Source organism: Mixta sp., from assembly GCF_024610815.1.
GTDB classification, from domain to species: domain Bacteria; phylum Pseudomonadota; class Gammaproteobacteria; order Enterobacterales; family Enterobacteriaceae; genus Mixta; species Mixta calida.
In genome coordinates this window covers 1-46740 of the sequence record NZ_JANION010000012.1, presented here as the reverse complement: position 1 = coordinate 46740, position 46740 = coordinate 1, and the positions used below count along the sequence as shown (strand labels likewise).

Sequence of the window (46740 nt, the reverse complement as noted above, 5' to 3'; positions counted from 1 at the left end):
GATGATATTAAAAAAGGATATACAATTTTAAAGCTGGCAGAATATTCCAGCGAGAGAAAAACAGAAAAATGTATTTTCAGCTTATTATATTGATTGATACTGAACAGTTGATTGATATTATTTTCAACAATGTTATTTATTAGGCTATTAATCATTCAGAGCAATAGCGTTTCGAAAGCACGCGTGAGAAATGAACTACCTTCACCCAAAGCGCGACAAAGGTAATAAAAAACCCCGCGCAGGCGGGGTTTTTTAATAGCATCGTTTTTCCATAGTGGAAAAATGAAATCAGAACGGGATGTCGTCGTCGAAATCCATCGGCGGCTCGTTGTTAGCCGGCGCGCTCTGCTGCTGCGGACGGGAAGGCGCCTGGCCGCCGCCGCTGAACTGGTTGCCGCCCTGCGGCTGCTGAGGCTGGCCCCAACCGTTGTTGTTGTTGCCGCCGCCCATGCCGCCACTGGCCTGCGCGCCCGCGCCGCCGTTCTGGCGGCCGCCCAGCATCTGCATGGTACCGCCGACGTTCACCACCACTTCCGTAGTGTAACGTTCCTGGCCGCTCTGATCCTGCCACTTGCGCGTTTGCAGAGAACCTTCGATATAAACCTGGGAACCTTTGCGCAGGTATTCACCCGCCACTTCCGCCAGTTTGCCGAACAGCACGACACGGTGCCATTCCGTTTTCTCTTTGGTCTCTCCGGTCTGCTTGTCACGCCAGCTTTCGGATGTCGCCAGCGTAATATTCGCTACGGCTCCACCATTCGGCATATAACGCACTTCCGGATCCTGACCCAGATTCCCGACAAGAATCACTTTGTTAACGCCTCTGCTGGCCATGTTCGCGTCTCCCGATGAGTATTCACTAAAGTCTAAACGGTAAATTCTACCACGCTAGCCTGCCCGATCATACTTCCGAGCGAGCTTCCAATAATGAAGATCTTTTTGCAGGGTTGCAACAGACTACTGGATATACATTCAGTTATTTTTTGTGCCATAATGACCTGTTCAATCCTGCCGTATCGTTACGGGCATGGTGAGTCTGCGTTAATCCGGGAAATGTGAATGGATAAGATCGAAGTCCGGGGTGCCCGCACCCACAACCTGAAAAACATCAACCTGATCATCCCTCGCGACAAACTGATCGTTGTCACCGGCCTGTCAGGTTCCGGTAAGTCCTCGCTGGCGTTCGATACGCTCTACGCCGAGGGACAGCGCCGCTATGTGGAATCCCTTTCCGCCTATGCGCGTCAGTTTCTTTCGCTGATGGAAAAACCGGATGTCGATCATATCGAAGGGCTATCGCCTGCGATTTCGATCGAGCAGAAATCAACGTCCCATAACCCGCGTTCAACGGTCGGGACCATTACTGAAATTCATGACTATCTGCGTCTGCTGTTCGCCCGCGTGGGCGAGCCGCGCTGTCCCGACCATGACGTGCCGCTGGCGGCGCAAACCGTGAGCCAAATGGTCGACAACGTGCTGGCGCAGCCGGAAGGCGCGCGCCTGATGCTGCTGGCGCCGGTGGTGAAAGATCGCAAAGGCGAACACACCAAGACGCTGGAGAACCTGGCGACGCAGGGCTATATCCGCGCCCGCATCGACGGCGAAGTGTGCGATCTTTCCGATCCGCCGAAGCTGGAGCTGCAAAAGAAACACACCATCGAAGTGGTTATCGATCGCTTTAAGGTGCGCGAGGATCTGGCGACGCGTCTGGCGGAATCGTTCGAGACCGCGCTGGAGCTTTCCGGCGGCACGGCGATCGTGGCGGATATGGATGATGCCAATGCGGAAGAACTGCTGTTCTCCGCCAACTTCGCCTGTCCGATCTGCGGTTACAGCATGAGCGAGCTGGAGCCGCGCCTCTTCTCGTTCAACAACCCGGCCGGCGCCTGCCCGACCTGCGACGGCCTGGGCGTGCAGCAATATTTCGATCCTGAGCGCGTGGTGCAGAACGCCGAGCTGTCGCTGGCGGGCGGCGCGATTCGCGGCTGGGATCGTCGCAACTTCTACTATTTCCAGATGCTGCGCTCGCTGGCGGATCATCTGAAATTCGATATCGAAGCGCCGTTCAACAGCCTGAGCGAAAAAGTGCGCCAGGTGATCCTGTATGGATCCGGCAAAGAGAGCATCGAATTTAAATATATCAACGATCGCGGCGACACCTCGGTACGTCGACATCCGTTTGAGGGCGTGCTGCACAATATGGAGCGCCGCTACAAAGAGACGGAATCGAGCGCGGTGCGCGAAGATCTGGCGAAGTTCATCAGCAACCGCGCCTGCGCTACCTGCGAAGGGACGCGCCTGCGCCGCGAAGCGCGTCATGTTTATGTGGAAAACACCACGCTGCCGACCATCTCTGATATGAGCATCGGTCACGCGATGGACTTTTTCCGCAACCTGAAGCTGAGCGGCCAGCGCGCCAAAATCGCCGAGAAAGTGCTGAAAGAGATCGGCGATCGCCTGAGCTTCCTGGTCAATGTCGGCCTGAACTACCTTTCCATGTCGCGTTCGGCGGAAACGCTCTCCGGCGGCGAGGCGCAGCGCATCCGTCTGGCGAGCCAGATCGGGGCCGGTCTGGTAGGCGTGATGTACGTGCTGGATGAGCCCTCTATCGGCCTGCACCAGCGCGATAACGAGCGCCTGCTCGATACGCTGATTCACCTGCGCGACCTGGGCAACACGGTGATCGTGGTGGAACATGACGAGGATGCGATTCGCGCCGCCGATCATATTATCGATATCGGCCCTGGCGCGGGCGTGCACGGCGGTCAGGTCGTGGCGGAAGGCACCGCCGACGAGATTATGCAGGTGGAGGAATCGCTGACCGGCCAATACCTGAGCGGCAAGCGAAAAATCGAAGTGCCGGAACAGCGCGTGCCCGCCGATCCGAACAAGGTGCTGAAGATTACCGGCGCGCGCGGCAACAACCTGAAGGATGTGACGCTGACGCTGCCGGTCGGCCTGTTTACCTGCGTGACCGGCGTCTCCGGCTCCGGTAAATCGACCCTGATCAACGACACGCTGTTCCCGATCGCGCAGCGCCAGCTGAACGGCGCGACCATCGCGGAAGCGGCGCCTTACCGCGACGTCAGCGGCATGGAGCATTTCGATAAAGTTATCGATATCGATCAGAGCCCGATTGGTCGTACGCCGCGCTCCAACCCGGCGACCTACACGGGCATTTTCACGCCGATCCGCGAACTGTTCGCCGGCGTGCCGGAATCCCGTTCGCGCGGCTATAACCCAGGCCGCTTCAGCTTTAACGTGCGCGGCGGACGCTGCGAAGCCTGTCAGGGCGACGGCGTGCTGCGCGTGGAGATGCACTTCCTGCCGGATATCTATGTGCCGTGCGACCAGTGCAAAGGCAAGCGTTATAACCGCGAAACGCTTGAGATTAAATACAAAGGCAAGAGCATCCACGAAGTGCTGGATATGACCATCGAAGAGGCGCGCGAGTTCTTCGACGCGGTGCCAGCGCTGGCGCGTAAGCTCCAGACGCTGATGGACGTGGGGCTTTCCTATATTCGTCTCGGTCAGTCCGCCACTACGCTGTCCGGCGGCGAGGCGCAGCGCGTGAAGCTGGCGCGCGAGCTGTCGAAGCGCGGCACCGGTCAGACGCTCTATATCCTTGATGAACCGACCACCGGTTTGCACTTCGCGGATATCCAGCTGCTGCTGACGGTGCTCCATCAGCTGCGCGATCAGGGCAATACCATCGTGGTGATTGAGCATAACCTCGACGTGGTGAAAACTGCCGACTGGATTGTCGATCTGGGGCCGGAAGGCGGCAGCGGCGGCGGTCAGATTCTGGTGGCAGGCACGCCGGAAACCGTGGCGAAGTGCAAAGAGTCGCATACCGCGCGTTTCCTGAAGCCGCTGCTGGAACAACGCTAAGATTGCTGTTTACACAGCCCCTGACGCGCACGCGCAGGGGCTTTTTTATCGCCGTTCGCCGGGCCTTTCGCCTCAGGCCGCCTTTAACCCTGGCGCGTCGGCGCGCGGCACATTGCCTCATTGACGGACAATCGTGCAGGATCAGGCAAGATTTTGGCATGATCGTGTCTGGCCGCTCTTCTCTCCTCTGCTTATCCTTAACGTTCACGCTGCTCTCATGCCGGGCGCAGCGTAGCTGGTTTCACTTGGGCGGCCTCTTTGCCCGCCCTTAACCGCTTCAATCACAGGAGACACCATGAATATTACGCACGCTTATGCAGCCCAGGATGCGAAATCCAGACTCGCGCCTTTTGACTACAAGCCGCGTGAACTGCGCGAGCATGATGTACAAATTGAAGTGTTATTTTGCGGCGTCTGTCACTCCGACCTGCATCAGGCCCGTAATGAATGGCAAAACACCATTTTCCCAGTGGTGCCGGGCCACGAAATCGTTGGCCGCGTTACCGCGGTAGGCAGCCACGGCCATAAATATCAGGTGGGCGATCTGGTGGGCGTTGGCTGTATGGTGGATTCCTGCCGTAGCTGTCCGAGCTGCCAGGAAGGGCTGGAACAGTATTGCGAAACGGGTTTTGTGCCAACCTATAACGGCCAGGATCTTAAAACAAAAGAGATTACCTATGGCGGCTACGCCACCAGCATCGTAGTGCATGAAGACTTCGTGCTGCGCGTGCCGGAAAACCTCGATCCGGCAGGCGTCGCGCCGCTGTTATGCGCAGGCATCACCACTTACTCTCCGCTGCGTCACTGGAACGTCGGACCGGGTAAAAAAGTGGGCATCGTCGGCCTGGGCGGTTTAGGCCATATGGGCGTGAAGCTGGCGCACGCGATGGGCGCGCATGTGGTGCTGTTCACCACCTCGCCGTCGAAAATCGAAGACGGCAAGCGTCTGGGCGCCGATGAAGTGGTGATCTCGAAAGATCCGCAGCAGATGGCGCAGCATGTCAACAGCTTCGACTTTATCCTTAATACCGTGGCGGCGCAGCACGATCTCAATCCGTTCATCAACCTGCTGAAACGCGACGGCAACCTGACGCTGGTCGGCGCGCCGGAACACGATCATCCGGCGCCGCACGTTTTCGACCTGATTTTCAAGCGTCGCAGCGTCGCTGGCTCGCTGATCGGCGGCATCGCTGAAACCCAGGAGATGCTCGATTTCTGCGGCGAACACAATATCACCTCAGATATCGAACTGATCGCCATGAATCAGATTAACGAAGCCTATGAGCGTATGCTGAAAAGCGATGTGAAATACCGCTTTGTGATCGATATCGATACGCTGCGCCAGGAAAGCGCCGCGTAATTTTTCTGTCGCTGCGGCATGCCGCAGCGACAGCCTTTCAGCCGTGATGTCCGCCTTTCGTCGCCAGCGCCTGCTGTAGCGACGCATCCACCAGATAGTAGATCTGCGAATCCTTTAGTCCGCCGTCGAGGTAAAGCGTGCTCCAGTGCGTTTTATTCAGGTGCGCGCTGGGAAAGACATCCTCATGCTGCTCGCGCAGCAGTTCAGCCAGCGCCGGCGAGGTTTTCAGCGAGACGGCCGGGCGCCCTTCCGATTCATGCACCATGGCGAACAGCACGCCGTCAGACTGGATTTGCGTCGCTTTCCAGTCGTTATGGACGCGTTGCTCCGCGCCCTCTTTGCTCATGCAGTATGACAGCAGATCGGACGTATTCATGGTTATTCTCCTTGCAGCGTGGCGACAATCCGACGTGAGCCGCCATGTACGCGGTGTTCTCCCAGCCAGATGCCCTGCCACGTACCTAAGACCAGACGCCCACGGCTAACCGGCAGCAGCAGCGATACGCCCAGCAGCGACGATTTAATGTGCGCCGGCATATCGTCCGCGCCTTCATAATCGTGCTGGTAAGGCGCATCTTCCGGCACATGGCGCAGGAAATGCTGCTCCATATCGCTGCGCACCGTGGGATCGCAATTTTCATTCAGGGTGATTGAAGCGGAAGTGTGCTGTAGCAGCAGATGCAGCAGTCCCGTGTTGATTTCACGTAGCGCCGGTAGCTGTTGCACAATCTCATCGGTCACCAGGTGAAAGCCGCGCGCTTTTGCGCTCAGCGAAAGGGTCTGTTGATGCCACATTAACGTTGCTCCTTATTTGAATGACTATGTTAAGTGTGCAGCATGTGGCGCAAAGGTAAACCCGTCGGGCGGAAAAAGTCTGTGCGCCGTATCCAGCGCGGCTTTTGTCGAGAAGAAATAAAAAAGGCGGCCAGCGCCGCCTGATGGGTAAGGTGAGAATTACATCACCGCTGCGAAGGCTTCCGCCACCTGATGCACGTTGCGGCTGTTAAGGCCCGCCAGGCACATGCGGCCGCTGTGGATCAGATAGACGCCGAATTCGTCGCGCAGGCGATCGACCTGCTGGGCGCTCAGCCCGGTGTAGCTGAACATGCCGCGCTGCTTCAGCAGATAATCGAAGTCTTTGCCCGGCAGCGCCGTGCTCAACACCGTCACCAGCGACTGACGCATCTCAAGAATACGCAGACGCATCGCTTCCACTTCCGCCAGCCAGTTTGCCTTCAGCGCCTCATCGTTCAGCACGCAGGCTACCACCTGCGCGCCGAAGTTCGGCGGCGAGGAGTAGTTGCGGCGTACGGTAGCCTTCAGCTGACCCTGTACGCGCGTCGCCTCTTCCGCATCGGCGCATACCACCGACAGGCCGCCGACGCGCTCGCCGTAGAGCGAGAATATCTTCGAGAAAGAGTTGCTGATCAGCGCAGAGATGCCCGCGGCGGCGATGGCGCGAATGGCGTAAGCGTCCTCTTCCATACCGGCGCCGTAACCCTGATAGGCGATATCGAGGAAAGGAATCAGCTGACGCGCCTTAAGCACCTCGACCACGCGATCCCACTGATCGTTAGTGAGATCGGCGCCGGTCGGGTTATGGCAGCAGGGATGCAGCAGCACCACGCTTTGCACCGGCAGGGTTTGCAACGTCGTCAGGAAAGCGTCGAACTGCACGCCGTGGGTTTCGGCGTCATACCAGGGATAGGTATTCACCTCAAAACCGGCGCCCGCAAAGATGGCGATATGGTTTTCCCAGGTCGGATCGCTGACCCATACCTGCGACTGCGGGAAATAGCGTTTCAGAAAGTCCGCGCCTACTTTCAGCGCGCCGGAGCCGCCTACGGTCTGGATGGTGGCGATGCGGTTCGCTTGTAAAGCGGGATGCTGCGCGCCAAACAGCAGCGGCGCGATCGCCTGGCGGTAGCTGGCGAGGCCATCCATCGGCAGATAGAGCGATGCCTGATGCGGCTGGGCATTGAGGCGCGCTTCCGCTTCGGCTACCGCCTGCAGCTGAGGAATGATCCCCTGCTCGTTGTAATAGAGGCCAATGCTCAGGTTAACCTTGTGCGCCCGCGGATCCTGTTTGAAGGTTTCCATCAGGGTAAGTATCGGATCGCCAGCGTAGGCATCAACTTTCTGAAACACGGTGAATCTCCATAATAATAGGTAAAGAGGCACAGCTGCGCAGGTCAAACGGCATAACGGCCGGGCCGATGGTTTAACGCAATGATCAGGTTCAGGATCAGCGCGCCGACGACCGACGCCGCCAGCATCGGCGCAGAGACCACAAACAGCGAGGCCAGCACCACCCCGCTGTCTACCGCCATTTGCAATTTACCGGCGCGGATGCCGAAGCGATCCTGTAGCCAAAGCGCCAGGATATTGATGCCGCCCAGGCTGGCCTTATGACGAAACAACACTATAAACCCAACACCCATCATCACGTTACCGAACAATGTCGCATAAAACGGATTCAACGCGTCGAAATGCATAAACAGCGGATGCAGGCGGGTAAAGATCGACACCAGCGCCACCGCGCAAAAGGTTTTGATCGTAAAAGCCCAGCCCATACGCTTTACCGCCAGCCAGTAGAACGGCAGGTTGATGATGAAAAACAGCAGGCCGAAAGAGCATGAGGTCAGGTAGCTGAGCAGAAAGGCGATGCCGGCAGTGCTGCCGGTCAGCGCGCCAGCCTGTTTCAACATAACGACGCCAAACGAAACCATCAGCGTGCCAAACAGCAGCGCCAGCGTATCTTCCAGCAGAGAGTGAGGGACACGGGCAGGTTGTACAATGTTATCCATGGACCTGATGACCAGAGTAAAAAGATAACCGACAGCAAGAAGCGCACCATAAACGCAGCGGCCCGGCGACTTTATCTGGCGAGCGGGATAACCAATTGAAAATTAAAAGATCTTTTTTTGCATGTCTCGCGCAAAATATTGCCGCTACATGCATTCAGCGTGCATCGATGGATTTTACAATGCACAGTTCAACGTAAATGCGCCCGTAACGCACCATATTGGTGCATCATGCACTTTTAACGTGCAGAGACGGGGCGATCATCAGGCCGTTCTCTTTTAATCTTTCCAGCACCACGGATGTTTTCACATGCGCCACGCTGCGATGCCCTGCCACCATTTCGCTGATCAACGCGCTCAATTCCGCCAGGCTCGCAACCGCTACCTTCAACAGATAGTCGGCGTCGCCGGTAGTTTTCCAGGCGTCGACGATCGCGCTCTGCTCCGCCACCATGCGATGAAAGCTGGTGACATAGTCGCTGGTGTGATTAAGCAGACGCACCTCAATCAGGCCGATCATGCCCAACCCGACCGCATCCGGGGAGACACGGGCGTGATAGCCAAGAATAAGGTTAGCCTGTTCAAGGCTGATGCGACGGCGGGAACACTGCGAGGCGGACAGGCCCACCAAATCGCTGAGCTCCTGGTTGGTTAGCCGACCATTGCTTTGCAGCAGGGTCAAAATTTTCAGATCGTAATCGTCGATGTGTGTCATGGCATTTTGCCGCTCTCTGCGCCGAAATCGTTACAGATATGCGCAGGAGCGGCAAATGTCCAACACAATTTTATGATGATACGGACGCGATGCACAAAACGTGCATGCTATTCGTCGTCGTATTGCGGCCCGGCATAGTTGTCGAAACGCGACCATTGTCCGTTGAAGGTGAGGCGTACGGTGCCGATCGGGCCGTTACGCTGCTTACCGATAATGATCTCGGCGATCCCTTTCAGATCGCTGTTTTCGTGATAAACCTCGTCACGGTAGATAAACATGATCAGGTCGGCGTCCTGCTCGATCGAGCCGGATTCACGCAGATCGGAGTTGACCGGACGTTTATCGGCGCGCTGCTCCAGCGAGCGGTTAAGCTGCGACAGCGCCACCACCGGCACGTTCAGCTCTTTCGCCAGCGCCTTCAGCGAGCGGGAGATCTCGGCAATCTCCAGCGTACGGTTGTCGGAAAGCGACGGTACGCGCATTAGCTGCAGGTAGTCGATCATGATCATGCTCAGGCCGTCGTTTTCACGGAACACGCGACGCGCGCGCGAGCGCACCTCGGTCGGCGTCAGGCCGGAGGAATCATCGATATAGATGTTCTTTTTCTCCAGCAGAATGCCCATGGTGCCGGAGATGCGCGCCCAGTCCTCATCATCCAGCTGGCCGGTACGGATACGCGTCTGGTCCACGCGCGACAGCGACGCCAGCATACGCATCATGATCTGTTCGCTGGGCATCTCCAGACTGAAGATCAGCACCGGTTTATCCTGTAACATCGCGGCGTTTTCGCACAGGTTCATGGCGAAGGTGGTTTTACCCATCGAGGGTCGCGCGGCGACGATAATCAAGTCGGAGCGCTGCAAACCTGCGGTTTTCTTGTTGAGATCCTGATAGCCGGTATCGACGCCGGTTACGCCGTCGTGCGGCGTCTGATAGAGCGATTCGATGCGCGAAACGGTCGCTTCCAGGATCTGCTCGATATTCTTCGGGCCTTCATCTTTATTGGCGCGCTGTTCGGCGATTTTAAAAACGTTCGACTCCGCGAAGTCGAGCAGATCTTCACTGCTGCGCCCCTGCGGATCGTAGCCGGCGTCGGCGATCTGGTTAGCGACCGCGATCATTTCACGCACGACCGCGCGTTCGCGCACGATATCGGCGTAGGCGTTGATGTTTGCCGCGCTGGGGGTGTTTTTCGACAGCTCGGCCAGGTAAGCGAAGCCGCCGACCATATCCAGCTCGCCGCGCTGCTCCAACGAATCCGAAAGGGTAATCAGGTCGATAGGCTGGCTGGCTTCCAGCAGCCGCTGCATTTCACTGAATATCAGACGATGAGGGCGGCTGTAAAAGTCTTCGGCCACTACGCGCTCTGAGACGTTGTCCCAACGCTCGTTGTCCAGCATCAACCCGCCCAGCACCGACTGCTCCGCTTCCAGCGAATGGGGCGGCAATTTCAGCCCTTCTACCTGGCGATCGCGAACCTCGTTGGATTTGTTGGTGGGTTTATTTCCTGCCATAGTGAATGCAATACCGAATGTGTGAGTGACGCGCAAGTATACCTGTTTTTTACCGCTTTTACGCCCGTCCGGCGCGAATTACGGCTGCCGGAAACCATGAGGAGCAAACATGGCAAAACGTATTCAGATAGCCCGCCACGGCGGCCCGGAAGAGCTGCAATGGGTTGACTTCGATCCCGCCGAACCGGGGGAATATGAAGTGCAGGTGGAGAACAAAGCCATCGGCATAAATTACATCGATACCTACGTGCGCAGCGGCCTGTATCCGGCCCCGTCGCTGCCTTCCGGCATCGGTACCGAGGCGGCGGGCGTGGTGCTGAAGATCGGTAGCGGCGTCACCGCCATTAAGCCTGGCGATCGGGTGGTTTACGCGCAGGCGCCACTGGGGGCCTACAGCGAAATTCACAATGTACATCAGGATAAAATCGCGCTACTGCCGGACGCCATTTCCTTCGAGCAGGCGGCGGCGGCGTTTTTAAAAGGGCTGACAGTGCATTACCTGCTGCGTCAGACCTATGAAGTGCAGCCTGACGAAACCTTTCTGTTTCACGCAGCGGCGGGCGGCGTCGGGCTGATCGCCTGTCAATGGGCGAAAGCGCTGGGCGCGCACCTGATCGGCACCGTCGGCTCGGCAGAAAAAGCGCAGCTGGCGAAAGATCACGGCGCCTGGGCGACCATAAACTATCAGGAAGAGGATATCGTCCAGCGCGTCAGCGAGCTGACCGACGGTAAGAAAGTGCGCGTGGTGTATGACTCGGTGGGCAAAGCGACGTGGGAAGCCTCGCTTGACTGCTTACAGCGACGCGGCCTGATGGTGAGCTTCGGCAATGCCTCCGGTCCGGTGACCGGCGTGAATCTGGCGATCCTGAATCAGAAAGGCTCGCTTTATCTGACGCGCCCTTCCCTTAATGGCTATATCACCACGCGTGACGAGCTTCAGCGCGCCGGTAACGATCTCTTTTCGATGATCGCCAGCGGTGCGATCAAGGTCAACGTGCCAGAAAATCAGCGTTTCCCGTTGCGCGACGCGCAGCAAGCCCATATCACGCTGGAAAGCCGGTCGACGCGCGGTTCCAGCCTGCTGATTCCGTAACGGTTCAGGCAAAAAAATGGGGCCTCCCGTAGGAAGCCCCTTTTCTTTTTTATCATTCGCGCTGTTGTAGAGTACAGCGGCGATGGATTGTTTCGACTCAACGGAAAACAGTCTCGCAGAATTCATAAGTAAAAAATATGTTTAATTGCGAAAAAACGCTAAGCAAAATATCACTCTGTGATCCAGCCCGCATCCTGACCGCTATTTTCCGTTCAACTCTTTGATAGCTAACTATCAATTTTCAACGCGATGGGTGTTTTGACGCGCGGAGGACATAAAAAAACCTGCACGTCGCCGCACAGGTTTTAACATATTTAAAACACATCAGGCAGTCACGGTCATCTTGTCGGCGACCAGCGACAGCGCTTTTTCCACCACTTCAATGCCAGCGCCCGGCTTGTGCGCGTTCTCGCTCAGATGGCGGCGCCACTGACGCGCGCCTGGGATGCCCTGGAACAGGCCCAGCATGTGTCGGGTAATGTGGCCCAGGTACGTGCCCTGCGCCAGCTCGCGTTCAATATAGGGATACATAGCACGCACGACGGCCACTGCATCGGCGTCCGGCGCGCCGCTGCCAAACAGCGTGCGATCGACCTGCGCCAGCAGACCGGGATTTTGATAGGCTTCGCGTCCCATCATCACACCGTCGAGATAGTGCAGATGGGTTTGCACCTCTTCCAGCGACTTCACGCCGCCGTTCAGCGCCAGCGTCAGCTGCGGGAAATCACGCTTCAGCTGATAAACGCGCGGATAGTCCAGCGGCGGGATCTCGCGGTTTTCCTTCGGGCTCAGGCCGGAGAGCCAGGCCTTGCGCGCGTGAATAATAAAGGTATCGCAGCCGCCCTGCTGCGCCACGGTGCCGATAAAATCGCAGAGAAATTCATAGCTGTCCTGCTCGTCGATGCCAATGCGGGTTTTCACCGTGACCGGAATCGAGACGACGTCACGCATCGCTTTAATGCAGTCCGCCACCAACGCCGCCTCGCCCATCAGGCAAGCGCCGAAGCGGCCGTTCTGCACGCGATCGGATGGACAACCGACGTTGAGGTTGATCTCATCATAGCCGCGCGCCTGCGCCAACTGTGCGCACTGCGCCAGCGCCGCCGGATCGCTGCCGCCCAGTTGCAGGGCGACCGGATGCTCTTCTTCGCTGTAGGCGAGATAGTCGCCTTTGCCGTGAATAATCGCGCCGGTGGTCACCATTTCGGTGTAAAGCAGCGTGTTTCGCGTCAGCTGGCGGTGGAAATAACGACAGTGCCGATCGGTCCAGTCGAGCATGGGCGCGATGGAAAAGCGTTGAGAAGGATATACCGCTTGCTCAGCAGCGACCGCCTGCGTGGATGACGCGTTCTGGGAATGTTGGCTTTGATGCATTTCTGTACTTTTAAATGTGTTTTGCTTTTTCGGCGCCGACCACAGAGCGGAATAGCGCGTCTCTGCCGGGATGAATAAAATCTGGCCTACTATAACACACAAAAACGTCAACGCGCCGACGTGACTTTACGCCAGCCGTTGCCGAAACAGAGAGCCAACGCTATTGGTTGCCAGGCGCTGATCCCGCAGAGACGTACGTCCCGTTACAGGCACGGTTAATCCTGCCGTAGTGTCGGTCGATTTGAGTCTGCAACGGCTACGTGGTCGGAATCCTGACCAATGAATGAGGGCTGTAATCTGTCAACGCTTTAACTTTCTGATTGCTATTTTAAACAGCCAGTAAAGAGCTGTCGCGTAAACGCTGACAACGGCAATTATCGAAATGAACGTAACCGGATCTGCATCTGGTTCGTATATATCCTCCTGATAACGGCTAAAAATCTGGTAGAGATAGTCAATTATCCAGGTCGACGGACGATGGAGCGGCATATCGTAGCGAGATAAGGCAAACGCCAGAATAAAGCACAGCACGAAGCCGCCAGCCTTTTTAACGAAATTTGCAATTCGCAAAATCGTGATCTCCTTGTACGTCTCTATAACCGAACGCCATCAGCCCAGTGCGTGAGCCTTGAACGAGCATCTTTTTTGTTTTTAATAACGCATTTCTGACAACGTAAAAATCAGGGCGATTAACGAAAGTTATGCATCCTTCGCTTACCCCGGAACCATCGGGCCGCAACGGATGCAGGCGAAAGCCGCCACGCGAGATGCCATTTACGAAAATATGGTCGTCCATTGTCTGGGCATTAAAGAGCGCAAACCATTCATAATGATTCGAACTGAACCACAGGTCACCGGCCGCCGCCCTGGCTCGGTTCTTTAAGCTTCCTTCATGCCGTGGCACAATCCAGTAACGGCCCACTGGGATTGCGCTGTTTTTCAAAAACGCGCAGTCAGGATCGTTGGTGTAGGGTTTTTGGCCGCTGAATACCGGGAACGTCCCTACGCCGTAAACGTGTAGCTTTGCTTCCCCGCCGCCCTTTGTCAGATCGTTATACGTCATCCTCATGATTTGCATAAAAACAATCCCTGTTGTTTGTTATTTAGACTGATGCCAGTACGACTGAGTAAAAAATAAACTGCACGCCTTTTCAATCACTTCAGCTTAATCTTTCCGTAAACCCGGCGTTACTTAACATAATGGATCCTACGCGCACAGATGAAACGGCACTCGCCGCGCGTCGGCTGCAAACGGCGTATTTTTAGCCGTTTAATTATCGGAATATGGATAAACGGAGCGAATAAAACGTGCATAAAACCGGCCCGAAAATACATAGCCTGTTCTTGATGTGAAAGCCGTGCAAAGCTATCAGCAATGTCCAGCCTAAATAGTCGAACATGCTGTGCGGGCAACTCTGCATCATTAGTGAGGCTAAGATTTTGAAATGCCCGATCCGTTTGGGCCGGGATATGTAAATCGTGGCAGGAAAACCGCGCCGGACGCCGGGCAGCCTTAAAGTGGTGTTTGCCTGAAAGCCGCGCCGTTTCCGGCGCAGCCTGCATTATCAGAAGGAGAAGCCCAGCTGCGCCATGGCGCCCCAGGTATTGTCTTCGCCCACCGAGCCCGCAAGGTCGAGGTGAACGCGGTTGTTGAAAGGCGATACGCCAAAGCCGGCGCTCACAACATTTTTGTCGTTGGATTTCATATCGGCATGATAGCCGCCGCGCAGCTGTAACCAGTCCAGCACGCGATATTCCACGCCTACGCCCGCATACTGGCTGTCATCCTGCGATTTAAAACGCTTGGTCGGCGTCGCGTCCACATCAAGACTGGCGGTCAGCACCTCGTTATGCCAGGCGGCGCCGGCGGTCACCAGCGGGCGGATCTGCCAGGTATCCTGATAGCCATTCACACGCTTCGTATCGATATCACGCGGGATCAGGTTCTGCGCGCTGAGGCCAAAGATCCAGTTCGCGCCCACGTCGGTTGACAGGCCGGCGTCGAGGTTAAAGCCGGTATTGCTGGTGCGATATTCGCTGTCAGTCACCCGATCTTTATCGAAGTTATAAACCGAAGCGCGGTAATTATAGAGGCGAGTCTGCTGCAGCTTAGGCGTCACGCCCACGGAAACCGCCTGTTCGCCGATGTTAAACTCATGGGCGACCGCAATGCCGTAGTCGGCGACGATAGCCGCCACGCCGGTAGCGCTGGAACGCAGTTGAGACGGATCGGCTAACGTCGGAAATCCGCCGTTAGCGACGGTATCGAGCAGGTCGATATCGCTTTGCGCCACGTCGGCTTGCAGATGGGCGGAGCCATAAGCTTTGGCGACAAAAGCGAACGGCAGCGTCTCATTCGGCACCGCCACTACAATAGCCGCGCCGGCGGAGCCGTCCGCCTTGTTGCCGCGCAGATCGCGCAGCTGGTTGGCCAGGTCGCCGGAAGCGGAGCGAATGGCAGAAGGATTCGTCAGAAAATCGATGGGCGTAAAATTCCTGAATACGTCCCGATAATGATTCACCGTATCGGTTACGTCATCGATCTTATCAACCATTTTATCTTTATCGCTGATCTGCACGCCGACAGAAGGCAGAATAACGCTGACGCGATCTTCCGCCCGGCCTTTCGTCAGCAGCGCCGGGTTTGATAATGGCGCAGTGGTATAGTTCGATGAAGCGACCCCGGTACCGCCCATCGCATCATTGCGCGCGTCAAAATAGCTGCCGGCTGCCTGTGATGAAAAAGAGGTAAATAAAATTGCGGTTAAGGCTGTTGCAGAAGAAAGCTTGAAAGATTGAACGGTTTTCATTGCCATTATCAGACGCCACCAAAAATAAGCTGAAAGTATGTAGAAAATCACTGGGCGCATGATGACCAGTAATTGCCCATTTTATTGCCCTGAACTCAAGGCGTTTTCCCCGGCTTATCAGTGAATTGCTGCTTTTATAAGCAGTGAGTGGCTTATCTGTTGCATTCGCTGCGGCTCTGTTTTTCCCTATGTCGCTTAAGCCTGAGTGAACATTAGCTGGATATTAATTCTCCTGCAAACTGGAAATTAACAATTAAGAATGGATCTGTCTCTTTTCCGCGTTGGACGCTGCGTATTATCGGCGGGTTCAGGCATGCCGCCAGGAGATATAATTCGGAAACTTTCGGGAATTCAGGCGCGAAATAGCGCTTTTCTGAGGACTTCAGGAAGGAGTCGGCGTTTTTTATCCAACGTGATAAGATAACATCTCAATCGCCCGGAGAAAAATTATGAGCGTTTCACCTTCAAAACAGATTCTGTCGCAGGCTGAAAAAATCTGTCAGCAACGCAACGTGCGCCTGACGCCGCAGCGTCTGGAGGTGCTGCGTTTGATGAGCGAGCAGAACGGCGCAATTAGCGCCTACGATCTGCTTGACCTGCTGCGCGCCTCTGAACCGCAGGCCAAGCCGCCTACCGTTTATCGCGCGCTGGATTTCCTGCTGGAGCAGGGGTTTATCCATCGCGTTGAGTCAAACAACAGCTATGTGGTGTGTCATCATTTCGAGGAACCGCAACATACTTCAGCGATGCTGATTTGCGATCGCTGCGGCGCGGTGAATGAACAGCATGCTCAGGGCGTGGAATCGATTCTGGAGTCGCTGGCGCAGCAGAGCGGCTTTGCGCTGCGTAATAGCGTGATTGAAGCGCACGGCTTGTGCAACGGATGTAAAGATGTCGAAAGTTGCCAGCATCCTGAAAGCTGTAATCATGACCATACGCTGATAAGCAAAAAGCGCGGGCGTTAAAAAACAGCCGAAGCGGTGCCAGTAATGGCTGCGTTAGGGGGAAGGCGACAGGTTTGTCGCTAAAGCCGGTCTGAAGGGTAGTAAGCGCTAAAATAACCTCATCATGCCAAACATAACCAGAAAACGGGGCAGCAAGAAAAGAGCGTGACCGCGTTAAAAAAGATAAAAAAACAGAGGGGAGCGGCACATTCCTTGTGCCAGGGGCAGGAGCATCTTCCTGAAGGGCTTTAAACTTACCAGCGATGGTCGCGGTTTTGTGTCTCCCAATCGCTCACTTCTTTTTCCGCTTCGTCTTTTGCATAGCCGTAGCGTTCCTGAATTTTACCAACAAGCTGATCGCGTTTACCTTCGATAACGGTCATGTCGTCATCGGTCAGCTTGCCCCATTTTTCCTTCATCTTACCTTTAAACTGTTTCCAGTTACCGCCGGCTTCGTCTCTGTTCATCGTTATTTCCTCTACCTTAGGTGTTAACAGCTTGCAGACTGTCAGCGCTGTATGTTCAGTGAAAACAGTCGCTGATTCCTTGTTTGTCACCCTTTAATGATAGCTGAATACGGCGTTTCTGCTCGTAATCTCAGTCAGATGAACTGAAAACACGCCGAAAAACCTGTCGATTACCCTTAAAAACGAGTTAATTCAGGTAATAAGCGCAGCCGCATATAAATGTGTCAAATCGTGAACCAGTCGCCGCGCCGCTGGTGTTGACGCCAGATCCAGCCGAGCGTCAGGCCGCGCAGCATAAGAAAAACCGTTACTGCCAGCCACAGGCCATGGTTGCCTAAATAAGGCAGCGTCGCCAGCGCTAAGGCAAAACCCAGCGCGGCCAGCGCCATGCTGTTGCGCATTTCGCGCCCGCGCGTTGCGCCGATAAACATGCCGTCCAGCAGATAGCACCAGACGCCGACCAGCGGCAGAAGCATTTGCCAGGGAAGGTAGCGATCCGCCTGCGCCTGCAACGTTGGCAGCGAGGTCAACAGCGCCACCAGCTCTTTACCCCAAAGCGCGTAGGCACAGGCGAACAGCAGCGCCACCAGGCCCGCCTGCCGACAGGCCGCCAGCCAGACCCGCCGCAGCTTATCGGCATCTCTGGCGCCGAAGGCTTCCCCGGAGACCGCTTCCACCGCATAGGCGAAGCCATCCAGCGCGTAGGCGGTGAAGGTCAGAAACATCAGCAGCACGGCGTTAACCGCGACGATATCGCTGCCCATGCGCGCGCCCAGCACGGTTACCGAAGCAAAACAGAGCTGCAGCAGCAGCGAGCGCAGCATAATGTCGCGGTTAAGGCGCAGCAGGCGTCGCATATCGCCGCGCAGCCCCTGCTTCAGCTGTAAGAAGGTAATTTGCCGCAGGCGCAGCAGGTGCCACACCATGCCCAGCCCGACCGCCAGCGTCACGTATTCCGCAATCGCGGTTGCCGCAGCGGCGCCCGCTACGCCCCAGCCAAGGCCGATAACAAACCACAGGTCGAGCAGGATATTTACCAGGTTGCCGACCACCAGCAAAATCACCGGCGCCCGCGCATACTGCACGCCCAGCAGCCAGCCCAAAATGACCAGATTCGCCAGCGTAGCGGGCGCGCTGAGCCAGCGCACATGGATAAAGCGCTTCGCCTGCTCCAGCACCGCCGGGCTGCCGCCAACGACGCGCGTCGCCAGCGCGCTAAGCGGATCGCGCAGCAGCACAAAAGCCAGCCCGACGACGACGGCGATCAGCAAGGGTTGAACCAGCGCGCGCGCCAGTCCCGATTTATCGCCAGCGCCGAACGCCTGGGCCGTCAGCCCGGTGGTGCTCATGCGTAAAAAGAGCAGCAGCATAAACAGGAAGCTGGTCGCCGTCGCGCCTACGGCGACGCCGCCCAGATAGACGGGGCTGTCGAGATGGCCGATCACGGCGGTATCAACCAGGCCCAGCAGAGGAACGGTAATATTGGAAAGGATCATCGGCAGCGCCAGCCGCCAGAGATTTTTATCGGTTGCAGAGAAGAGTTGCATGGCAATCCGCGAAAATAGTATGGCGACAGGCCACAGCGGTTATCGCCGGATAAATATGAATCAGGGGCTATTCAGTGGCGGCAGAGGAGCCGCCACATCAGTTTCAGAGCCAGTCGCCGTTGCGAATCACGCCGACGGCCAGGCCTTCGATAGTCAGGGTTTGCTGTTGCAGATCGACCACGATGGGCTGAAAATCACTGTTTTCCGGCAGCAGTTGCACCGTGTTACCCTGTTTTTTCAGGCGTTTAACCGTGACTTCATCATCAATACGCGCCACCACGACCTGGCCGTTACGCACATCCTGCGTTTTATGCACCGCCAGCAGATCGCCGTCGACGATGCCGATATCTTTCATCGACATGCCGCTGACGCGCAGCAGGAAATCAGCGTGAGGCTTAAACAGGTTAGGGTCGACCTGAAAACGGCTTTCAATATGCTCCTGCGCCAGCAGCGGCTCGCCAGCGGCGACGCGGCCAATCAACGGCAGGCCGTTTTCCTCTTCCGCCATCAGGCGGATGCCGCGCGAAGCGCCGGACACCATCTCAATAACGCCTTTACGCGCCAGTGCTTTCAGATGTTCTTCTGCGGCGTTTGGAGAGCGGAAGCCAAGACGGGAAGCGATTTCCGCACGCGTTGGCGGCATCCCCGTTTGGTTAATGTGATCGCGAATCAGGTCATAAACCTGCTGCTGTCGAGCCGTTAAGGTTTTCATCCCGCCCCCTGGTTGTTTATACAGTCGCTGTGAGTATATACAGGTATTGTCGGAATGGAAACCGAATGCAGTGTAAAAAACAACACTTTGTCGAATGCGGAAGCGCTATCGCAAATATGCCCACAGCAAGGTTGCCCAGACAAAGAGAGCCAGTATGATGCTGAGCAGAACCGCAGCGGAGCCCATATCTTTCGCCCGTCCCGCCAGCGGATGAAGTTCGCTGCCGATGCGATCGACCACCGCTTCGATAGCGCTGTTAAGGATCTCGACAATAATAATGAGGGCGACCGAACCGATCAGCAGCACGCGCGTTATCGCATCGACATCCAGCCAGCAGGCGACGACGACCGCCACCAGCGCCATCACCGCTTCCTGACGGAAAGCCGCTTCGTGCTGCCAGGCCGCGCGCAATCCTTTCCAGGAGTAGCCAGCCGCTTTAATGATGCGCGTCAAGCCCGTTACGTTATTTGCCATGTTCGGGGAACCCTTTGCGATGTTTAACGTCAATGTCAGGGTGCCGCACTAATTGCAACACCACAGATCTTCAATGCGCTTTCTGGTATGCTTGCCGCGCTTTGCTAACAAGAGGCTTCATGTTGTCTATGTCAGGTTGGCGTAAACTTTATTATAAGTTATTGAATTTACCACTTACATTTTTAGTCAAAAGTAAGGCGATTCCGGGCGATCCGGTCGCGGAACTGGGCCTCGACACGTCGCGCCCCATTATGTATGTATTGCCTTACGATTCAAAGGCCGATCTTCTGGCGTTGCGCACCCAGTGCCGCCTGCACGATCTGCCCGATCCGCTGGAGCCGCTGGAGATCGACGGCGCCCTGCTGCCGCGTCATGTGTTTATCCATGACGGGCCGCGCGTTTTCCCCTACTTCGTGCCTAATCAGGAGTCGGTGAAGCTGTTTCACGACTACCTCGACCTGCACCGCAACAATCCCGATCTGGATGTGCAGATGGTGCCGGTATCCGTGATGTTCGGCCGTGCGCCGGGACGCGAAGTGCAGGGCGAACAAACGCCGCATCTGCGCGAGCTCAACGGAGTGCAGAAGTTTTTTGCCGTCTTCTGGCTGGGACGCGACAGCTTTGTTCGCTTCTCGCCAATGGTATCGCTGCGCCGCATGGCCACCGAACACGGCACCGATAAAACCATCGCGCAAAAGCTCGCGCGCGTGGCGCGCATCCATTTCGCCCGTCAGCGCCTGGCCGCAGTCGGCCCGCGTCTGCCGGTGCGTCACGATCTGTTTAATAAGCTGTTGCAGTCGCAGGCTATCGCCAAGGCGGTAGAAGACGAAGCGCGCAGCAAGAAGATTTCGCAAGAAAAAGCGCAGCAGAACGCCATTGAGCTGATGGAAGAGATTGCGGCCGACTTCTCGTATGAGATGATCCGCCTGACCGACCGCGTTATCGGCTGGACCTGGAGCAAAATTTATCAGGGCATCAACGTCAGCGGCGGCGAACGCATTCGTCAGCTGGCGCTGGACGGGCACGGGCTGGTTTACGTTCCCTGCCACCGCAGCCATATGGACTATCTGCTGCTTTCTTACGTGCTTTATCATCAGGGGCTGGTGCCGCCGCATATCGCCGCAGGCATCAACCTTAACTTCTGGCCCGCTGGCCCGATCTTCCGCCGTCTCGGCGCGTTCTTTATTCGCCGCACCTTCAAGGGCAATAAGCTCTACTCCACCGTGTTCCGCGAATATCTGGGCGAGCTGTTCAGCCGCGGCTATTCAGTGGAGTATTTCGTCGAAGGCGGACGTTCGCGCACTGGCCGACTGCTCGATCCGAAAACCGGCACGCTGTCGATGACCCTCCAGGCGATGCTGCGCGGCGGCAACCGCCCGATTACCGTGGTGCCGGTCTATATCGGCTATGAGCACGTAATGGAAGTGGGCACTTACGCCAAAGAGCTGCGCGGCGCGGCGAAAGAGAAAGAAGGCTTTATGCAGATGCTGCGCGGCCTGAGCAAGCTGCGCAATCTGGGTCAGGGCTACGTGAACTTCGGCGAACCGCTGCCGCTGGTGAACTACCTCAACCGTCATGTGCCGGAGTGGCGCGACTCGATCGATCCGATTGTGGCGCAGCGTCCGCAGTGGCTGACGCCGGCGGTCAACGATATTGCGCAGCAGATTATGGTGCGCATCAATAACGCCGGCGCCGCCAACGCAATGAACCTCTGCGTGACCGCCCTGCTCGCCTCGCGTCAACGCTCGTTAACGCGAGAGCAGCTGCTGGAGCAGCTGGAATGCTATCTCGAACTGCTGCGCAATGTGCCCTATTCCGCAGATGCGACCGTGCCGGACATGACGCCGGAAGCGCTGCTGGAACACGCGCTGAACATGAACAAGTTCGAGACGGAAAAGGACAATATCGGCGATATCATCATCCTGCCGCGCGAGCAGGCGGTGCTGATGACCTATTACCGCAATAACGTTCATCACATGCTGGTGATGCCGTCGCTGATCGCCGCTATCGTGCAACAGCATCAGGCAATCTCGGCGGATGAGCTGCTGCGTCAGGTTACGGTGATCTATCCGCTGTTGAAGAGCGAGCTGTTCCTGCGCTGGGATAAAGCGGAGCTACCGCACCTGCTCCAGGCGCTGACGGCGGAGCTGGCGCGCCAGCAGCTGATCGTGATTGAAGGCGATATGATGCGCCTGAACGCGGGCCGTTTCCGCACGCTGCAACTACTGGCGGCAGGCATGCGCGAAACGCTGCAACGCTATGCGATCACCTTCTCTATCCTCAGCGCCAATCCGGCAATCAACCGCGGTTCGCTTGAAAAAGAGAGCCGCACGCTGGCGCAGCGCCTGTCAGTACTGCACGGCATCAACGCGCCGGAATTTTTCGATAAGGCGGTGTTCTCCACCCTGGTGCTGACGCTACGTGACGAAGGCTATATCAGCGACACGGGCGACGCCGCACTGGCGCAGACGCAGAACACGTCGCGCCTGCTGTCGGAGTTGATTACCAGCGACGTGCGTCAAACCATTGAAAACGCCGTAGCCCACAGCGGGCTGGCGACGCAGGTGTAAAAAAGACGCAAGCATAAAGAAAACGGGCGCCTCAGGCGCCCGTTTTTTTATCATCCAAAGATTATCGTGCGGCCGTCACCACTGACTGAACGGCAGCATATTCAGCGCAATGCCGATAAAAATCACCAGTCCGACATAGTTGTTATTCAGGAACGCCTGGAAACAGCGTTCGCGCTGCCGTTCGGCGATCAACTTCTGCTGATGCACAAAGAGCGCGCCGGCGATCAGCAGCGACCAGTAAAATGCGCCGTCCAGCCCCATACGCAGCCCCACCAGCGACAGCAGCAGCAGCGTAGAGAGCTGCAGCAGCCCGATAATCAGCTTATCAAAGCGGCCAAACAGGATCGCCGTCGACTTCACGCCGATTTTTAAATCGTCGTCGCGGTCAACCATGGCGTACTGGGTATCGTAGGCCACCGTCCAGCAAATGTTGGCGAAAAACAGCAGCCAGGCATTCAGCGGCACGCTGTCGCTGACCGCCGCCCAGCCCATTGGGATCGCCCAGCCGAAGGCCGCGCCCAGCACCACCTGCGGCAGATGGGTATAGCGCTTCATAAAGGGATAAACCCAGGCGAGCGCCAGTCCGGCGAACGACAGCCAGATGGTCAGCGCGTTCATGGTCAGCACCAGTCCAAACGACACCAGCGCCAGCACCACAAACAGCACCTTCGCCTCTTTTTCGCTGACCGCGCCGCTGGCGAGCGGGCGCATTTGAGTGCGTTTGACATGCCCGTCGATTTTTCGATCGGCGAAATCATTTACCACGCAGCCCGCCGCACGCATAAAAAAGACGCCCAGCACAAACACCAGCAACACCTGCAGCGGCGGCACCGCCTCGCCCGCCAACCATAATGCCCATAGCGTCGGCCAGAGCAGCAGCAGCGAGCCAATCGGTTTATCGATACGCATCAGGCGGCTCCAGGCCTGCAGCTTCGTCAGCGTCAGCCCTTTTTCTATATTACTCACGTGATTCTCCTGAGAGGCTTTGATAAAGCGGCGCAGCGGGTAAAAACAGTTCAGTCAACAATAGCGGCTTGCCCGATAAACGCAGGCGCGAGCGGCGTCCCCACTGTCCTGCGGCGATGCCGGGATCGATAAAGTCCCGCGTCAGGGTAGAGGAAGAAAAGAGATAGCGGCCCAACGGACGCGTGCCGAGCTGGCTCAACACCGATTCCGGCCCGTTTAGCGTCGATTCCGGCACCACCGTGCGGCCAGCCAGCCAGGGCACGCCGTCGCCGGAAAGAATAATCTCGCGCAGCCAGTAGCGCGGCTCCTGCGGCAGAAACGGCAGCTCCCCGGCAATCTCGTCTGCGGTGACGAAGCCTTCATTCAGGGGTTCAACGGTAACGTGCCGACAGTGACGTTCAAAGCGCTTCGTCATCGAATCCTCTTCCATCAGCCAGTCCAGCACGGCGGCGGAAAGCAGCGGTGACGAAGCGGGAAGCCATTCGATTGCGCGCAACAGGGAAAGCGCGTGATTCGACATACGGCATCTCCGGTAAAAAAACAGGTGCCATAGTGTAGCGCAGAGCCTCGCGCAGAACACGCGACGCAGTGGAAAAACCCGACGTTTAGCCAGCGAAAAAGGGTGCGCCTGTGGCGCACCAATCGTCCAGCAAGATCAGCACTATGGGGATGTTATCCCTTGCCTTTCACACTGCTGATAAAGGTCGCGCGGGCCGATGAAGAACCCAGGCGTTCCGCCTCGTTCATCAGCTTCAACGCTTTGTCGATATCGCCCGCTTTTACCGCCCTGCGGATGCCGTCGTTAAAATATTTTTCCGTGTCGTTCAGCATCGGCTCCGCTTTTGCCGCCGGTGTCGGCGCAGGGGCTGCGACCGGCGCCGGCGCGTTGTTAGCAGGCTGGCTCGTCGCCGCCGCGCTGCTGCCAACCACCACCGGTTTGGCGTTGTCGGATCCGAACAGCTTGCCGATCATGATATTGCCGCTGTTCTGCTCGCTCTTCACTTTCAGCGACAGGGTGCCGGTATTCACATGCTGCACCACCGGGTCCGGTACATCGGGAATGGCGTTGCTCGCCCCTTCCGCGTAAAGCTTGGCCGGATTGATCATGGTGGAAGTTTGCGCCAGGTCGCGCGTGGTGGTGTAGATCAGCAGGTAGATCTGTTTTTGTCCCAGCACCGGCGTCAGCTTCATCGTGCCTTCCAGACGGTTGGTGGCGACGATGCCGGGTTTCTGGTAGGTAAAATAGCTGCTGGGGAAAAAGGCGGCGGGCTGTAGCTGGCTGTCCAGCACCAGCACGTTCGGCGCGTAAACTTTGCGATCTTTCATCAGGCTGGCGAGCGTGACTTCCAGCGAACCCTGATCGGCGGGCAAGGCGATAGCGGCGACCGGGCCGCTGATATTGCCTTCGTTAAGGGCGACCGAACCGGCGTTCAGGACGATATCCTGGCTGACCGGCGGCGTCATCGGCAGCCAGGAAAGGCGCTGCAGCTTATCGGGCGACACGGACGGCGCCGTCGCCACGTTTTGCGGGTTGATGCTGGTGCTGGCGGCGAAGCCAGGCAGCACGGTGAAGCTCAGGGCCGGAAACAGGCAGAGCGCGAGCAGATGTTTTTTCATTTTTTTATCCTCAAGAGAAACCCGCCTCTCTCAGGCAATAGGGAGGCGGGCTAAGGCAGGACGCAGAGCCGACTACGCTCCTTTAACTTGTCTTATTACCACCAGGCTTCCATCTGAATGCCGAAAGAGAACTCATCGCTGTCGCCGCGGCTGAAGGTGTGCGCGGCGGTATCGCTATAGGCGACGCCTGCGGTGGTGCCCGGCAAATTGCCGACGTAGTTCTGATCGTTTTCCTGCGAAGAAGCGTAGCCCCATTTCTCATCCCACTTGGCGTAGGTAGCGAACACGCGGATGGCCGGACGCGACCAGATGCTGTCGCCCGCCTGCCACTGCTGGGCCAGGGTAACTTTATACTGGCTGTTGCGGTCGCCGGTGCGCTGCGATTTAACGTTGTCGTAGCCCGCTTCCAACAGGGTGCTCATGATCGGCGTCCATTTGTACATTGGGCGCACGCCCACGGTGTACCAGGTGGTGCCGTTGTTGTTGTCGCGATCCACATCCTGGTACATGCCGACATACATCAGGCTCCAGGTGTCGTTGAAGTCGATGGCGCCGTGGTCAATCACGCGAATCATCGAGCCGTTATTGTTCTCCGCAGTGCCCGGACGGCCGTTGCGGTTCTGCGTCATGGCGTCGGTGGCGTACTGCACGACAAACTTGTTCAGGCTGGTGCCGTAGAAGGTCTGGGTATGCTCCAGGGTCGCCATCCAGCCGTCGTTGGAGGCGTCTTCGTCATTCGGGCTGTAGCCGTCGGTGTCGTTGGCGCTACCGTAGTCAAAACCCAGCTCCAGCGCGCCGCCGGGGTTGACTTCCATGCCGCCGAGACGCACGTCAAAGATATCGTTGGCGCGATCTTTCGCCTGGCCGCGGGTATTGCCGGTCACGAAGGCTGAGGAGCCGCCAGCCTCGCTGCTGCGGGTAGCCGCCAGCGACAGCTTGCCGAAGCCGAGATCGATATCTTCGATACCGCCGCCAGGACCGGAGATATCCCAGTAGTAGAAGTCGATCATATGCACGTCGTGGCGTTTGTAGTAACGCTTACCGGCCCAGATATTGGCGCCCGGCAGCGCATCAAACAGGTTTTTACCCACTACGTTCATCTGACGCACGGCAGGCGAATCTTCTTCATAGTCATTCTGCTGCGATACGCTGTAGCCGATCATGCTGTCGACGTAGAAGCTTTTCTCGCCTTCTTTCCAGACTTCCTGACCCAGCTCGATTTCCGCATAGGTTTCGCATTCATTGCCGAGACGGTATTTGGAGTTGGCGCCGGTCGCCTGGAAACACTGTTGCTCGCCGCCGCTGCCGGTCCAGCCGATGCCGGAACGGGCGTAACCTTTAAAATCCACCGCGCTGGCGTGCGGTGCTACAACTGCGAGGGCCACTGCCACGGCCAGAGGGTACTTAGAGCGCGTTATCATCGCTGTTCTCCTGTTAACTTTCTGCTGTTGTTATGTGTGCTTCTACGCCGGGTTCGCTGTGTAACCGACGGCAGGCGCGTCCATCCTCACGGAACAGATGGCAGCGCTGTGGCGGCAGGCCGATGGCGTATTGGGCACCTTCTTCAACCAACACCACGTCGTTCTGGCGGTAAACCAGGTTCTGACGCAGCGCGGGGATTTGGATATGGATTTGCGTTTCGTGACCGAGCTGTTCGACGACCTGAACGGTGCCCTGCAGCGTGACGTCCGCCACTTCGCTGGGCAGCAGATGTTCCGGGCGAATGCCCAGCGACATATTGGCGCCGGGCTGCACGCCGGTGCTGTCGACCGGCAGCCAGACCTGCTGGCGATTAGGCAACTCAACCTGTACCTGATCGATGGCGATAGCGGTGACCTTGACCGGCAGGAAGTTCATCTTCGGCGAGCCGATAAAGCCGGCGACAAAGCGGTTCGCCGGATAGTGATAAAGCTCCAGCGGCTTGCCGACCTGCGCGATGCGGCCCCCTTCCAGCACCACGATTTTGTCCGCCAGCGTCATCGCTTCGACCTGATCGTGAGTGACGTAAATCATGGTGCGTTGCAGGCGCTTGTGCAGGCGGGAGATTTCAATGCGCATCTGTACGCGCAGCGCGGCGTCGAGGTTGGAGAGCGGCTCATCCAGCAGGAAAACCTGCGGCTCGGCCACCAGCGTGCGGCCGATCGCCACGCGCTGACGCTGGCCGCCGGAGAGCGCCTTCGGCTGCCGATCGAGCAGATGCGCCAGCTGCAACACCTCCGCCACCTGGGAAACACGTTGTTGAATTTCGCTTTTGCCGATGCCAGCCAGCTTAAGGCCGAACGACATATTGTCCGCTACCGTCAGGTGGGGATAGAGCGCATAGGACTGAAACACCATGCCGATGCCGCGTTCTGCGGGCGGCACCTCGTTCATGCGTTTGCCGCCGATGGTCAGCTCGCCGGAGGTAATATCTTCCAGGCCGGCAATCATGCGCAGCAGCGTCGATTTGCCGCAGCCTGACGGCCCGACAAATACCACGAACTCTCCTTCGGCAATGGTCAGGTTGATATCTTTCGATACCACCACATCGCCCCAGGATTTGGTGACTTCTTTCAGCACCACATTTGTCATTGGTTTCTCCCGTCTCGTCACGACTTCCTTTGAATGGCAGGGAGTGTGCGCGAAGGGCGCGGAGGAAAAATCCTCCACCATTCGCTTTTTTACGGGGGAGGAGGCAGGAGGATGAGTTTGATGCCCGCAGGGGGATCCGGCGGTCACGACAGGCTTTTTCGTGATCGAAACGGCAGGAAAATGGGGTGTTTTTTGTGTCCTGACACGCAGAAAGCGGCGAAAAAGCCACAGGGATCACACTTCTTACCGGCAGGGCGTAGCAACAGGGAGGATGAGTCAGCCGTCTCTTAGCAGCAGACTTCTGCCTAACGACAACCACTCACGTTTAGAGGTAAGGGAAATGTCAAAGTTCAAACTAAATAGCAAAACGCTGTTGTTATGCGCCCTGACTGCCGCGCTGCTGCCCGGCGCGGCACTGGCGAAAATCGAAGAAGGCAAGCTGGTCATCTGGATCAACGGCGACAAGGGTTATAACGGCCTGGCGGAAGTGGGCAAGAAGTTTGAGCAGGATACCGGGATTAAAGTCACTATCGAGCATCCCGATAAGCTGGAAGAGAAATATCCGCAGGTCGCAGCCACCGGCGACGGCCCGGATATTATCTTCTGGGCGCACGATCGCTTCGGCGGCTATGCGCAGTCCGGCCTGCTGGCGGAAGTGGCGCCGGATAAGGCATTACAGGACAAAATCTATCCCTTCACCTGGGACGCCGTGCGCTACAACGGCAAGCTGATCGGTTATCCGGTGGCGGTGGAATCGTTGTCGCTGATTTATAACAAAGATCTGCTGCCGAACCCGCCGAAAAGCTGGGAAGAAATTCCGGCGCTGGATAAGCAGCTACGCGCCAAAGGCAAGAGCGCCATTATGTTTAATCTTCAGGAGCCCTATTTCACCTGGCCTTTAATTGCGGCTGACGGCGGCTATGCGTTTAAGAAAGAGAACGGCAGCTATAACATCAAAGATGTTGGCGTAAATAACCAGGGTTCTCAGGAAGGCCTGAAATTTCTGATCGACCTGATTAAAAATAAACACCTGAATGCGGACACTGATTACGCTATTGCCGAAGCCGCCTTTAATAAAGGCGAAACCGCCATGACTATTAACGGTCCCTGGGCCTGGAATAATATCGAAAGCGCCAGGGTCAATTATGGCGTCACCCTGCTGCCGACCTTTAAAGGCAAACCCTCGAAGCCGTTCGTCGGCGTGCTGAGCGCCGGTATTAACGCCGCCAGCCCGAATAAAGAGCTGGCGAAAGAATTTATTGAAAACTATCTGCTGACCGATGACGGGCTGGCGAAAGTGAACGCTGACAAACCGCTGGGCGCGGTGGCGCTGAAATCGTACCAGGAGAAGCTGGCGAAGGATGAGAAGATTGCCGCCACCATGGAGAACTCGCAGAAAGGCGAGATCATGCCGAATGTGCCGCAGATGGCCGCCTTCTGGTACGCCGAACGCAGCGCGGTGCTGAACGCGATTAACGGGCGTCAGAGCGTGGAAGCGGCGCTGAAAGATGCGGAAAGCCGCCTGACCAAGTAAGGAATTACTAACGCACCAGTCCTGGCCACAAGCGTCAATGCCGTTTGCTGGCCGGGTTTTCGTCCCGTTTCCGAAGGCGGATGGCCGATCCGCCCTCTCTTTTCATCTGTCGCAGAAGGATCCTAAAATGGCAAAATCCGCATTGTGGTGGCAGCGTGACGCCCTGAAGTGGCTGGTTCTTGCCCTCTGTGTGTTAATAACCGGCTATCTGGTAGTATTGATGTATGCGCAGGGCGAATACCTGTTCGCTATCGTCACGCTGATCCTGCTGAGCAGCGGCCTGATTGTCTTTTTCCGCCGCCGCGCTCAGGCGTGGCGCTATGTCTGGCCGGGGCTGGCCGGTATGGTGCTGTTTGTGCTGTTCCCGCTGGCCTGCACCATCGCTATCGCTTTCACCAACTACAGCAGCACTAACCAGCTTACCTTTGAGCGTGCGCGTCAGGTACTGCTGGACCGCCAGTTCCAGGCCGGCGAAGGCTACGCGTTTTCACTCTGGTCGACGGCGGATAATCAGTGGCGCCTGCTGCTGAACGGCACGGATAACCAGCAGTTTATCTCGCCGCCCTTCTCCCTCGCAGCCAAAGGTGAGCAAACACTTACTCTTACTGAAACGCAGCAGCAGCCTGGCGGCGAGCGCGCCATGCTGCGCGTGATTACGCAAAATCGTCAGGCGCTTTCTCAACTGAAGGCGCGTCTGCCGGACGGCTCGCAGCTGAAGATGAGTTCGCTGCGCCAGTTCTCAGGCACTCAGCCGCGCTATCAGCTCGGCGAAGGCGATATTCTGACAGATAAGCAAACAGGCGAGGTTTGGTACCCTAACGACGAGACCGGCTTCTGGCAGATGAAGGACGCCAACCAGCAGTGGAGCAGCGAAAAGCTGAGTCCCGGCTATACGGTGGCCGTCGGCTGGAAAAACTTCCTGCGCGTGCTGACCGACCAGGGTATTCAGCAACCGTTTGTCGCGATTTTTATCTGGACGGTAGTATTCGCCGCGCTGACGGTGTTGCTGACCGTGGCGGTCGGCATGGTGCTGGCCTGCCTGATGCAGTGGGAGGCGCTGAAAGGCCGCGCGGTCTATCGGCTGCTGCTGATCCTGCCCTACGCCGTGCCCGCGTTTATCTCGATTCTGATCTTCAAAGGGCTGTTTAACCAAAGCTTCGGCGAAATCAACATCATGCTGGATAGCCTGTTCGGCATTAAGCCCGCCTGGTTCAGCGATCCGGTGATGGCGCGCACCATGCTGGTTATCGTCAATACCTGGCTTGGCTATCCCTACATGATGATTTTGTGCATGGGGCTGTTAAAGGCGATTCCAGACGATCTTTATGAAGCTTCGGCGCTGGACGGCGCGACGCCGCTACAAAATTTCTTCCGCATTACTCTGCCGCTGTTAATTAAGCCGCTAACGCCGCTGATGATCGCCAGCTTCGCGTTTAACTTCAACAACTTCGTGCTGATCCTGCTGTTGACCGACGGCGGACCAGACCGGCTGGGCACCACCACGCCGGCGGGCTATACCGATTTGCTGGTGAGCTATACCTGGCGCATCGCCTTTGAAGGCGGCGGTGGACAAGATTTCGGCCTGGCGGCCGCCATCGCCACGCTGATCTTCCTGCTGGTCGGCGCGCTGGCGCTGTTTAACCTGCGTTTCACCCGCATTAAAACTGAGTAAGGAGCGACCTATGGCGATGGTAAAACCGAAATCACAAAAGCTGCGCCTGGCGCTGACGCATCTGCTGCTGCTCGGCTTCCTGGTGATGATCATGTATCCGCTGCTGATGGTATTCGCTATCTCGCTGCGTCCCGGCAACTATGCGATCGGCAGCCTGCTGCCGGAGCATATCTCCTGGGACCACTGGAAGCTGGCGCTCGGCTTCTCCGTTACCCATGAAAACGGCAGCGTCACCCCGCCGCCGTTCCCGGTGCTGCTGTGGCTGTGGAACTCGGTAAAAGTGGCGGCGATCACCGCCGTTGGGATTGTTGCGCTTTCAACGACCTGTGCCTATGCTTTTGCCCGTATGCGTTTTCGCGGCAAGGCGACGCTGTTGAAAGGAATGCTTATCTTTCAGATGTTTCCAGCTGTGCTCTCGCTGGTGGCGCTTTATGCTCTGTTCGATCGTTTAGGGCAGTACATTCCTTTTATCGGCCTGAATACCCATGCCGGATTGATCTTCGCCTACCTGGGCGGCATCGCGCTGCATGTCTGGACGATTAAAGGCTATTTCGAAACCATTGACGGTTCGCTGGAAGAAGCAGCGGCGCTGGACGGCGCGACGCCATGGCAGGCTTTCCGCCTGATTCTGTTGCCGCTCTCCGTACCGATTCTCGCCGTGGTGTTTATTTTGTCCTTTATCGCTGCCGTAACGGAAGTGCCCGTCGCTTCGCTGCTGCTGCGCGACGTCAACAGCTATACGCTGGCGGTAGGGATGCAACAGTATTTGAATCCGCAGAACTATCTGTGGGGCGATTTTGCCGCCGCGGCGGTGCTGTCGGCGCTGCCGATTACGCTGGTGTTCCTGCTGGCGCAGCGCTGGCTGGTCAGCGGGCTGACCGCGGGGAGTGTGAAGGGTTAATTAACGCTTTTGTTGCCATTGTTGCCTTTGTTGTTATTGCCACTGCTAAGTTGTTCCCTGTGTTTATACACAAAGCCTTTCAGGTTGCTTCAAGGCGGCGAGTGAATCCCGGTCGCTTACGAAAGTAAGTCACCGGGGTAAGCGAGCTTAGCCAACAAAGAGGCGTCCTGAAGGATAACGTGTATATTTAGGCGGCCATCAGGCCGCCTTTTTTATTCCCGCTTCAGCCGGTTGCTGTTAGCCAGCCATAGCGTCACCACCAGTATCAGAATGGCGGCGGAATAACAGAGCGTGTCGAACGGGTTTTTATGATCGACGACAATCAGACGAATAATCGCCGTAATGCCGATATAGACGAAATAGCGCAGCGGAAAATGGTATCCCGACTGGAAATACTTCACAATCAGCGCAATAAATTCAAAATAGAGAAACCAGATGACGATGCCTTCCACCAGCAAATAAGCCGAGGCCGCCTCGCCGGTATTCAGTAATACGTTCGCCAGATGTATTGTCTCTTTCCCCAGAAAGACGATCAAAATAACCGCCAGAATGAGCAGACCCACGTTCAATACCCATTGCAGAACAGCGGCAATTAACTTTCCACTAATCATTGTTGTGACCTTTTAGCGCTGCCTGCACACAGGCAGGCCGTAAGGACATCATGACAGAATGTGACAAAGATCACAGTATAGACGCAATAAAAAAACATCCTGCACAGAAAGCGGCTTGATTTCGTCTCAGAGGAACGTACTAAAAGCGCTAACAAGAAGGTTCCAGCTGGCCTGCCAGATGTAGATTCCCAGACTAACAGGCAGAGCCAAAACCGGTTACTGACGACATCCACAGGATGTTTTTTCAGGCAGGAATAAAAAAGGGCGCCGCATGGGCGCCCGGTCAATAAATCGCAGCCTCTCTTAACGCCAGGCTTTATAACGGTTGATCAGTCCATTGGTGGAGCTGTCGTGGCTGTTGACGTCGCCTGCGCCTTGCAGTTCCGGCAGGATGCGGTTCGCCAGCTGTTTGCCCAGCTCAACGCCCCACTGATCGAAAGTAAAGATGTTGAGAATAATGCCCTGCGTGAAAATCTTGTGCTCATAGAGCGCAATCAGCGCGCCCAGGCTGTATGGCGTGATTTCGCGCAGCAGAATGGAGTTGGTCGGACGGTTACCCTCAAACACCTTGAACGGCACGATATGCTCGACCGATTTCGCGTCTTTACCCGCGTCAGTGAACTCTTTCTCTACCACGTCGCGTGATTTACCAAAGGCCAGCGCCTCGGTCTGCGCGAAGAAGTTTGAAAGCAGTTTTTCGTGGTGATCGCCCAGCGGGTTGTGGGTAATGGCCGGCGCGATAAAATCGCACGGGATCAGCTTAGTGCCCTGATGGATCAGCTGATAGAACGCATGCTGGCCGTTGGTGCCCGGTTCGCCCCAGATGATCGGGCCAGTCTGGTAAGTGACCGGGTTGCCGTCACGATCCACATACTTGCCGTTGGACTCCATATTGCCCTGCTGGAAGTAAGCGGCGAAACGGTGCATATACTGATCGTACGGCAGAATCGCTTCGGTTTCCGCGCCAAAGAAGTTGTTGTACCAGATGCCGATCAACGCCAGCAGCACCGGCAGGTTCTTCTCAGCCGGCGTTTCGGCGAAATGCTTGTCCATCGCGTGCGCGCCGCTCAGCAGCTGCTCGAAGTTGTCAAAGCCGATGGAAAGGATAATAGAGAGACCGATCGCCGACCACAGCGAGTAACGACCGCCAACCCAATCCCAGAATTCAAACATATTGGCGGTATCGATGCCGAACTTCGCCACTTCTTTGGCATTGGTGGAAAGCGCGGCGAAGTGCTTCGCAACGTGCTGCTCGTCGCCCGCCGTTTTCAGGAACCAGTCACGCGCGCTGTGGGCGTTGGTCATGGTTTCCTGCGTGGTGAAGGTCTTAGAGGCGACCAGGAACAGCGTGGTTTCCGGGTTCACTTTTTTCAGCGTTTCGGCGATATGGGTACCGTCGACGTTGGAAACAAAGTGCATGTTCAGGTGGTTTTTATACGGACGCAGCGCCTCGGTGACCATGTAAGGACCCAGGTCGGAGCCGCCGATGCCGATATTGACCACGTCGGTGATTGCTTTACCGGTATAGCCTTTCCAGTCGCCGCCGATAATGCGTTCGGAGAAGGATTTCATCTTTTCCAGCACCGCGTTGACTTCCGGCATCACATCTTTGCCGTCCACCAGAATCGGCGTGTTGCTGCGGTTGCGCAGCGCAACGTGCAGCACCGCGCGATCTTCCGTGCGGTTGATTTTCTCGCCGGAGAACATCGACTTGATGGCGCCCGCCAGGTCGGTCTCTTTCGCCAGCGCCTGCAGTTTATCCAGGGTTTCAGAAGTGATACGGTTTTTTGAGAAATCCACCAGCATCTGGTCGTCAAAGGTGGCGGAGAATTTCGCAAAACGATCGCTGTCCTGAGCAAACAGCTCTGCAATGCGCACTTCTTTCATCTGTTCGTAATGCTGCTGCAGGGCCTGCCAGGCAGCGGTTTGCGTCGGATTGATATTTTTCATGGCAACACTCTTATGTTTTAACAACCGTAATTCTGACCGGACGTCATCTTACCTGTTGACCGTGACTCACTTTCCTTTTCCTGCAACAGGTTACGACTATTGTAGGGCGTACTGATTTCCTCACCCTTTGCCCGGGACTCATTATAATTCAGGCTGCGGCGATGATGGCCGCCAGGTATTTCAGTATGACGATTCTTACCGTTGAAAGGAAAAATTTTTATGCCGCTCTCTGCTCCACTCTTACTGGTGATCATCGGCTTCAGTTCACTGATGGCCCAATGGATCGCCTGGTTACTGCGGCTACCGGCAATTTTGCCGCTGTTGGTTTTCGGAATCGTACTGGGTCCGATGACGCACGTTTTGGTTCCCGACGCGCTGTTTGGCGACCTGCTGTTTCCGCTGGTATCGCTCTCAGTGGCGATCATTCTGTTTGAAGGCGCTCTGACGCTGCGCGTCGATGAAATTCGCGGCCTCGGCGGCGTGGTGCGCAACCTCGTCACCGTCGGCATGCTGATCACCTTTGTCGTGATTAGCCTCGCCTGCTGGCTGCTGCTGCGCTTCCCGCCGGAGCTGGCGGCGCTGGTCGGCGCGGTCACGGTGGTGACCGGCCCGACGGTAATCGCGCCGTTGATGCGGGTTGTTCGCCCTGACGCTGGCGCGCAGCGGCTATCCGCAGGCCGATCGGCTGGTGACCGTGGTCTTCGCCATCATTATCGGCACCGTGGTATTGCAAAGCCTGACCAGCGCGCCGCTGGCTCGCTGGCTGCGGGTACAGCAGCAGCGTCCGCGCGGCGTGCTGATTATCGGCGCTAACAGCGTGGCACGCGCGCTGGCGCTGGCATTGCAGCGGCTAGATATACCGGTGATGCTGACCGACAGCAGCTGGGAGTATTACCGTCAGGCGCGCATGGAGGGCATTCCCGCCTGGTATGGCAACGCCTGGTCTGAACATGCGGAGAACTACCTCGATCTCAGCGATATCGCGCAGGTGTTGGCGCTGTCGCCGAACCGTCATCAAAACGCGCTGGCGGTTTATCATTTCAGCCATATTTTCGGCGCCGACAAGGTGGCGTCGGTGCGGTCCGGCTCATCGCTGCGCGAGCGCCGCGATATAGAAAGTCCGCGCTTCCGTCGTCACGAGACGCTGTTCGGCGCCGAGCAAACCTGGGGGCGGCTTAGCGAGATGCTGGCGCAGGGCGCGGTGATCAAAGCCACGCAGCTAACGGAGAACTTCGGCTGGCAGGATTATCTGGCGACCCACCAGGGCGTGGTGCCGCTGTTTGCGCTGAAAGAGAACGACAGGCTGGAAATTATGGATGCGCAGCCGCCGACGCTGCCCTGTACGCTGATCGCGCTGGTACAACCTGAGAATTCTTCAAACGCCGGGCATTGACAGCGGGGCAATAACCCGATATTTGTAAACAGTTAGTTGCGCAGCAATGCGCAAGCCAGAAGAGGCGCGTCGCCCAGGCAGTGTGTTCGAGGAGCCGTTATCCGCAGACAACACATCAGGGGGAGCGACGCCGAGGCGGGCGATCCACGGCGGAAAGCTTGTCGACTACAGGGGCTGAATCCTCTGGGTTGTCACCAGGCGCGTGCGGCAGTCGGACGCGCCGCAAGGTGGGGCGCTTCTGGGTGCTCGTAGCTGTTCTTCTCTACGCCTGCTCCCGTTTCTGCTCTTTCCTTGTGCCAAGGCTGATACAATTGAACCTGACACGAGGCATTACCATGTTTCAATCTGATCTGATCGTTGCAAAATTCGGCGGCACCAGCGTCGCTGATTTCTCCGCCATGAACCGCAGCGCCGACGTGGTGCTGGCCAACGCAAACGTGCGTCTGGTGGTGCTTTCCGCCTCGGCAGGCGTGACCAACCTGCTGGTTGCATTGGCGGAAGGCCAGGAGCCTTCGCAGCGACTCAATTCTCTGGATGAAATTCGCCGTATTCAGTACGCCATTATCGATCGGCTCCAGCAGCCCGCCGTCATCCGCGAAGAGATCGACCGCATACTGGAAAATATCACCATGCTGTCGGAAGCGGCGGCGCTGGCGACCTCCACCGCCCTGACCGACGAACTGGTCAGCCACGGCGAACTGATGTCATCCCTGCTGTTTGTTGAGATTCTGCGTGAGCGTCAGGTGGCCGCCGAGTGGTTCGACGTGCGTAAAGTGATGCGCACCAATGACCGCTTTGGACGCGCCGAGCCGGACGTGGCGGCGCTGGCGGAACTCTGCGCTCAGCAGCTCCAGCCGCGCCTGGAGAATGCGCTGGTGATTACTCAGGGCTTTATCGGCAGCGAAAGCAAAGGACGCACCACTACGCTGGGCCGCGGCGGCAGCGACTATACCGCCGCGCTGCTGGGCGAAGCGCTGCATGCCCAGCGCATCGATATCTGGACCGACGTGCCGGGTATTTACACCACCGATCCGCGCGTGGTGCCCGCCGCTCAGCGCATCGACGAAATCACCTTCGAAGAAGCGGCGGAGATGGCGACATTCGGCGCTAAAGTGCTGCATCCGGCAACGCTGATGCCCGCCGTGCGCAGCGATATTCCGGTATTTGTCGGATCCAGCAAAGACCCTGCCGCCGGCGGCACGCTGGTGTGCAATAAAACGCAAAACCCGCCGCTGTTCCGCGCGCTGGCGCTGCGCCGCAGACAAACGCTGCTGACGCTGCACAGCCTGAATATGCTACATGCGCGCGGCTTCCTCGCCGAGGTGTTCGCTATCCTGGCGCGCCATCATATGTCTGTCGATCTGATCACCACGTCGGAAGTCAGCGTAGCGCTGACGCTGGATACTACCGGTTCGACCTCAAGCGGCGACAGCCTGTTGACCCAGGCGCTGCTGACGGAGCTTTCCTCGCTGTGCCGCGTAGAGGTGGAGGAAAATCTGGCGCTGGTGGCGCTGATCGGCAACAAGCTGTCGCAGGCGTGCGGCGTCGGCAAAGAGGTGTTCGGCGTGCTGGAACCTTTTAACCTGCGCATGATCTGCTACGGCGCCAGCAGTTATAACCTCTGCTTCCTGGTGCCCGGCAACGATGCGGAACAGGTCGTGCGCACGCTGCACCATAATCTGTTCGAGGACTGACGCCGTCCTTTTGACGCCAGCTTCAGGCTGGCGTTTCCCACTCCCTTTCATTTCCCCGACAGTCGCTCTCCCCCTTCTCGCCGCTATGCAAGACCTGTCTCAAATATCGCTATTTGGGCAGCTAACATGCGGCGAAATGGCATTAATTATTGCAGTCTGCCAGCAGAAAAAGATAATTCGCTGCGCTTAATATCAACAAAATGAGGGATCATGATGCAAAAATTACTGGCAGAATTTTTAGGGACATTTGTTTTGGTGCTGGGCGGCTGCGGCAGCGCTGTGCTGGCGGCCGCCTGGCCTGAACTGGGAATTGGTTTTACCGGCGTGGCGCTGGCGTTTGGTCTGTCAGTACTGACGATGGCGTATGCGGTAGGGCATATCTCCGGCGGGCATTTTAACCCGGCCGTGACGCTGGGATTATGGGCTGGCGGCCGTTTCGGTCTGACGCAGGTCTTACCCTATATTGTTGCGCAGGTGCTGGGCGCGTTGGCGGCAGGCGGCGTGCTTTATCTTATCGCCAGCGGCGAAGCGAGCTTCGACATCGATATCAACGGTTTTGCCGCCAACGGCTACGGCGAGCATTCGCCCGGCGGCTATTCATTACTCGCCTGCCTGTTAGCAGAAGGCGTGCTGACCGCGATTTTCCTTGTCGTTATTATGGGCGCGACGGATAAAGAGGCGAGTGCAGGCTTTGCGCCCGTCGCTATCGGCCTGGCGCTGACGCTGATTCACTTAATCAGCATTCCGGTGACCAATACCTCAGTTAACCCGGCGCGCAGTACCGGCGTTGCCCTTTACCAGGGCGGATGGGCGCTGGAACAGCTTTGGCTGTTCTGGTTAATTCCGCTGGCTGGCGGCGTGGCGGGCGGTCTGCTTTACCGTTTTCTGCTGCAAAAGAAGGCATAAACTCGCTTTTTCGGGGCAGCCTTTCGCTGCCCCTTTACCCCGACGACCTTAATGCTATGATTTTGCGTTCGCTTTGCACCCTCGTTCCGGGCGCAAAGCGATTTTTGTCTGTGGCAAACCTACATCTCATTCTTATAAGGAAGTCTGGCTATGCTTGCCAAAATCACCCGGCTGTTCCCCGTGTGGGCTATTTTGCTCTCCGCGGCGGCCTGCTATACCCCCGGCACTTTTACCGGCATCGGCCCCTGGGTCTCCTGGCTGCTGATGCTGATCATGTTCGCAATGGGCGTCACGCTGAATATCGATGATTTTAAACGGGTGCTGGTGCGCCCGGCGCCGGTTATCGCCGGAACATTTTTGCACTACCTGGTGATGCCGCTGGCCGCCTGGCTGTTGGCGAAGCTGTTTCAGATGCCGCCCGATCTCGCTGCCGGCATGATTCTGGTGGGCAGCGTGGCGAGCGGCACCGCCTCCAATGTCATGATCTATCTGGCGAAAGGTGACGTGGCGCTGTCAGTGACCATATCTTCAGTTTCCGCGCTGGTCGGCGTGTTCGCCACCCCGCTGCTGACGCGTCTGTATGTGGATACGCATGTGGAAGTGGATGTGGTGGGCATGTTGTTGAGCATTGTTAAAATCGTCGCGATTCCCATCGCGCTCGGCCTGCTGGTGCATCACACCCTGAACCGCCTGGTGAAGCGCGTCGAACCCTGGCTGCCCGCCTTTTCAATGGTCTGCATTCTGCTGATTATCAGCGCCGTGGTTGCAGGTAGCCAGAGCTTTATCGGCTCGGTAGGCTTGGTGGCGATCGCAGCGGTGGTGATGCACAACGCGATTGGCCTGCTTGGCGGCTACTGGGGCGGCAAGCTGTTTGGTTTCGACGAATCCACCTGCCGCACGCTGGCGCTGGAAGTCGGGATGCAGAACTCCGGGCTGGCGGCGACGCTGGGCAAGCTCTATTTCTCGCCGCTGGCGGCGCTGCCCGGCGCACTGTTTTCCGTCTGGCACAACCTTTCCGGCTCGCTGCTGGCGGGCTACTGGTCCGGCAAACCGGTCAAACGTCAGTAAGACCCTGTGCCAGCCGCGCAGGCTGGCATGCTTTTACTCCTCATCGCGTTCGTCGTCAGGCTGTTCCAGCACGCTGTACGCCACCGCGCAAAACAGCGAGTTAAGCCGCTTCATATCTCCCAGCAGGCCTAAATGCAGCGAGCTGGTTTCGATACTTTGCACATTCTTTTGATGCAGCCGATCGACATGCGCATGGGAAAAGCGGCGATTCATAATGCGGAAGCGATGTTTGGCGCGTCGTAGCCGCTTCGCGCTGGCGATATCGCGCGACAGAAAGACCGACAGCGCCAGCCGCAGGTTATTCAGCAGCTGTTCATGCAGCAGATCGAGCTCTTTCAACCCTTCCGGCGAAAAAGCCCGCCGCGCGGCCAGCGATTTATCGGCCACGTCGCCGCTCATGCGTTCGATAATATCGCCCGCCTGTTCCAGATTAAGGGCAGTTTCAATAATCTCGGCCCAGCGTCGCGAATCTTCCTCCGGCAGATCTTCTTTCGGCATCCGCGCCAGATAGAGCTTAATGGCGGTATAGAGCACATCCACATCGTCATCCAGCCGCTGTATCTCTCGCTCCTGACGCGGCTCGCCATGGATCACCTTGCTGAAGTTATCCATCATGAGCTCCAGCACATCACCCATGCGCAAGGTTTCACGCGCCGCATTCGCCAGCGCCAGTGCGGGCGTATCCAACGCGCTACGGTCGAGATGTTTCGGCTTCAGACGAGCATCGTTTTCCTGATCGTCGCGGATCAGCCGCTTGCACAGACGCGCCATCGGATCGGTAAATGGCACCATAACCACGCACCGGATCAGGTTGTAAAAAACGTGGAAGAAAATAACCAGCTCTTCATCATTGACCGGCAGCTTATCCAGCCACGGCGACAACACATGTACGAAAGGCAGCACCAACACGCAGCCGATCGCTTTAAATAACAGGCTGCCAAGCGCGACGCGTTTGCCTGCGGCATTGGAGCCGCTGTTGTTCAGCATCGCCAGCAGCCCGCTGCCGAGGTTGGCGCCGATCACCAGACAGAGCGCCACCTGAAAAGAGATGACGCCGGTGGCGGTCAGGGTCGCCGTCAGCAATACCGCCGCCAGGCTGGAGTAGCTGATGATGGCAAATACCGCGCCGATTAAGGCATCCAGCATGATATCGCCGGTCAGCGAGGAGAAGATCACTTTTACGCCCGACGCTTCGGTAATGGGCCGCGCCGCCTCTACCACCAGCTGCAACGCCAGCAGGATCAGCCCGAGGCCGATGCTCGCCCTTCCCAGTTGCCCCGCGCGCGTCTGCTTACGGCCAAGGAAAAAGACCACGCCGAAAAAAATAAACAGCGGCGACAGCCAGGAGAGATCGAAGGTCAACACGCGCGCCATAATGGCGGTGCCGACATCGGCGCCGAGAATGATCACCAGCGCTGGTGTCAGCCCGACCAGGTTTTGCGCCACGAACGAGGTGACCAGCAGCGTGGTGGCGTTGCTGCTCTGCACCAGCGCCGTAACGCCGATGCCAGCGATGAACGCCATCGGTTTTTTTTCTACGCTGCGGCTGAGCACGCGCCGCAAATCCGCGCCGTAAACGCGCATGATCCCGGTGCGGACAATATGAGTACCCCACACCAGCAGCGCGACGGCGGAAAGCAGATTAAGCAGGGTTAACACGGAATTGCACTCCTTCACGCCGGGCTTTAACCACATTTGCCGCCAGCCCGGCGAGAAAGAGCGGCAAATGAAAGATGCGCTGCCCCTTTACGCGCTCCGCAGAGGCGTAGTTTTCGCTTATTTTTCAGGCAAGTTAACAGGGAGCGGTAGTCTTAAATGTAGACCAATCGCGGCAGACGGGCGAAAGTTCAGCGCCAGCGTGGGCCCGGAATCCGGGCCAAAAAAGGAAAAAGAGGGATGAGCAGCCGAGGGAGCCGGACGGCATTGCAGCCGAACCGGCGCTCAGGAACCAGAGACGTTAATCGGCGTCATAACCAAGATGGGGCGCCAGCCAGCGTTCCACTTCGCTGACCGTCATGCCTTTACGCCGTGCGTAATCCTCGATCTGATCGCGCTGCAGCTGGGCAACGGCGAAATAACGGCTGTCGGGATGGCTGAAGTACCAGCCGGAGACTGATGCGCCGGGCCACATGGCAAAGGATTCCGTCAGCTTCATGCCGGTATGGCGCTCTACGTCGAGCAGCTGCCAGATTGTGGCCTTTTCCGTATGCTCCGGGCAGGCTGGGTAGCCGGGCGCCGGACGAATGCCCTGATAGTTTTCGCGAATGAGTTCCTCATTACTGAGGTTTTCATTGGCGGCATAGCCCCAGATCACCTTACGCACCCTTTCATGCAGATATTCCGCAAAGGCTTCCGCCAGGCGGTCGGCGAGCGCTTTAACCATGATCTTATTGTAATCGTCATGCTGACGATCCCAGGCTTCCGCCAGCGCATCCTCCTCCAACCCGCCAGTGACGGCGAACGCGCCGAGATAGTCCGCTTTGCCACTGTCCTTCGGCGCCACGAAGTCAGCCAGGCAGTAGTTGGCGAAGCCCACCTTTTCCGTCTGCTGACGCAGATGATGGCTGACGGCGATAACATGCGAGCGCGACTCATCCTGATATATTTCAATGTCGTCGCCGACGCGGTTGGCGGGGAAAATGCCCACCACGCCGCGCGGCGTCAGGCTGCCGTCGGCGCTCAGCCGATCCAGCATGGCGTTGGCGTCGGCGAACAGGCGCTGCGCCTCCTCGCCCACCACCTCATCCTCCAGGATACGTGGGTATTTGCCTGCCAGCGACCAGGTCATAAAGAAAGGCGTCCAGTCGATATAGTGGCGCAGCGTTTCAATAGAGGCTTTTACCTCGCTAACGCCCAGCCGGTGTGCGACCGGCGGCGTGTAGCTTTCCCAGTCAAACACCAGATCGTTTTCACGCGCCGCCTGTAGCGTGACCGGCGGCGTGCGCGGCTTTTTGCGGCCATGCTGAATGCGCACGGTTTCATATTCTTTACGCGTGCGCGCCACGAAATCATCGTGCTGCGTCGGCGACAGCAGCGCCGAGACCACGCCGACGGTGCGCGAGGCATTCTGCACATAAACCGTCGGCCCGCTGTAGTTCTGCTCGATTTTAACCGCAGTATGGGCCTTAGAGGTGGTGGCGCCGCCGATCAACAGCGGCAGAGTGAACCCCTGACGCTCCATCTCTTTCGCTACGTTGACCATTTCATCCAGCGAAGGAGTAATCAGCCCGGACAGACCAATAATGTCCGCCTTTTCGTCGCGGGCGGTTTTCAGGATTTTTTCCGTCGGCACCATGACGCCAAGATCGATGATTTCGTAGTTGTTGCACTGGAGCACCACGCCGACGATGTTTTTGCCGATGTCATGCACATCGCCTTTTACCGTCGCCAGTACGATTTTACCATTGCTGCTGCCGACCGCTTTGCTGGCCTGAATATAGGGTTCCAGCCAGGCGACCGCCTGCTTCATGACGCGCGCCGATTTCACCACCTGCGGCAGAAACATCTTTCCTTCGCCAAAGAGGTCGCCCACCACATTCATGCCGGCCATCAGCGGCCCTTCAATCACCTCGATTGGCCGATCCGCCTCAAGACGCGCCGCTTCGGTATCTTCTTCAATAAATTCGGTAATGCCTTTAACCAGTGAATATTCCAGCCGCTTCGCCACGTCCCAGCTACGCCACTCCGCCTGCGGCTTGTTGCTTTCATCGCCGCCTTTGCTGCCGCGATATTTTTCCGCCAGATCCAGCAGCCGCTCGGTGCCGTCGTCGCGCCGGTTTAAGATGACATCCTCAACGGCGTCGCGCAGCTCGGCGGGCAGATCGTCATAAATCGCCAGCTGACCGGCGTTCACGATGCCCATATCCATGCCGTTGCGGATCGCGTAATAGAGGAAAACGGCGTGGATCGCTTCACGCACCGGATCGTTGCCGCGGAAGGAGAAAGAGACGTTAGAGACGCCGCCGGAGATCAGCGCATGAGGCAGCTCGCGCTTGATGTCTTCACAGGCGCCGATAAAGTCCATGGCGTAGTTGTTGTGTTCATCAATGCCGGTCGCCACGGCGAAGATATTCGGGTCAAAAATGATATCTTCCGGCGGGAAACCGACCTCTTCCGTCAAGATTTTATAAGCGCGGCGGCAGATCTCGATTTTACGCGCTCGCGTATCCGCCTGTCCGACCTCGTCAAAGGCCATCACCACTACCGCCGCGCCGTAACGCCGCACCAGCCGGGCGTGATGAATAAAGGCTTCTACGCCCTCTTTCATTGAGATGGAGTTAACGATGCCTTTGCCCTGAATGCACTGTAGCCCTTTTTCAATCACTTCCCATTTCGAGGAGTCGATCATAATCGGCACGCGCGCGATATCCGGCTCGCCCGCAATCAGGTTAAGGAAACGCACCATCGCCGCTTCCGCATCGAGCATCCCTTCATCCATATTGATGTCGATGATTTGCGCGCCGCTTTCTACCTGCTGACGCGCCACGTCCAGCGCTTCGCTATATTTTTCTTCTTTAATCAGTCGCTTAAACTTAGCGGAACCGGTGACGTTAGTGCGTTCGCCCACGTTAACGAACAGCGAATCGGCGCCGATATTCAACGGCTCCAGACCAGAAAGGCGACAGGCGACCGGCAATTGAGGAGGCGTGCGCGGCGCGACGCCCTCCACCGCCTGGGCGATAGCCGCAATATGCGCTGGCGTGGTGCCGCAGCAACCGCCGACGATATTCAGGAAGCCGGCGCGCGCCCACTCGCCAATCTGTTCCGCCATGACCGCGGCGTCGAGATCATACTCACCAAACGCGTTAGGCAGGCCTGCGTTGGGGTGAGCAGTGACGCAGCATTCCGCAAGGCGCGACATTTCCGCTACATACTGGCGCAGTTCGTCCGGCCCCAGCGCGCAGTTCAACCCAAAAGAGAGCGGCTCGGCATGACGCAGCGAGTTATAGAAAGCTTCGGTGGTCTGGCCGGACAGGGTGCGTCCAGAGGCGTCGGTAATGGTGCCGGAGATCATCAGCGGCAGCGTAACGCCCAGCGCCTCAAACTCGCTCTGGATAGCAAAAATGGCGGCCTTGGCGTTCAACGTGTCGAAAATAGTTTCGATCATGATGATGTCAGAGCCGCCTTCAATCAATGCGCGCGTCGATTCCCGATAGGCGGCGACCAGCTGATCAAAAGTGATATTACGAAAGGCGGGATCGTTGACGTCCGGCGAGATGGAACAGGTACGGTTGGTTGGCCCCAGCACGCCTGCGACATAGCGCGGACGGTGCGGCGTTTTTGCGCTCCATTCATCGGCGCAGGCGCGGGCGAGCTTTGCCGCTTCGTAGTTAATCTCCGCCGACAGCGACTCCATATGGTAGTCCGCCATGGCGACGGTGGTGGCGTTGAAGGTGTTAGTTTCCAGAATATCGGCGCCCGCCTCAAGATAAGCGTTATGTATGGCGCGGATAATATCGGGCTGCGTTAACACTAGCAGGTCATTATTGCCTTTCAGATCGCTGGGCCAGTCGGCGAAACGCTCGCCCCGGTAATCTTTCTCTTCCAGACGATAGCTCTGGATCATGGTGCCCATACCGCCGTCCAGCACCATGATGCGCTGCGCCAGCTGCTGATGCAGCGCGTCAATTCTACTACTCACTCTTACCTCACCTGGTTCAATATATCCACCGCTGCCTGCGGCACTGTCTGGCATAGTTCTTATGCTGCTTAAAATCTCCGCCGACCTCCTGCTCTACCGTTTGAGCGATAGTCGGGTAACGCAGCCGACGAACGGACTCTTAAAAGAAAGCATGCCTATTCAAGCGTAGGATTCATATGCCGCAGATCGTAAGGCGTGATCTGGTAAACGTAATAGTTCAGCCAGTTGGAAAACAGCAGGTTGCCGTGACTGCGCCAGCTGGCGCGCGGCGGCAAGGCCGGATTGTCCTGCGGAAAGTAATTGCAGGGAATTACCGGATTCAGTCCCGCTTCGCTATCGCGCTGATATTCCCCGGCCAACGTTAACACATCATATTCCGGGTGGCCGGTAACGAAGGCAAGACGCTTGTCTTTGCTGCCCAACAGGTAAGGCCCGGCCAGCTCGGATTCAGCGAAGATTTCCAGGTCGGTATAGTCCCTGATCAGCTGCGCCGGGAAATCGGCATAACGCGAATGAGGAGCGAGAAAAGTGTCATCGAATCCGCGCGTTAACAGAGCATGCGGATGCAGGGTCTGATGTTCATAAACGCCTGACAGCTTGGTGGCGCGGGTCTGTTTCGGCAGGCCATAAAGAATATTCAGCGCCGCCTGCACCGCCCAACACACAAACAGGGTTGAGGTAACGTGCTCTTTCGCCCAGTGCAGCACGCGCTGGATCTGCGGCCAGTAAGCAACATCATTAAAATCAACCAGCCCCAACGGCGCGCCGGTAACAATCAAGCCGTCAAAGTTATCGTGTGCGATATCATCAAAGTTACAGTAGAAATTATTAAGATGCTCCATCGGCGTATTGCGCGACTCACGGCTGTCTATGCGCAGCAGCTGTATATCTATCTGTAACGGTGAGTTAGAAAGCAGGCGCAAAAACTGGTTTTCCGTCTCGATCTTTTTCGGCATCAAATTCAATACCAGCACCTTAAGCGGTCGAATTTCCTGAACGCTGGCGCGAGAATGGGTCATGACAAACACATTCTCGTTACGCAGAAAGTTTACGGCTGGTAATTCATCGGGTATCCGAATCGGCATAACCTGTTTTCCTCACTACATACGTTTATACGTTTAGACATCCAGATGCCCGAAGATAGCCTGTAGCAGGGAAAATGTCGAGACTTCAGCCAGAAATTGAAAATGTTTCATACAAAGCGGCATAACGGATATAAATGCGCCGAAAAAGCGCTAAAAAAGTTATAGCGAAATGTAGGTAATGGGAGATTAGTAAAGGATGGTTGAAGGAATAACAAACGGGAACGTTGAAGGGGAATATGCTGTTATAAAAATGATTGGAATAAAAGCGCGCTGGCAGATGAATATGCCGGCCAGGGCGAAGACCCGATCGGGCAAAAAGGCGCTTTTGAAAGCCTGAACCGGTTGACTTTTAGAGTAACAATGGGCGTAAATTTCGTAAATTACACATACGAAAAAGCCTCAGCTTGCGCTGAGGCTCTGTCGCTTGTTTGATGCCTGGCAGTTCCCTACTCTCGCATGGGGAGGCCCCACACTACCATCGGCGCTGCGGCGTTTCACTTCTGAGTTCGGCATGGGGTCAGGTGGGACCACCGCGCTCTTGCCGCCAGGCAAATTCTTTGTGCCGGAAACGAATCTCCCGCGCTGCTGCTGCGTTGGCCGCATTCGCATCACTCAGTCACATACCACTGTATGCTCCTTCCTGATGTCTCATTTGCCGCCTTGCTTCAGCGCAACATCTTTCGTTTCCGCAGATTTCTTTTATCCGGTAAACAAAGCTGAAAATCGTCTCTCATCCCCAAAACGCCTGTGGCGTTGTAAGGTTAAGCCTCACGGGTCATTAGTACCGGTTAGCTCAACGCATCGCTGCGCTTACACACCCGGCCTATCAACGTCGTCGTCTTCAACGTCCCTTCAG

Annotated in this window: 36 protein-coding genes, 2 rRNA genes, 1 pseudogene and 1 riboswitch; of the genes and pseudogenes, 12 read left to right on the top strand and 27 right to left on the bottom strand. The window is 57.0% G+C overall.

Features of this window, described 5'->3' with window-relative positions; genetic code table 11:
* Positions 1–288: 288 nt before the first annotated feature.
* Positions 289–834, bottom strand: a complete 546-nt coding sequence (locus tag MYY08_RS00745; RefSeq protein WP_038623723.1) for a single-stranded DNA-binding protein — start codon at positions 832–834, stop codon at positions 289–291.
* Positions 835–1059: 225 nt separating this feature from the next.
* Here MYY08_RS00745 and uvrA point away from each other — a divergent pair, with 225 nt between their 5' ends.
* Positions 1060–3891, top strand: a complete 2832-nt coding sequence (gene uvrA / locus MYY08_RS00740; protein WP_038623721.1) for an excinuclease ABC subunit UvrA — start codon at positions 1060–1062, stop codon at positions 3889–3891.
* 295 nt (positions 3892–4186) lie between these two features.
* The gene (locus MYY08_RS00735; RefSeq protein ID WP_052134002.1) at positions 4187–5251 is read left to right on the top strand and encodes an NAD(P)-dependent alcohol dehydrogenase; all 1065 of its coding nucleotides are present in this window, start codon (positions 4187–4189) and stop codon (positions 5249–5251) included.
* A 37-nt stretch (positions 5252–5288) separates the two neighbouring features.
* Here MYY08_RS00735 and MYY08_RS00730 read toward each other — a convergent pair whose 3' ends face one another.
* The 6 genes from MYY08_RS00730 to dnaB form a co-directional block, all read right to left on the bottom strand.
* Complete coding sequence (locus tag MYY08_RS00730) at positions 5289–5627, bottom strand: MmcQ/YjbR family DNA-binding protein (protein WP_038629843.1); 339 nt, start codon at positions 5625–5627, stop codon at positions 5289–5291.
* A 2-nt stretch (positions 5628–5629) separates the two neighbouring features.
* Positions 5630–6046, bottom strand: a complete 417-nt coding sequence (locus MYY08_RS00725; RefSeq protein ID WP_038629842.1) for a secondary thiamine-phosphate synthase enzyme YjbQ — start codon at positions 6044–6046, stop codon at positions 5630–5632.
* Between the two features lie 159 nt (positions 6047–6205).
* A complete protein-coding gene (locus tag MYY08_RS00720) occupies positions 6206–7399 on the bottom strand; it encodes an amino acid aminotransferase (protein WP_288012516.1) in 1194 nt (397 codons plus the stop codon).
* A 44-nt stretch (positions 7400–7443) separates the two neighbouring features.
* Positions 7444–8058 (bottom strand): YitT family protein, encoded by a 615-nt coding sequence (locus MYY08_RS00715; RefSeq protein ID WP_038629840.1) that lies wholly within the window; start codon positions 8056–8058, stop codon positions 7444–7446.
* Positions 8059–8284: 226 nt separating this feature from the next.
* Positions 8285–8770, bottom strand: coding sequence for an Lrp/AsnC family transcriptional regulator (locus MYY08_RS00710; protein ID WP_038629839.1), 486 nt, complete (start codon positions 8768–8770; stop codon positions 8285–8287).
* Positions 8771–8877: 107 nt separating this feature from the next.
* Complete coding sequence (gene dnaB / locus MYY08_RS00705) at positions 8878–10284, bottom strand: replicative DNA helicase (RefSeq protein WP_038630256.1); 1407 nt, start codon at positions 10282–10284, stop codon at positions 8878–8880.
* 109 nt (positions 10285–10393) lie between these two features.
* Between dnaB and MYY08_RS00700 the strand changes: the two genes are divergently transcribed.
* Complete coding sequence (locus tag MYY08_RS00700; RefSeq protein WP_038629837.1) at positions 10394–11377, top strand: quinone oxidoreductase; 984 nt, start codon at positions 10394–10396, stop codon at positions 11375–11377.
* A gap of 324 nt (positions 11378–11701) precedes the next feature.
* Here MYY08_RS00700 and dusA read toward each other — a convergent pair whose 3' ends face one another.
* From dusA to MYY08_RS00680, 4 genes are all read right to left on the bottom strand, one after another.
* Entirely contained in the window at positions 11702–12751 is a 1050-nt protein-coding gene (gene dusA / locus MYY08_RS00695; RefSeq protein WP_288012512.1) for a tRNA dihydrouridine(20/20a) synthase DusA, read from the bottom strand.
* A gap of 300 nt (positions 12752–13051) precedes the next feature.
* A complete protein-coding gene (locus tag MYY08_RS00690) occupies positions 13052–13321 on the bottom strand; it encodes a hypothetical protein (RefSeq protein WP_038629835.1) in 270 nt (89 codons plus the stop codon).
* Complete coding sequence (locus MYY08_RS00685) at positions 13299–13814, bottom strand: DUF2778 domain-containing protein (RefSeq protein WP_288012510.1); 516 nt, start codon at positions 13812–13814, stop codon at positions 13299–13301. The genes MYY08_RS00690 and MYY08_RS00685 overlap by 23 nt, the downstream gene beginning before the upstream one ends.
* 502 nt (positions 13815–14316) lie before the next feature.
* Positions 14317–15567 (bottom strand): conjugal transfer protein TraF, encoded by a 1251-nt coding sequence (locus MYY08_RS00680; RefSeq protein ID WP_376749558.1) that lies wholly within the window; start codon positions 15565–15567, stop codon positions 14317–14319.
* Between the two features lie 443 nt (positions 15568–16010).
* Between MYY08_RS00680 and zur the strand changes: the two genes are divergently transcribed.
* On the top strand, positions 16011–16526 hold the full coding sequence (gene zur, locus MYY08_RS00675; protein WP_038629831.1) for a zinc uptake transcriptional repressor Zur: 516 nt from the start codon (positions 16011–16013) through the stop codon (positions 16524–16526).
* A 233-nt stretch (positions 16527–16759) separates the two neighbouring features.
* Here the strand turns inward: zur and MYY08_RS00670 are convergent, their stop codons facing one another.
* The 4 genes from MYY08_RS00670 to MYY08_RS00655 form a co-directional block, all read right to left on the bottom strand.
* Positions 16760–16972, bottom strand: coding sequence for a CsbD family protein (locus tag MYY08_RS00670; protein WP_038629830.1), 213 nt, complete (start codon positions 16970–16972; stop codon positions 16760–16762).
* A gap of 224 nt (positions 16973–17196) precedes the next feature.
* Positions 17197–18519 (bottom strand): MATE family efflux transporter DinF, encoded by a 1323-nt coding sequence (gene dinF / locus MYY08_RS00665; protein ID WP_038629829.1) that lies wholly within the window; start codon positions 18517–18519, stop codon positions 17197–17199.
* A gap of 103 nt (positions 18520–18622) precedes the next feature.
* A complete protein-coding gene (lexA, locus tag MYY08_RS00660) occupies positions 18623–19231 on the bottom strand; it encodes a transcriptional repressor LexA (RefSeq protein ID WP_038629828.1) in 609 nt (202 codons plus the stop codon).
* Positions 19232–19336: 105 nt separating this feature from the next.
* On the bottom strand, positions 19337–19705 hold the full coding sequence (locus tag MYY08_RS00655) for a diacylglycerol kinase (RefSeq protein ID WP_038629827.1): 369 nt from the start codon (positions 19703–19705) through the stop codon (positions 19337–19339).
* A gap of 128 nt (positions 19706–19833) precedes the next feature.
* On the opposite strand from MYY08_RS00655, the gene plsB reads away from it, so the two are divergent.
* The gene (plsB, locus tag MYY08_RS00650; RefSeq protein WP_038629826.1) at positions 19834–22275 is read left to right on the top strand and encodes a glycerol-3-phosphate 1-O-acyltransferase PlsB; all 2442 of its coding nucleotides are present in this window, start codon (positions 19834–19836) and stop codon (positions 22273–22275) included.
* A gap of 75 nt (positions 22276–22350) precedes the next feature.
* On the opposite strand, the gene ubiA is transcribed toward plsB, so the two are convergent.
* The 5 genes from ubiA to malK all read right to left on the bottom strand — a co-directional run bounded on the left by ubiA (position 22351) and on the right by malK (position 27429).
* Complete coding sequence (gene ubiA / locus MYY08_RS00645) at positions 22351–23232, bottom strand: 4-hydroxybenzoate octaprenyltransferase (protein WP_038630255.1); 882 nt, start codon at positions 23230–23232, stop codon at positions 22351–22353.
* A gap of 1 nt (position 23233) precedes the next feature.
* On the bottom strand, positions 23234–23761 hold the full coding sequence (gene ubiC, locus MYY08_RS00640) for a chorismate lyase (RefSeq protein ID WP_038629825.1): 528 nt from the start codon (positions 23759–23761) through the stop codon (positions 23234–23236).
* Positions 23762–23913: 152 nt separating this feature from the next.
* Positions 23914–24858 (bottom strand): maltose operon protein MalM, encoded by a 945-nt coding sequence (gene malM / locus MYY08_RS00635; protein WP_038629824.1) that lies wholly within the window; start codon positions 24856–24858, stop codon positions 23914–23916.
* A gap of 95 nt (positions 24859–24953) precedes the next feature.
* Entirely contained in the window at positions 24954–26279 is a 1326-nt protein-coding gene (locus tag MYY08_RS00630; RefSeq protein WP_288012504.1) for a maltoporin, read from the bottom strand.
* Positions 26280–26292: 13 nt separating this feature from the next.
* Positions 26293–27429, bottom strand: coding sequence for a maltose/maltodextrin ABC transporter ATP-binding protein MalK (malK, locus tag MYY08_RS00625; protein ID WP_038629822.1), 1137 nt, complete (start codon positions 27427–27429; stop codon positions 26293–26295).
* A 340-nt stretch (positions 27430–27769) separates the two neighbouring features.
* Here malK and malE point away from each other — a divergent pair, with 340 nt between their 5' ends.
* From malE to malG, 3 genes are all read left to right on the top strand, one after another.
* Positions 27770–28963 (top strand): maltose/maltodextrin ABC transporter substrate-binding protein MalE, encoded by a 1194-nt coding sequence (gene malE / locus MYY08_RS00620; protein WP_038629821.1) that lies wholly within the window; start codon positions 27770–27772, stop codon positions 28961–28963.
* Between the two features lie 127 nt (positions 28964–29090).
* On the top strand, positions 29091–30635 hold the full coding sequence (gene malF, locus MYY08_RS00615) for a maltose ABC transporter permease MalF (protein WP_288012501.1): 1545 nt from the start codon (positions 29091–29093) through the stop codon (positions 30633–30635).
* A gap of 10 nt (positions 30636–30645) precedes the next feature.
* Positions 30646–31536 (top strand): maltose ABC transporter permease MalG, encoded by an 891-nt coding sequence (gene malG / locus MYY08_RS00610; protein ID WP_038629820.1) that lies wholly within the window; start codon positions 30646–30648, stop codon positions 31534–31536.
* 212 nt (positions 31537–31748) lie between these two features.
* On the opposite strand, the gene psiE is transcribed toward malG, so the two are convergent.
* Positions 31749–32147, bottom strand: a complete 399-nt coding sequence (gene psiE / locus MYY08_RS00605) for a phosphate-starvation-inducible protein PsiE (RefSeq protein ID WP_038629819.1) — start codon at positions 32145–32147, stop codon at positions 31749–31751.
* A gap of 303 nt (positions 32148–32450) precedes the next feature.
* Positions 32451–34097: a glucose-6-phosphate isomerase gene (gene pgi, locus MYY08_RS00600; protein WP_038629818.1), complete on the bottom strand. Its 1647-nt coding sequence runs from the start codon at positions 34095–34097 to the stop codon at positions 32451–32453.
* A gap of 219 nt (positions 34098–34316) precedes the next feature.
* Between pgi and MYY08_RS00595 the strand changes: the two are divergent.
* From MYY08_RS00595 to panS, 4 genes and pseudogenes are all read left to right on the top strand, one after another.
* A pseudogene (locus MYY08_RS00595) lies at positions 34317–35490 on the top strand (cation:proton antiporter domain-containing protein).
* A 51-nt stretch (positions 35491–35541) separates the two neighbouring features.
* Positions 35542–35736, top strand: a riboswitch (Lysine riboswitch).
* A gap of 89 nt (positions 35737–35825) precedes the next feature.
* Positions 35826–37184: a lysine-sensitive aspartokinase 3 gene (lysC, locus tag MYY08_RS00590; protein ID WP_038629815.1), complete on the top strand. Its 1359-nt coding sequence runs from the start codon at positions 35826–35828 to the stop codon at positions 37182–37184.
* Between the two features lie 210 nt (positions 37185–37394).
* Positions 37395–38090, top strand: a complete 696-nt coding sequence (gene aqpZ / locus MYY08_RS00585; protein WP_167401681.1) for an aquaporin Z — start codon at positions 37395–37397, stop codon at positions 38088–38090.
* A 150-nt stretch (positions 38091–38240) separates the two neighbouring features.
* Positions 38241–39158, top strand: coding sequence for a ketopantoate/pantoate/pantothenate transporter PanS (panS, locus tag MYY08_RS00580; RefSeq protein ID WP_084970383.1), 918 nt, complete (start codon positions 38241–38243; stop codon positions 39156–39158).
* A 33-nt stretch (positions 39159–39191) separates the two neighbouring features.
* Here panS and MYY08_RS00575 read toward each other — a convergent pair whose 3' ends face one another.
* The 5 genes from MYY08_RS00575 to MYY08_RS00555 form a co-directional block, all read right to left on the bottom strand.
* Positions 39192–40817 (bottom strand): Na/Pi cotransporter family protein, encoded by a 1626-nt coding sequence (locus MYY08_RS00575; RefSeq protein WP_038630251.1) that lies wholly within the window; start codon positions 40815–40817, stop codon positions 39192–39194.
* Between the two features lie 298 nt (positions 40818–41115).
* On the bottom strand, positions 41116–44799 hold the full coding sequence (gene metH, locus MYY08_RS00570) for a methionine synthase (RefSeq protein WP_288012500.1): 3684 nt from the start codon (positions 44797–44799) through the stop codon (positions 41116–41118).
* A gap of 155 nt (positions 44800–44954) precedes the next feature.
* Entirely contained in the window at positions 44955–45884 is a 930-nt protein-coding gene (metA, locus tag MYY08_RS00565) for a homoserine O-acetyltransferase MetA (RefSeq protein ID WP_038629810.1), read from the bottom strand.
* Between the two features lie 433 nt (positions 45885–46317).
* Positions 46318–46433, bottom strand: a 5S ribosomal RNA gene (gene rrf, locus MYY08_RS00560).
* Between the two features lie 208 nt (positions 46434–46641).
* Positions 46642–46740: ribosomal RNA gene (locus MYY08_RS00555) — 23S ribosomal RNA — on the bottom strand; the annotation flags it as partial.

Bases quoted from the DNA above. Each gene is read 5' to 3' on its own strand.
- MYY08_RS00710 (WP_038629839.1), bottom strand. From the start codon at position 8,770: ATGACACACATCGACGATTACGATCTGAAAATTTTGACCCTGCTGCAA.
- MYY08_RS00630 (WP_288012504.1), bottom strand. From the start codon at position 26,279: ATGATAACGCGCTCTAAGTACCCTCTGGCCGTGGCAGTGGCCCTCGCA.
- ubiC (WP_038629825.1), bottom strand. From the start codon at position 23,761: ATGTCGAATCACGCGCTTTCCCTGTTGCGCGCAATCGAATGGCTTCCC.
- aqpZ (WP_167401681.1), top strand. From the start codon at position 37,395: ATGATGCAAAAATTACTGGCAGAATTTTTAGGGACATTTGTTTTGGTG.
- panS (WP_084970383.1), top strand. From the start codon at position 38,241: ATGCTTGCCAAAATCACCCGGCTGTTCCCCGTGTGGGCTATTTTGCTC.
- malK (WP_038629822.1), bottom strand. From the start codon at position 27,429: ATGACAAATGTGGTGCTGAAAGAAGTCACCAAATCCTGGGGCGATGTG.
- malG (WP_038629820.1), top strand. From the start codon at position 30,646: ATGGCGATGGTAAAACCGAAATCACAAAAGCTGCGCCTGGCGCTGACG.
- zur (WP_038629831.1), top strand. From the start codon at position 16,011: ATGAGCGTTTCACCTTCAAAACAGATTCTGTCGCAGGCTGAAAAAATC.
- metA (WP_038629810.1), bottom strand. From the start codon at position 45,884: ATGCCGATTCGGATACCCGATGAATTACCAGCCGTAAACTTTCTGCGT.
- lexA (WP_038629828.1), bottom strand. From the start codon at position 19,231: ATGAAAACCTTAACGGCTCGACAGCAGCAGGTTTATGACCTGATTCGC.
- MYY08_RS00680 (WP_376749558.1), bottom strand. From the start codon at position 15,567: ATGGCAATGAAAACCGTTCAATCTTTCAAGCTTTCTTCTGCAACAGCC.
- MYY08_RS00700 (WP_038629837.1), top strand. From the start codon at position 10,394: ATGGCAAAACGTATTCAGATAGCCCGCCACGGCGGCCCGGAAGAGCTG.
- malF (WP_288012501.1), top strand. From the start codon at position 29,091: ATGGCAAAATCCGCATTGTGGTGGCAGCGTGACGCCCTGAAGTGGCTG.
- MYY08_RS00715 (WP_038629840.1), bottom strand. From the start codon at position 8,058: ATGGATAACATTGTACAACCTGCCCGTGTCCCTCACTCTCTGCTGGAA.
- uvrA (WP_038623721.1), top strand. From the start codon at position 1,060: ATGGATAAGATCGAAGTCCGGGGTGCCCGCACCCACAACCTGAAAAAC.
- plsB (WP_038629826.1), top strand. From the start codon at position 19,834: ATGTCAGGTTGGCGTAAACTTTATTATAAGTTATTGAATTTACCACTT.
- MYY08_RS00725 (WP_038629842.1), bottom strand. From the start codon at position 6,046: ATGTGGCATCAACAGACCCTTTCGCTGAGCGCAAAAGCGCGCGGCTTT.
- dusA (WP_288012512.1), bottom strand. From the start codon at position 12,751: ATGCATCAAAGCCAACATTCCCAGAACGCGTCATCCACGCAGGCGGTC.
- MYY08_RS00745 (WP_038623723.1), bottom strand. From the start codon at position 834: ATGGCCAGCAGAGGCGTTAACAAAGTGATTCTTGTCGGGAATCTGGGT.
- MYY08_RS00670 (WP_038629830.1), bottom strand. From the start codon at position 16,972: ATGAACAGAGACGAAGCCGGCGGTAACTGGAAACAGTTTAAAGGTAAG.
- MYY08_RS00735 (WP_052134002.1), top strand. From the start codon at position 4,187: ATGAATATTACGCACGCTTATGCAGCCCAGGATGCGAAATCCAGACTC.
- MYY08_RS00655 (WP_038629827.1), bottom strand. From the start codon at position 19,705: ATGGCAAATAACGTAACGGGCTTGACGCGCATCATTAAAGCGGCTGGC.
- lysC (WP_038629815.1), top strand. From the start codon at position 35,826: ATGTTTCAATCTGATCTGATCGTTGCAAAATTCGGCGGCACCAGCGTC.
- malM (WP_038629824.1), bottom strand. From the start codon at position 24,858: ATGAAAAAACATCTGCTCGCGCTCTGCCTGTTTCCGGCCCTGAGCTTC.
- dnaB (WP_038630256.1), bottom strand. From the start codon at position 10,284: ATGGCAGGAAATAAACCCACCAACAAATCCAACGAGGTTCGCGATCGC.
- dinF (WP_038629829.1), bottom strand. From the start codon at position 18,519: ATGCAACTCTTCTCTGCAACCGATAAAAATCTCTGGCGGCTGGCGCTG.
- psiE (WP_038629819.1), bottom strand. From the start codon at position 32,147: ATGATTAGTGGAAAGTTAATTGCCGCTGTTCTGCAATGGGTATTGAAC.
- MYY08_RS00685 (WP_288012510.1), bottom strand. From the start codon at position 13,814: ATGACGTATAACGATCTGACAAAGGGCGGCGGGGAAGCAAAGCTACAC.
- malE (WP_038629821.1), top strand. From the start codon at position 27,770: ATGTCAAAGTTCAAACTAAATAGCAAAACGCTGTTGTTATGCGCCCTG.
- MYY08_RS00730 (WP_038629843.1), bottom strand. From the start codon at position 5,627: ATGAATACGTCCGATCTGCTGTCATACTGCATGAGCAAAGAGGGCGCG.
- pgi (WP_038629818.1), bottom strand. From the start codon at position 34,097: ATGAAAAATATCAATCCGACGCAAACCGCTGCCTGGCAGGCCCTGCAG.